Origin of the sequence: Methanospirillum hungatei, assembly GCF_019263745.1 — an archaeon.
Taxonomy (GTDB): Archaea; Halobacteriota; Methanomicrobia; order Methanomicrobiales; family Methanospirillaceae; genus Methanospirillum; species Methanospirillum purgamenti.
The window spans coordinates 2997818-3055488 of sequence record NZ_CP077107.1 but is presented as its reverse complement, the minus strand read 5'-3'; the positions used below and the strand labels follow the sequence as shown (position 1 = coordinate 3055488).

General features: G+C 42.4%; 57 protein-coding genes (1 of these 57 cut by a window edge). 31 read left to right on the top strand and 26 right to left on the bottom strand.

Translation table 11 applies throughout. The features are described from left to right. From KSK55_RS14810 to KSK55_RS14790, 5 genes are all read right to left on the bottom strand, one after another. Positions 1-1309, bottom strand: the 5' portion of a protein-coding gene (locus KSK55_RS14810) for a PAS domain S-box protein (protein ID WP_218607464.1). 365 nt of this gene lie to the left of the window's left edge; the window shows 1309 of its 1674 coding nt (coding positions 1-1309); the start codon lies at positions 1307-1309; its stop codon lies beyond the left edge, outside the window. Positions 1310-1444: 135 nt separating this feature from the next. Next, positions 1445-3250, bottom strand: coding sequence for an ABC transporter ATP-binding protein (locus KSK55_RS14805; protein WP_218607463.1), 1806 nt, complete (start codon positions 3248-3250; stop codon positions 1445-1447). Next, positions 3247-5022 carry an ABC transporter ATP-binding protein gene (locus KSK55_RS14800; protein ID WP_214420946.1) on the bottom strand — a complete coding sequence of 592 codons (1776 nt, stop codon included), beginning with the start codon at positions 5020-5022 and terminating at the stop codon, positions 3247-3249. The genes KSK55_RS14805 and KSK55_RS14800 overlap by 4 nt, the downstream gene beginning before the upstream one ends. Positions 5023-5136: 114 nt before the next feature. Then, positions 5137-5427 carry a YkgJ family cysteine cluster protein gene (locus KSK55_RS14795; protein ID WP_218607461.1) on the bottom strand — a complete coding sequence of 97 codons (291 nt, stop codon included), beginning with the start codon at positions 5425-5427 and terminating at the stop codon, positions 5137-5139. Between the two features lie 157 nt (positions 5428-5584). Beyond that, positions 5585-5749 carry a rubredoxin gene (locus tag KSK55_RS14790; protein ID WP_218607460.1) on the bottom strand — a complete coding sequence of 55 codons (165 nt, stop codon included), beginning with the start codon at positions 5747-5749 and terminating at the stop codon, positions 5585-5587. Between the two features lie 206 nt (positions 5750-5955). On the opposite strand from KSK55_RS14790, the gene KSK55_RS14785 reads away from it, so the two are divergent. Continuing rightward, a complete protein-coding gene (locus KSK55_RS14785; RefSeq protein ID WP_218607459.1) occupies positions 5956-6621 on the top strand; it encodes a DUF120 domain-containing protein in 666 nt (221 codons plus the stop codon). Beyond that, positions 6618-7334 (top strand): 3,4-dihydroxy-2-butanone-4-phosphate synthase, encoded by a 717-nt coding sequence (gene ribB / locus KSK55_RS14780; RefSeq protein ID WP_218607458.1) that lies wholly within the window; start codon positions 6618-6620, stop codon positions 7332-7334. The genes KSK55_RS14785 and ribB overlap by 4 nt, the downstream gene beginning before the upstream one ends. A 43-nt stretch (positions 7335-7377) precedes the next feature. Here the strand turns inward: ribB and KSK55_RS14775 are convergent, their stop codons facing one another. Further along, positions 7378-8421 (bottom strand): lysylphosphatidylglycerol synthase transmembrane domain-containing protein, encoded by a 1044-nt coding sequence (locus KSK55_RS14775; protein WP_250545265.1) that lies wholly within the window; start codon positions 8419-8421, stop codon positions 7378-7380. Positions 8422-8544: 123 nt separating this feature from the next. Here KSK55_RS14775 and KSK55_RS14770 point away from each other — a divergent pair, with 123 nt between their 5' ends. Next, positions 8545-9267 (top strand): glycosyltransferase family 2 protein, encoded by a 723-nt coding sequence (locus KSK55_RS14770; protein ID WP_218607457.1) that lies wholly within the window; start codon positions 8545-8547, stop codon positions 9265-9267. A gap of 53 nt (positions 9268-9320) precedes the next feature. Next, positions 9321-9758: a PPC domain-containing DNA-binding protein gene (locus tag KSK55_RS14765; protein ID WP_218607456.1), complete on the top strand. Its 438-nt coding sequence runs from the start codon at positions 9321-9323 to the stop codon at positions 9756-9758. Here the strand turns inward: KSK55_RS14765 and cofC are convergent, their stop codons facing one another. Beyond that, positions 9759-10487 (bottom strand): 2-phospho-L-lactate guanylyltransferase, encoded by a 729-nt coding sequence (cofC, locus tag KSK55_RS14760; RefSeq protein WP_250545264.1) that lies wholly within the window; start codon positions 10485-10487, stop codon positions 9759-9761. A 12-nt stretch (positions 10488-10499) separates the two neighbouring features. Here cofC and cofG point away from each other — a divergent pair, with 12 nt between their 5' ends. From cofG to KSK55_RS14740, 3 genes are all read left to right on the top strand, one after another. Next, positions 10500-12197, top strand: coding sequence for a 7,8-didemethyl-8-hydroxy-5-deazariboflavin synthase CofG (gene cofG, locus KSK55_RS16760; protein WP_372238729.1), 1698 nt, complete (start codon positions 10500-10502; stop codon positions 12195-12197). A 509-nt stretch (positions 12198-12706) separates the two neighbouring features. After that, positions 12707-12985 carry a ferredoxin-thioredoxin reductase catalytic domain-containing protein gene (locus tag KSK55_RS14745; protein ID WP_372238728.1) on the top strand — a complete coding sequence of 93 codons (279 nt, stop codon included), beginning with the start codon at positions 12707-12709 and terminating at the stop codon, positions 12983-12985. Between the two features lie 105 nt (positions 12986-13090). Beyond that, a complete protein-coding gene (locus KSK55_RS14740) occupies positions 13091-13783 on the top strand; it encodes a DUF4013 domain-containing protein (RefSeq protein ID WP_214420939.1) in 693 nt (230 codons plus the stop codon). Between the two features lie 19 nt (positions 13784-13802). Here the strand turns inward: KSK55_RS14740 and KSK55_RS14735 are convergent, their stop codons facing one another. The 3 genes from KSK55_RS14735 to KSK55_RS14725 are packed head-to-tail and all read right to left on the bottom strand — an operon-like array spanning position 13803 to position 15803. Next, entirely contained in the window at positions 13803-14258 is a 456-nt protein-coding gene (locus KSK55_RS14735; RefSeq protein WP_218607455.1) for a universal stress protein, read from the bottom strand. Between the two features lie 60 nt (positions 14259-14318). Further along, on the bottom strand, positions 14319-14621 hold the full coding sequence (locus KSK55_RS14730; protein WP_214420937.1) for a YunC family protein: 303 nt from the start codon (positions 14619-14621) through the stop codon (positions 14319-14321). Positions 14622-14675: 54 nt separating this feature from the next. Then, positions 14676-15803 carry a glycosyltransferase family 4 protein gene (locus KSK55_RS14725; RefSeq protein ID WP_218607454.1) on the bottom strand — a complete coding sequence of 376 codons (1128 nt, stop codon included), beginning with the start codon at positions 15801-15803 and terminating at the stop codon, positions 14676-14678. 53 nt (positions 15804-15856) lie between these two features. Between KSK55_RS14725 and KSK55_RS14720 the strand changes: the two genes are divergently transcribed. After that, positions 15857-17098, top strand: a complete 1242-nt coding sequence (locus KSK55_RS14720) for a TM1812 family CRISPR-associated protein (protein ID WP_218607453.1) — start codon at positions 15857-15859, stop codon at positions 17096-17098. Here KSK55_RS14720 and ilvC read toward each other — a convergent pair. Continuing rightward, positions 17095-18087, bottom strand: a complete 993-nt coding sequence (gene ilvC / locus KSK55_RS14715; protein ID WP_214421331.1) for a ketol-acid reductoisomerase — start codon at positions 18085-18087, stop codon at positions 17095-17097. The genes KSK55_RS14720 and ilvC overlap by 4 nt on opposite strands. A gap of 112 nt (positions 18088-18199) precedes the next feature. On the opposite strand from ilvC, the gene KSK55_RS14710 reads away from it, so the two are divergent. From KSK55_RS14710 to KSK55_RS14685, 6 genes are all read left to right on the top strand, one after another. Continuing rightward, positions 18200-18985: a TIGR00266 family protein gene (locus tag KSK55_RS14710; protein WP_250545263.1), complete on the top strand. Its 786-nt coding sequence runs from the start codon at positions 18200-18202 to the stop codon at positions 18983-18985. A gap of 153 nt (positions 18986-19138) precedes the next feature. Then, entirely contained in the window at positions 19139-20653 is a 1515-nt protein-coding gene (locus tag KSK55_RS14705) for a 2-isopropylmalate synthase (protein ID WP_256664045.1), read from the top strand. Continuing rightward, the gene (ilvB, locus tag KSK55_RS14700; RefSeq protein WP_214420934.1) at positions 20625-22316 is read left to right on the top strand and encodes a biosynthetic-type acetolactate synthase large subunit; all 1692 of its coding nucleotides are present in this window, start codon (positions 20625-20627) and stop codon (positions 22314-22316) included. The genes KSK55_RS14705 and ilvB overlap by 29 nt, the downstream gene beginning before the upstream one ends. Before the next feature lie 2 nt (positions 22317-22318). After that, positions 22319-22822, top strand: a complete 504-nt coding sequence (ilvN, locus tag KSK55_RS14695) for an acetolactate synthase small subunit (protein ID WP_218607452.1) — start codon at positions 22319-22321, stop codon at positions 22820-22822. Between the two features lie 240 nt (positions 22823-23062). After that, positions 23063-23689, top strand: coding sequence for a hypothetical protein (locus KSK55_RS14690; protein ID WP_214420932.1), 627 nt, complete (start codon positions 23063-23065; stop codon positions 23687-23689). A 129-nt stretch (positions 23690-23818) separates the two neighbouring features. Then, on the top strand, positions 23819-25006 hold the full coding sequence (locus KSK55_RS14685) for a M28 family metallopeptidase (protein WP_218607451.1): 1188 nt from the start codon (positions 23819-23821) through the stop codon (positions 25004-25006). Between the two features lies 1 nt (position 25007). Here KSK55_RS14685 and KSK55_RS14680 read toward each other — a convergent pair whose 3' ends face one another. After that, positions 25008-25532: a flagellin gene (locus tag KSK55_RS14680; protein ID WP_218607449.1), complete on the bottom strand. Its 525-nt coding sequence runs from the start codon at positions 25530-25532 to the stop codon at positions 25008-25010. 146 nt (positions 25533-25678) lie between these two features. On the opposite strand from KSK55_RS14680, the gene KSK55_RS14675 reads away from it, so the two are divergent. Together KSK55_RS14675 and KSK55_RS14670 are read left to right on the top strand one after the other, a co-directional pair. After that, positions 25679-26881, top strand: coding sequence for an aldo/keto reductase (locus KSK55_RS14675; RefSeq protein WP_218607448.1), 1203 nt, complete (start codon positions 25679-25681; stop codon positions 26879-26881). Positions 26882-26907: 26 nt separating this feature from the next. Beyond that, the gene (locus tag KSK55_RS14670; RefSeq protein WP_218607447.1) at positions 26908-27495 is read left to right on the top strand and encodes a TetR/AcrR family transcriptional regulator; all 588 of its coding nucleotides are present in this window, start codon (positions 26908-26910) and stop codon (positions 27493-27495) included. 11 nt (positions 27496-27506) lie between these two features. Here the strand turns inward: KSK55_RS14670 and KSK55_RS14665 are convergent, their stop codons facing one another. Both KSK55_RS14665 and KSK55_RS14660 read right to left on the bottom strand, forming a co-directional pair. Next, on the bottom strand, positions 27507-28394 hold the full coding sequence (locus KSK55_RS14665) for an MBL fold metallo-hydrolase (protein WP_218607446.1): 888 nt from the start codon (positions 28392-28394) through the stop codon (positions 27507-27509). Positions 28395-28399: 5 nt separating this feature from the next. Then, complete coding sequence (locus KSK55_RS14660; RefSeq protein WP_218607445.1) at positions 28400-30040, bottom strand: PAS domain-containing protein; 1641 nt, start codon at positions 30038-30040, stop codon at positions 28400-28402. A gap of 64 nt (positions 30041-30104) precedes the next feature. Here KSK55_RS14660 and KSK55_RS14655 point away from each other — a divergent pair, with 64 nt between their 5' ends. Together KSK55_RS14655 and KSK55_RS14650 are read left to right on the top strand one after the other, a co-directional pair. Next, complete coding sequence (locus KSK55_RS14655) at positions 30105-30758, top strand: MASE1 domain-containing protein (RefSeq protein ID WP_218607444.1); 654 nt, start codon at positions 30105-30107, stop codon at positions 30756-30758. Positions 30759-30770: 12 nt separating this feature from the next. Next, positions 30771-31700 (top strand): PHP domain-containing protein, encoded by a 930-nt coding sequence (locus KSK55_RS14650; RefSeq protein WP_218607443.1) that lies wholly within the window; start codon positions 30771-30773, stop codon positions 31698-31700. On the opposite strand, the gene cls is transcribed toward KSK55_RS14650, so the two are convergent. Further along, positions 31674-33146: a cardiolipin synthase gene (gene cls / locus KSK55_RS14645; RefSeq protein WP_218607442.1), complete on the bottom strand. Its 1473-nt coding sequence runs from the start codon at positions 33144-33146 to the stop codon at positions 31674-31676. The two genes, KSK55_RS14650 and cls, sit on opposite strands and share 27 nt — an antisense overlap. A gap of 140 nt (positions 33147-33286) precedes the next feature. Between cls and KSK55_RS14640 the strand changes: the two genes are divergently transcribed. The 6 genes from KSK55_RS14640 to KSK55_RS14615 all read left to right on the top strand — a co-directional run bounded on the left by KSK55_RS14640 (position 33287) and on the right by KSK55_RS14615 (position 41188). Then, positions 33287-34132 carry a GNAT family N-acetyltransferase gene (locus KSK55_RS14640; RefSeq protein WP_214420922.1) on the top strand — a complete coding sequence of 282 codons (846 nt, stop codon included), beginning with the start codon at positions 33287-33289 and terminating at the stop codon, positions 34130-34132. Between the two features lie 107 nt (positions 34133-34239). Beyond that, complete coding sequence (locus KSK55_RS14635; protein WP_218607441.1) at positions 34240-37101, top strand: PKD domain-containing protein; 2862 nt, start codon at positions 34240-34242, stop codon at positions 37099-37101. A gap of 188 nt (positions 37102-37289) precedes the next feature. Beyond that, positions 37290-37754 carry a MarR family transcriptional regulator gene (locus KSK55_RS14630; RefSeq protein ID WP_218607440.1) on the top strand — a complete coding sequence of 155 codons (465 nt, stop codon included), beginning with the start codon at positions 37290-37292 and terminating at the stop codon, positions 37752-37754. 49 nt (positions 37755-37803) lie between these two features. Beyond that, on the top strand, positions 37804-38643 hold the full coding sequence (locus tag KSK55_RS14625) for an EFR1 family ferrodoxin (RefSeq protein WP_256664044.1): 840 nt from the start codon (positions 37804-37806) through the stop codon (positions 38641-38643). Positions 38644-38770: 127 nt separating this feature from the next. Next, complete coding sequence (locus tag KSK55_RS14620) at positions 38771-38908, top strand: hypothetical protein (protein ID WP_214420919.1); 138 nt, start codon at positions 38771-38773, stop codon at positions 38906-38908. A gap of 327 nt (positions 38909-39235) precedes the next feature. Continuing rightward, on the top strand, positions 39236-41188 hold the full coding sequence (locus KSK55_RS14615) for a PKD domain-containing protein (protein ID WP_218607439.1): 1953 nt from the start codon (positions 39236-39238) through the stop codon (positions 41186-41188). A gap of 134 nt (positions 41189-41322) precedes the next feature. Here the strand turns inward: KSK55_RS14615 and KSK55_RS14610 are convergent, their stop codons facing one another. Further along, positions 41323-41901 (bottom strand): TetR/AcrR family transcriptional regulator, encoded by a 579-nt coding sequence (locus KSK55_RS14610; protein WP_218607438.1) that lies wholly within the window; start codon positions 41899-41901, stop codon positions 41323-41325. Between the two features lie 84 nt (positions 41902-41985). On the opposite strand from KSK55_RS14610, the gene KSK55_RS14605 reads away from it, so the two are divergent. Genes KSK55_RS14605 through KSK55_RS14595 form a run of 3 tightly spaced genes read left to right on the top strand, consistent with a single transcriptional unit; the run spans position 41986 to position 45139 of the window. Continuing rightward, positions 41986-43281 (top strand): COG1361 S-layer family protein, encoded by a 1296-nt coding sequence (locus tag KSK55_RS14605; protein ID WP_218607437.1) that lies wholly within the window; start codon positions 41986-41988, stop codon positions 43279-43281. Next, on the top strand, positions 43278-44477 hold the full coding sequence (locus KSK55_RS14600) for an ABC transporter permease (RefSeq protein WP_218607436.1): 1200 nt from the start codon (positions 43278-43280) through the stop codon (positions 44475-44477). Before KSK55_RS14605 ends, KSK55_RS14600 begins: the two co-directional genes overlap by 4 nt. Further along, on the top strand, positions 44474-45139 hold the full coding sequence (locus KSK55_RS14595; RefSeq protein ID WP_218607435.1) for an ABC transporter ATP-binding protein: 666 nt from the start codon (positions 44474-44476) through the stop codon (positions 45137-45139). Before KSK55_RS14600 ends, KSK55_RS14595 begins: the two co-directional genes overlap by 4 nt. Before the next feature lie 68 nt (positions 45140-45207). Here KSK55_RS14595 and KSK55_RS14590 read toward each other — a convergent pair whose 3' ends face one another. Then, positions 45208-46047: a phosphate ABC transporter substrate-binding protein gene (locus tag KSK55_RS14590; protein ID WP_256664043.1), complete on the bottom strand. Its 840-nt coding sequence runs from the start codon at positions 46045-46047 to the stop codon at positions 45208-45210. Between the two features lie 241 nt (positions 46048-46288). Between KSK55_RS14590 and KSK55_RS14585 the strand changes: the two genes are divergently transcribed. Genes KSK55_RS14585 through KSK55_RS14570 form a run of 4 tightly spaced genes read left to right on the top strand, consistent with a single transcriptional unit; the run spans position 46289 to position 51413 of the window. Next, positions 46289-47104, top strand: coding sequence for a HAMP domain-containing protein (locus KSK55_RS14585; protein WP_218607433.1), 816 nt, complete (start codon positions 46289-46291; stop codon positions 47102-47104). Between the two features lie 22 nt (positions 47105-47126). Then, entirely contained in the window at positions 47127-47357 is a 231-nt protein-coding gene (locus tag KSK55_RS14580; RefSeq protein ID WP_218607432.1) for a hypothetical protein, read from the top strand. After that, positions 47354-49015 (top strand): hybrid sensor histidine kinase/response regulator, encoded by a 1662-nt coding sequence (locus tag KSK55_RS14575; protein ID WP_218607431.1) that lies wholly within the window; start codon positions 47354-47356, stop codon positions 49013-49015. Before KSK55_RS14580 ends, KSK55_RS14575 begins: the two co-directional genes overlap by 4 nt. Further along, on the top strand, positions 49005-51413 hold the full coding sequence (locus tag KSK55_RS14570; RefSeq protein WP_218607430.1) for a methyl-accepting chemotaxis protein: 2409 nt from the start codon (positions 49005-49007) through the stop codon (positions 51411-51413). The genes KSK55_RS14575 and KSK55_RS14570 overlap by 11 nt, the downstream gene beginning before the upstream one ends. Before the next feature lie 18 nt (positions 51414-51431). Here KSK55_RS14570 and KSK55_RS14565 read toward each other — a convergent pair whose 3' ends face one another. From KSK55_RS14565 to KSK55_RS14525, 9 genes are all read right to left on the bottom strand, one after another. Then, complete coding sequence (locus KSK55_RS14565; protein ID WP_218607429.1) at positions 51432-52538, bottom strand: radical SAM/SPASM domain-containing protein; 1107 nt, start codon at positions 52536-52538, stop codon at positions 51432-51434. Positions 52539-52568: 30 nt separating this feature from the next. Further along, the gene (locus tag KSK55_RS14560; RefSeq protein ID WP_218607428.1) at positions 52569-53387 is read right to left on the bottom strand and encodes a flavodoxin family protein; all 819 of its coding nucleotides are present in this window, start codon (positions 53385-53387) and stop codon (positions 52569-52571) included. Further along, entirely contained in the window at positions 53384-54277 is an 894-nt protein-coding gene (locus KSK55_RS14555; RefSeq protein WP_214420910.1) for a metalloregulator ArsR/SmtB family transcription factor, read from the bottom strand. The genes KSK55_RS14560 and KSK55_RS14555 overlap by 4 nt, the downstream gene beginning before the upstream one ends. Positions 54278-54496: 219 nt before the next feature. Then, positions 54497-55048: a flavodoxin family protein gene (locus tag KSK55_RS14550; RefSeq protein WP_218607427.1), complete on the bottom strand. Its 552-nt coding sequence runs from the start codon at positions 55046-55048 to the stop codon at positions 54497-54499. 71 nt (positions 55049-55119) lie between these two features. Beyond that, a complete protein-coding gene (locus KSK55_RS14545; protein ID WP_218607426.1) occupies positions 55120-55365 on the bottom strand; it encodes a ribbon-helix-helix domain-containing protein in 246 nt (81 codons plus the stop codon). Positions 55366-55445: 80 nt separating this feature from the next. Next, positions 55446-55673, bottom strand: a complete 228-nt coding sequence (locus KSK55_RS14540; RefSeq protein WP_218607425.1) for a hypothetical protein — start codon at positions 55671-55673, stop codon at positions 55446-55448. 24 nt (positions 55674-55697) lie between these two features. Beyond that, the gene (locus KSK55_RS14535; protein WP_218607424.1) at positions 55698-56324 is read right to left on the bottom strand and encodes a DUF2953 domain-containing protein; all 627 of its coding nucleotides are present in this window, start codon (positions 56322-56324) and stop codon (positions 55698-55700) included. A 10-nt stretch (positions 56325-56334) separates the two neighbouring features. After that, the gene (locus KSK55_RS14530; RefSeq protein WP_218607423.1) at positions 56335-56730 is read right to left on the bottom strand and encodes a GerW family sporulation protein; all 396 of its coding nucleotides are present in this window, start codon (positions 56728-56730) and stop codon (positions 56335-56337) included. A gap of 186 nt (positions 56731-56916) precedes the next feature. Next, on the bottom strand, positions 56917-57582 hold the full coding sequence (locus KSK55_RS14525; protein ID WP_218607422.1) for a DUF4013 domain-containing protein: 666 nt from the start codon (positions 57580-57582) through the stop codon (positions 56917-56919). Between the last annotated feature and the right edge of the window lie 89 nt (positions 57583-57671).

Here is a 57671-nt window from a genome sequence, read left to right as displayed (position 1 = left end):
CTTCTTTTTCTTTTAATTCTTTTTCAGCCTGCTTCTGAGTTGAGATATTCCGAAAAATCCCTTCAACACCTGCAATTTTCCCATTCTGGTCATAGTAAAAATGGCTAGAAACACCAACCAAAAATGGTGTTCCATCTTTTTTTCTTACCATTATCTCTTCGTTCTCGAGATATCCAATATTCTCCATTTTTTTAAGAAATATTTTTCTATGCGATGGTTCATGGTAAAATGTGTCAGCTATTGATTGATGAATCACCTCATCAAGGGAATCATATCCAAAAAGACGAATAAAACTAGGACTTGCAAGGATGAGATTGCCCTCAGCATCACTGCGATAATATCCATCCTGGATATTTTCTATGACACTGCGGTATAATTCCTCACTTTTTTTCAATTTTTCTTCGTTCTCTTTCTGAACTGTGATATCCCGTATCGACTCAATTGCACCGATAATTTCACTTTTCTCATTAAATAGGGGTGAAGCAATACACCAGGCAGTCATAGGAACACCCTGATGCTTTGGATAGTTAGTTTCTGCAGATATTCGAAGGCCATCGGACTGTATATGAAAATACCGATGCTCTACATGTGGAAGACCAGATAGTATGTAGTCTATCAGGATTGGAATTCGCTCTCCGTAAAAAGGAATGGCATATTCATAATTAGTTTTTCCTATCATATCATGAGATTTAAATCCGGTCATTTCTTCAATGGCCTTGTTCCAGATGAGAATTGTTCCCTGTGCATCAATGGCAAAGGTTGCATCAGGAAGGAAATTGATGATATCAGAGAGTCTGTGTTCACTCTCCCACAGTGCTTCTCTGCTGGTTGACAACTCTTCAAAATTTGCTTTTAGTTCCTCTTCAGATGCAGCGAGTTCCTGGTTTGTGGCCTGTAACTCTTCATGATTTCTTCTGAGAAGTTCTTCTGCCTGATATCGTGAAACGCCTTGTCTTACTTTGAGGGCAAGTTCTGCAAACTGAGCTTTTACATCTCCTCCTTTTTGCAGATAGAAGTCTGCACCACTATTAATGGCTTCAATTACAATCTCTTCCCTTCCTCGTCCGGTAAAAAGAATAAACGGGCGTTTATCCTGAAGAGATCTAAACGATTTTAAAAATTCTATACCATCTTTTTCCGGCATCTGATAATCTGATATTATTGCATCGATTGGATGAGAATTGAGGATCTGAAAACCTTCGTTTACAGAAAGTGCGGTATATACAGTAAATTCCCCAGTCCTTTCGAGAAAGAGTTTGGTAATATCGAGGAGGTCAGGTTCATCATCAACGTACAGAACTGATATCATGATTAGACCTGGGTATATCAGTTAGTGAACGTGAGTATATATCAAATTAATGAATAGAATGATCCCTGTACGGGAGAATTTTTTGTAAAGGAAATTGCAGACAATTCCAGGTTTTAAATTGATTCAAAAAATAAATTATGATACTCCAGTAACTGCACTAAGTTTTCCCCTGAACTGACTCATATATAGGTTAAAGTAGAATCCTTTTTTCCTGATTAGTTCGTTATGAGTCCCTCTCTCTACAATTTCACCCTCGTTGATGACGAGAATACAATCTGCATGCCTGATGGTTGAGAGCCTGTGTGCAATAATGAATGATGTCTTCCCCTCCTGTAGATGCAAAAGGCCATTTTGAATAAGTTTTTCAGTCCTCGTATCCACATTACTGGTCGCTTCATCCAGGATGAGAAGTCTTGGATGTGCCACCATCGCCCGTGCAATTGTAAGCATCTGCCTTTGTCCCTGGGATAGATTGGCACCGCCATCCATGAGAAATGTATCAAATCCCTCTGGTTGTGCCATAATAAATTCATAGGCACCTGCCTGTTTTGCAGCATCAACACATTCCTCATCTGTTGCATCTTCACGTGCATACCGAAGGTTGTCCATGATTGTTCCGGAAAATAAAAATGGTTCCTGCAACACCTGAGCGATCTGTGCCCGCAGACTATCCTGTTTAACAGAATCTATCCTGACATTATCAACCTGAATTGATCCAGACATGATGTCATAATACCTGGTAAGAATATTGATTATTGTACTTTTTCCAGCACCAGTCGGCCCACATAATCCAAATATCTGTCCCGGATTTGCATGAAATGTATTGTCTTTGAGCACAGTTCTCCCGGGAACATATGCAAAATCAACATGGTCAAAAATTACATCACCTGATATCGTTGGCATAGGTATTGCGTTTTCTCCATCTGCAACGGCTGGTCTTTCATCAAGTATACGAAAAACCCGGGATGCTCCAGCAATTGCATTCATTATCAAAGCATATTCAGAGAATATCTGGGACAGGGGTGTTGAAATGCTTGATGAAAGACCGAGAAATGCAACCAGTTCTCCAAGCTGAATGTCTCCATCAATGATCATGGCTCCTCCGACTACCAAGAGCAGGATCATCTGAAGATTTGCCATGATGGTCGTGGCAGGAACAGATGAGAGAGCAACAAATTCTGCCTTTGCCCCGATTCTTGCGACATGTTCGGATACGGATAAAAATCCTTTTGCTGTTGATTCTTCCTGTTGGTAAGCAATAGTGATTTTTTGTCCTGCAAGTCGTTCTTCTGCATACCCATTCAGTTCACCCAGCTCTTCCTGCATGTTATCAAATGCTGGTCCGGATATTCTTGCTATAGTGGTGGAGATCCAGAGTAGCCCAATTACAGCCAGGTATACTAAAAGGGTCAGGAATGGATCAATAATGATCATAATTATTGTCAGAATGATGACGGTTGTCACCGATTGAAGAACCTGCTGGATACCATTCGAGAAGAATTGATCAATCACATCAGTGTCGTTTGAGAGCCTGCTCATCAATTCTCCAATTGGCTGGCGATCAAAGAATCCAAGTGATAAAGTCTGCATATGGGTAAAGAGATCGTTTCTTAAGGTATAGAGGGCATCCTGGGAAATATCTGAGAGAAGTCGCTGAGAAAAATGACCACATACCCATAATGCTGCTGCATCCAGAATGAAAAATATCAGAACATATTGCAATTGTTCCAGACTTCCTTTCCCGGTAATGATATCTGTAGCGGTTCCCATTAGGGTTGGAAGGATTCCCATAGCAATCGAGAATCCAATCATGAGGATTATTGCACAGGAAAGCCGGTACCGGTACGTTGCCATGTAAGAGAACAAACGTTTGATATTTTCCTTCATGGCTTTCAGATCACCTGCATTTGTCATGGGATCTGACTTATTCGTTCTGATCATGATGCTCCTCCTGGATGAAGACCACTGCCAAGTTGTGATTCATAGATCTCCTGGTAAAGAGCATTTTCTGCAAGCAGTTCTGTATGGGTTCCACTTGCAACAATTCTCCCGTGTTCCATCAGAACAATCCTATCTGCAGTGATAACAGAACTTATCCGTTGTGCAACAATGAATTTCGTGACGTTTTTCATCATATCTGTGATGGCATCCTGAATTCGTGCTTCAGTGGCTACATCACAGGCACTGGTACTATCATCCAGAATGAGGATCCTGGGCTTTGTTGCAAGAGCTCGTGCGATTGAAAGTCTTTGCCGTTGTCCTCCGGAGAAGTTGGCCCCTCTTCTGGCAACTTTTCCATCATATGTTTCAGGGATGTTCTTAACAAATCCGTCAACATCTGCAGCTTTGGATGCAACAATCATCTCATCATCGGTCATGTCAGACCTTCCGAATGTTATGGCATCCCGAATATTACCGGAAAAGAGTACTGGTTCCTGCAGACAGATTCCGATGATTGAACGGAGTGTACTTTGTTTCATGTCCCTGACATCCACACCGTCTATGGTCACTTTTCCTCTTGTTACATCGTAAAACCGGGGAATGAGTGAGATTAGAGAGGATTTTCCGCACCCTGTGGATCCAAGAAATCCGATAGTTTCTCCAGGTTCTGCAATAAGATTTATGTCTTTGAGGACTTCGCCTTCTGGTTCTCCATTTTCATTCCGGTATGCAAAATCCACGTGTTCAAATATGACTCTTCCTTTCACCGTGTCCGGATTTACCTGGATTGGGTTGATTGGATCAGATATTTCCGGTATTGCATCCATAATCTCAAATATCCGGGTTAGCGAGGCATTTGCCTGGGTTATGAATGGGAGTACAATTGCAATGATCATAAGCGGCATCATCAGGATGAGGATGTACTGAACTGCTGATGTTACATTCCCAATGAGCAGCCCTTCTCCAGACAGGACATTCACCCCACCGAAATAATACACCGCCCCAAAACCTAGAAATGAAATTGCGATAACGGTGGGCATGAGGTATGCCATAACATGTTGTGGGCGAAGAGCAGCGATTTTTAATTCGTTTATAGCACCCTGATACTTATCGATTTCATATTGCTGTCTTACAAACGCCTTGACTACCCTGATTCCAGTCAGAGTTTCTCGAAGTGCCTTATTTACTCCGTCAATTTTCTTTTGTTTCCGACTAAAGGCTGGTTCAACAATGACAAAATAAATGATGAGGCTTATGGTGAAAATTATCAGAAGTGATACAATAATCCACATGAGACTTTGAGCAGTAAAATGGAGAATAATAATCGCACCAATAAGAAGAAGTGGTGCCTGCATCAGGTTCATGATTGTCTGCATAACAGCGGTTTTGACATTCATGATGTCAGTTGTCAGCCTGACTAAAAGATCACTGGATCTGAATCGGTCAATATTTCCGAAAGAGAGTGTCTGGATTTTTTCAAACGTTTTTTTTCGAAGAACATGGGTACAGTATTCAGAGGCCCAGACTGCAATTGCTGCATTTGCAATCTGGCAGATTCCTGCAATGACTGCTGCAATAAGCATGAGAAATCCGATATCCAGAACATGCCCAAAATTACCTTTAAGAATTCCGTAATCAATTAATGCAGCACTTAATGCCGGTATCGCTAGTGCTCCAGCAGCAAAAAATATATTGAGGATAATTGAAAGAAGAAACCAGCGCCGATATCCATAAAATAATTTAAATAATCGCTTATAATTAGACCTCTTCATAGCATCACCCGGAATGAATGGAGATATGTTCAATATGTGTTTAATGGTAACGATTTATTCCATGATAGGGTGAAAGTATCACCAACTTTGCATAATTGGAAAAAATGATCTATTTTATCGTCCACAAAAGTACATCCGACAGAGGTCCGGCCTGGTTTCATGTACGGTGCACATTGCCAGTCCTTCTGTATCTAACCTGAGAAACGGGCATGCAAGCGGGCGTTTGTCGTGGATGGTGTTACTCGAGAATATTTCTTTTTTGTCCGGGTCGATCGTTACAATCTGCTGAACTCCTGTTATCAGATATTGTATCCGGTAATCAAATGGGCCGGTCTGTTCCATGATACCAAATACATCGGCCATGTAACTACAACAGGTCCCACATCTATTACAGGTTCTTTCCATTTTTTCTCCGGTTATAAGATGCAGATCATCTGACAAAGAAATCTATGTACCATATGTTTCACTCATTATGATTAAGCTCACTAGTCATTCGGTGAAGAAAAGAACAGATGGATTTTTCTATGAAATATTTTCTATGTAAAGAGTAGGTGATAGGGATTTAAGCCATCACTTCAACAAATAATTCTTTCGGAGTCTGGCAACGTGGGCAAACCCAGGATGAATCAAATGATGAAAATAGAGTTTTTGGAGGAATTTTTAGATTTTCATCTCCGACCGCTTCATTATACATAAATCCACAACGGGGGCAGTACCATTTTGACATATGGTGATGTGGATTGCTTTGATATAAAATAATTTGCTTTAAAATAAATAATTCTGAATACGAGAGAGAGATCTCTGATCGTTCATGTTTTTCTCATGATGAAAGATGAAGACGAGGTGATGAATTGTATTGATCGTCCATATCACTCCTGGCATGATCACCATATATGGAAACACATTAATAGGATCCATCTCACATATGATATCATGGTTACCCCGGAGGATCTGGAATGTCTCAAACGGATTGCTCTTATGGGCGGTCTGAATACTCCGGTTTTTTTAAAAACGATTAGTCTTGGTTCAGAACTGGGATTTAGTCCTCAGACGGCATCGAGAAGGTTGCGCTCGCTTGAACAGCAACAGTTTATCAGCCGGGTGCTTGGGACCGACGGACAACAGGTGACCATCACCCATGACGGGGAGGATGCTCTCAGGCAAGAATATTGTGACTATTACCGGTTATTCGGACGCCAGGAAAAAACCCTGATGCTTGGTGGTACAGTTCAGTCAGGACTTGGTGAAGGTGCCTACTATATGAGTCTTCGTCCATATGCCGATCAGTTTCAGGATCTGCTTGGATTTACACCATTTCCCGGAACACTGAATATCCGACTTCTCCCAGGTGCAGCCCGGCAGAGAAAGCGTCTTTCAAGTGCAGACTGGAAGGTTGTACAGGGATTTGAATCTGAAGGCCGGACCTTTGGTGATGTACGGTGTCTGCCTTGTTTTATCAGCGAGGTTCCCTGTGGAATCATCATTCCTGGCCGGACTCATTATCCTGAAGAACTTATCGAAGTTGTCGCTCCTGAAGGACTTCGAAAAAAGTTTTCTCTCAAAGATGGCGATGAAATAGCAATAGAGGTGACATTATGACAAAAGACGCATTTACCGCACTGAGGCAGGGTGAGATGGTCCTGCTGTATGATTTTGATGACCGTGAACGTGAAACAGACCTTGCAATGCGTTCAGATATGATGAATCCCCGGCACATTTGTCAGATGAGAAATGAAGCAGGTGGACTTATCTGTACAGCAATTCCTTATCTTGCAGCTCAAAAGTTGGGTCTTCCTTTTGCACGGGAAGTGTTACGAAATTGTGCCATGGTTGAAAAACTTGGAGATATCCCATATGATCCATCCAACAACTCTTCTTTCTCACTCTGGGTCAATCACCGTGATACATTTACTGGCATTACTGACCGTGACCGGACAAAAACAGTCAACGCCATATCTGAAATAGTTCAGAATGTTCTAAATGGAAAGCAGGTTTCTTTTAAAGAACAATTTAGGACTCCCGGACATATGCCAATTCTGATTGCAGCAGAAAATTTGCTTTCCCAGAGGCATGGGCAGACCGAATTGTCAGTTGCTATGGCTGAAATGGCAGGTATACCTCAGACAATCACGATATGTGAGATGCTTGATGATGAGTCCGGGAATGCCTTATCCAAAGAAGATGCAATTCGTTATGCAAAGCAACATGATCTTGCATTTATTGAAGGATCAGAAGTACTTGATCAGTGGGAACATGTGACCTACCCTGCAAGAGATTGTGCAGGTCAGGCACTTGCAACCAACCGAATTTAATCCTCATCGTCACCTCTTTTTTTACAATTGTTTTGCTCGTGTGTTATTCTTTTTCAGGATTTTCTGATCTGGTTGCAATTTCCCGGTGGACGATAAACATTCCCGCTATAGTTCCGAGAATAATATTCAAGTAAAATGTAACAAATCGCCATAAAAGGACAAATATTCCAAGCATTGCAGCCGGAACGATTAGAGCATATAGTGACGATGTTGATAATTCCGTTATTCCAGATGATCCTGGAGTTGTTGGAATCATCATAATAATTGCGATCAGGATCTGAAATAAGAATGATAGGATGATGGATGGATCAAGTCCGAGTCCCATCAGTATGACTGATGCAACAATGAATTCAGTAATCCAGAATAATCCAGTTGCTACCCCGCCTGCAATGAGACCCCACCGTGCCGGACCTGCAAACCGGTTAAAACAGGTAAAAAAATTGTCAATTTCTGTATCAGCACAAGCACATATCCGGGAGGTAGAAAAACGGGTCTTTGATAGTTTATTGGTAATCCATGAAATGAGCCGGAGTATAAGGCACTTCATTTTAATAGGGTACCGGATCGCAAGGAAGGGAATAAAAAGAAAACTTAGAAGAAACACCCAGGCGACGATGATAAGGATGATCAGGCTTGTGCTAAAGGTGCTCCAGATCTCCTTTGTCATCAGCATAATGACAATGCCCATCACGGTCAGTATGATTCCATCAAGAACCCGTTCCATAATCACAACCGCTGTTGCATCTCCCACTTTCACTCCTGCCCGGTACAATTCATGAACCCTTACCGGCTCACCCCCTGCCTGGCCTGGTGTTATTGTGCCAGCTAATAATCCTGCAAGAACCATGTTCAAAGAATAAAAAAATCCAACCTGATAACCAAGTGACCGCGACATGAGCACTATACGGATACCCCAGAGGATAAGGGCCAGGATCCGAAATCCTATGGCCAGAATCAGAAAGAGAATGTTAAAGGAGAGGATATATCCAATTGTCTCTTCGGTAAATGTGGCTCCAAATACCACAATTATAACCGAGAAACTAAATAGCATTGAGATTGCAAAAAGCCCACGTGATGAAAGTTTCACTTCAGTCTCCTGATAATCCGGAATAATATACCCAGAGCCATCATGAATAAACCTTCTATGTAAGCGGGTAGCAGTATAAGATGGTATAGTACTATTCAGAAATCCCGGCAGTTATCTATTATCATGATATCCGTTGTTATTCCAGCATTTAATGAAGAAAAAAGAATAGAACGAAGTCTTATTGCCTTGTCAAACCAGACCGTCCCTCGTGATCAGTACGAACTGATTGTTGTTGATGGTGGTTCTCATGACAAAACTTGTCAAATAGCTCAGGATTATGCAGACCTCGTCTTTGTTCAGGAGTCTGAACGCGTGGCCGGAGCGAGAAATGATGGTTTTCTACGCTCACGTCATGGGCTGGTTGCAACAACCGATGCAGATAGTATTGTTGCACCAAACTGGATTGAACAGGCAATTGGTTCATTTTCTGATCCAGATGTTGTCCTATCCTTTGGACCGGTGACACCGATTGAACGGAATGATGTAAACCGACGGTATTCCCTGTTATTCAATGGCCTCATTAAATTCGGTGCCCATTCACGACTTTATTATTACACACTTGGATGTAATACTGCATTTCGAAAGGATGCTCTTCTGAAAGCCGGGATGTACCGGATCATGGATGCTGGAGATGATCTTGAGATTGCAGTCAGGATGCGAAAGATGGGGAAGGTTCAATTCGCTCCAGATATGAAGGTTGGTTTTGATTTCAGAAGGTATCATGAGTTTGGATTCTGGAATACCATATATGAATGGTATTACATAGTCCTCCAGGGAGGAATATCTGATAAGTATTCCTATACCCGCCGTGAGTACCAAGATGATGAGGAGCATGTCCAAGTCTAATACGAATACAATAAACCAATGATCTGAAATTATCTGACTACTAACAATATTCCATGAAATATACCTCCGGAACATGCGGACGAATTTTTTACCTCCATATTGAGCATGGTGAAGATCCAATAAAGACCATCAATACCTTTGTAAAGGAGAAAGAGATCAAAGCTGGTGTTATTCATTTCATAGGTGCAGTGAAAAACGCACAACTTGTCACCGGACCGGCTGTTGATATTCTACCCCCGATTTATCATGAAGAATCAGTCGTCCTTGCTCATGAGCTTATAGGAATCGGACTTATAAGAACTGGTACTGATGGTCCTGCAATTCATCTGCATATTTCTGGAGGCAGGAGAGATGAGGCTCTTACGGGATGTCTTCGTGGAGAAGCAGAGGCTTTTATTCTGGTTGAAGCGATGATAATTGAATGCGCCGGAATGGAAATACCAATGACATATAACAGTAAGATTCAGATAATGCTCCCTGACCTGAAATGATTAAAGATCACTCTCACAATCAGGCCTTTTTACACCAATTCTGCTCTTTTTCATTGCAATTTCAAATCCTTGTCTGATAAGCCAGTCCCGTGAATATCCATTATTGTGGATGAAGATTTCTATTAGGTCATCCTGCTCGTCAATGTCACAGTATAATCTGAATGAATCGATTATTTTTACCATAAGTCCGGTATCTGTCCCATACCTGACGTGTTTTTCATAACTCATTCCATAGTACTGAGCTTGAAATAATGTTGCAGATCTGACATATATTCCGTTAGTTCCTCCACCTCGTCCTGGAGCAATGGCGAGATCGCCACCGGAAGTGAGAAGAGAGAGAATTGACGACCGGTCAGCAAGAGCAAGATCAGCCATAACAATAGCCATCGGCTCTTCATTTCCCTCGCAGAACTTATTTATTGTTTCGTTTAGTCCTTCTTCCAGGATTTGGACTGGAACATCATCAAGTGTAACTGGTGCTGTAGCAAGGATAAGAGGTGAGCATCCTGCACTTTTCACTGCATCAACGACATCCCGGAGCATTGCATAAGCAAAACTTTCCCGCTCATTCTCGGTTAGAATGCATGAAAGACGAGTCTTTGGATTTATTGGTTTGTAGGGGATGACAACCGGTATCCGCATCTTGAAAACATGGTTGCCATCAGAGATGGAAAAAGGAATCGCAGTACTTATCAAAACCCAAAACCACCATAAGGATCCCCGGCACATCAGACAGGTACCATGTCATCGGTTATTACATATTCGCGGAATGTTTTTCTGCCTTTAACTTTTGTTTGCAGAAATTCCTGTGGGTACTGTATCTTCCGGCGCCCGCCCGGCGATGGATGTGTTCTCTCTCCTGACGAAGTTCTTCAGATACTCAGGCGCGGGGCAGAGGCTGGATGCACCGAGGCACTCTTTACCTTTGGGGAACGCCCTGAAGAAGTGGATGGATTTTTGCCCTTCCTGGAACAATTTGGGTACTCATCAATCCTGGAATATTGTCATGCTATGGCAGAAGAGGCACTCCGAATAGGCCTTCTTCCTCATACCAATGCCGGAGTTATGACCGCAGATGAAATGAAGTACCTGTCAGATGTGAATGCCAGTATGGGTCTGATGCTGGAGACAACAGCTGATATTCCTGCACACAGGAATTGTCTGGGAAAAGAGCCCGGTCGGCGGATTGCTATGATAGAGGATGCAGGAAGATTAAAAATTCCATTTACTACAGGCATTTTACTTGGAATCGGTGAAACTCCGTCCGACCGAAGACAATCCCTGCAGGTCATTGCAGATTTACATAAAAAATACGGGCATATACAGGAGATAATAATTCAAAATTTCTGTCCGAAACCAGGTACAGAGATGAGTGCATTTCCTGGAGCATCTCTTCGTGACATGCAAGAGACCGTCCGGATGGCAAAAGAGATTCTTCCTCCGGATATTGCTATTCAGATTCCTCCTAATCTTGCGGATGCAGAGAAAATTCTTCTTTGTGGAGTTACTGATCTTGGTGGTATCTCTCCAGTAACAATTGACTATGTAAATCCTGATCATCCCTGGCCGGCATTTGATGAACTTGCAGCGTTGACAAAGGGATATACATTACAGGAGCGGTTATGTATCTACCCGCAGTACATCCGGAAGGGTTGGTATCATGACAAGATCAGGGAACGTATCATCAGTCTTGAGAACACAATACTTATGAGAGGTTCATCCGTGATACCGGCAAAACCCCTGTATGAGGGGAAAGCAAAATCAGTTTATACCAGTGAAAATCCTGATGAACTGATTGTTGTCTTTCGAAATGATATGACCGCCTTTAATGGGGTCAAGCATGACCTGTTTACTGACAAGGGAAGACTGAATGCAACTGCATCGAATTTTTTTATGAAGATGCTGGAGGCCGAGGGAATTAAAACCCACTATATCCGAATGTCTGCTCCTGACACAATGATCGTCCGTCGCTTGGAAATGATCCCCCTTGAAGTCATTGTCAGGAATGTTGCTGCCGGTTCGATGACGAAAAAGTATCCGGTTGCTGAAGGAACTGTCCTGGATTGGCCGGTAGTTACCATTGATTACAAGGATGATGAACGGGGAGATCCCATGATAAATGATGATCTCATTCAGGTCCTGCATATTCTGACCGGCGATGAACTCACACAGGTAAAGAAGATAGCATTACTGGTAAACACTGTTCTTACCCGGTTCTTTGATGAATGCGGCATTCGTCTGGTTGATTTCAAACTTGAGTTTGGAAAGGCAGGCGGGAACATCTTCCTCGGTGATGAGATTAGTATGGATTCCATGCGATTGTGGGATAAAGAAACCGGCGAATCATTTGATAAAGATGTATACCGGTTTGATAAAGGGGATGTCATTACCGCGTACCGGAATGTGTTAAAACGAATTATTCCTGAATTTTCCATATAGGAAAATCCCCTTTCGATTTTCTTTTTTTCACAAAATTTTATGATTTCGTTGATGGTTACTTCTTTCTTGGCAAATTTTGATATGATGTCAGATGAGTGAGCGAAATGTTGTTCCAATTTTGCACCTGATTGAACAACAGGGAAGGATATATTAAGCAGCGCAGGGAGAAAATACTCCCCTTAAATTCTGTCAAATATACATAATTATTACTAACAGCTGTTATTACCTCTCTTTTACCATAAAAGGAAGACGTGATCCCAATGGAAACGAAAACCAGATAACTTTGCGAAAAATCCATGGAAAACATAAATGGGTATGGTTTGTTCAAATTTCTTTCTTGATAATGTGATCCAGAGGTTTAAATTGGCAAAAATGAGCATCATTTTTTAAAAAATACTGCAGGATAGACATATTCAGATCAATTGGATAGAATCACGGTGGAAAAATGTGGAACTTTTTAGTCCATTATATTGAAGTCTGTGTGAGCTGAAACTTACATGGGAGATCCTGTGGCAGAAACTGAAGATGAAATAAAAAGTTGGGCTCTGGAGTATTCCCGATCGAAAGGATGGGTTCTCAATCCTGATGAAAAACAACGAAATGCAGTGATCAAGGGGCTGTCCCGGAATTCTGACCGACATGGTGAACGGTATTGTCCGTGCCGTATTCGTTCAGGAGATAAAGAGAAAGATAAGGCCATCATTTGTCCCTGTGAGTATCATGTACATGAACTTGAACAGGCTGGTCATTGTACGTGTAATTTCTTTTACGATCCAGAATACCTCTGATATTCCGGTTTATCCGGAATATATTTTCTTAGAAATGTATCCAAATCACCCACCGGATTTCATCTTTTCATAATTATATTATTATATCAAAACCAATCAACATACATGGCATCGTATTCCGCAATTATTTCAAATGCTTCAGAGTACGTAAAAACAGGTCTAATAGATCACTGGAAACGATGGATAGTTCTAATTATTCTTTCACTCATCCAGATGTTCACTATAAACATCATACCCCTTGTCAGTGGATACCTGGTCCGGGTATATGCACAACCGGATGATATGGCCCCAGAGATAGATGAGTATGGTAAATTATTTGTCGATGGCTGGAAGATGAACATAGTTACCATTCTGTACATGATACCAGCAATTATCATCGCACTTGCATTTGGAGCTGTTGGTGTAATTTCTGCGCTAGCCGGTTTGTTTGCCGAAGGAAAAATGACTCATATTGGTGGACTTATGGTTGGAAGTATCGGACTCTTCCTCGCATTCCTGGTATTCCTTCTCATAACACTTGTGATGAACATGGCATATGTGCACTTTTCACGATCTGGCAGGTTATTAGACGCCTTTAGTATTGGAGAAATAACCCGGAATATATCTGATGGAATTGGATGGGGAAGTTACATTGTTATGTGGATTATTGTATGGTTACTGACGACAGTGTTTTTCTTCATAATTTCCGGCTTAACTATGATCCCAATTCTGGGATGGCTTGCCTTACTGGCATTAACACCACTCTGGTCAGTATTTCTTGCTAAAATAAACGGTAATGTTTATTATAACCGTCCCTGAAGGGATAAAAATAAATTTTTCAGGATTCAGGCTTCGTAACGAGCACTGGCACTGGACTTTTATGTACGATCCCAGTACTGACACTTCCAAGGATTAACCGGTCTGCCATACCTTTCCCTGATGATCCGACGATAATTAGATCAATATTTGATGTTGATACAAACTCCATCATCGAATCTACAGGATCACCTACTCGGGTATGAAATCCTATTGAAATTCCTTCTTTTTCAGCATAACTCAGAACTAAATCTCTGATGTGGTTTTCTTCCTGTTGAAGCATACTTATAAATTTTACATCACCTGTGGGTTCTTCTACTTTTACTTCACGTTCGGCTAGTTCTGCATATATCCGTGGGGGGATTGAATACATTGCGTCAACCGTTCCATTAAACTGTTTTGCTAAGGTTAATGCAAAAGAAAGTGCTCGAAAGCTCTCCTTTGAGCCATCTACTCCAGCTAGAATATGGGAAAACATACTTTTCATTACCTCATACTTCCTTAAAAATGTGCCTTTCCAGGTTGTATCAAATGAAAATCAGAGAAGTGATAAAATCGCTTCTTCTCCGGTCATGTCCAGATGAATACCTGCTTCTTTTGCATCAGAATTTACTACAACCACAACCCCTTTCAGAAGTTCATCAATGTCATGTATTGAATCTCCAGAGGAGGGTTTGACTTTAACTGCCGGAATATGAAATTTCTCAAGGGCGATAACATCAATGGCACCGCATCCGACAATACCCTTATTGGTTTTTGCAAAAACGAGGTTGACTGGACCAATAGGAATGATATACCCTGATACTTCAGTATTATCCCGGAGAAATTTTATTTCTTCCATGATAGTATTCTTCTCAGATCCATTAAGCCTCTCCTCAATACAGGGAAGAATTTCTCATTTGGATAAGATCAGTTTGTTGTATGTCTGTTCAAGCAAACAGACAATTGTGTCCCAGTCATGTTTCTTAATATAATCGTGAATAACGGACACATCTGGTTGTCTGAATAGGTACATCTGAATCCCTTTAGCAATATCCTGAGCATTTGGCATCGCAGCATACCCACATCCTGGCAGAACATGGTCACAAGCTGCATTCAGGGGATATTGTGTAGTTACGATGGGGACATTACATGCCAATGCCTCAACACAGACAATTCCAAATCCCTCCCGCTCACTGGGGAGCACAAATACCCGGGCAGATTTTATTCTTCCGATAACCTCTTTATAATCGCTGATAAACCCTTCAAGATGAATATTATCAGAAAGTCTATAATCGTGAATTTTTTCATGTAATTCTGACATCATCGGTCCATCTCCTATCAGTGAACAGGTGATTGCAGGATAGGTATGTACAAGAATCCTGATAGCCTCAATAACGAGTTCCGGATGTTTTTCTGGTATAAACCGGCCAACAAATATAACATCCACCTGTTTTGTAAATGGCTGGATTATGGTGATATCATCAAGAGTAATGCCATTCGGGATTATTATCGGTTCACATGTTTTTTCTTCTGCTTTCATCCGAGTTACTGTATGATGTGACACTGCAATGGAATGATGTGATAAAAGAAGCGAAAATTTTTCAGTTAGTCTCCCAAAAAATCCACCAAGACCAAGGTATTGGTACCAAAATTCTCCCCAGCATTCATGCCAGGTAATTACATAATTTTCATGTCTAAGCCATCCGATGATCCTGGATATTACAATGGGAAAATATGGGAAATTCTGACAATCTATGATGTCAACCCGAATCCTGAGAAGAACTGGAAAGAGGTGCAGAGCATACCAGACTGCCTGAAAGACTGATCGTCTCCCTCCTGTATAAAGCCCAATTGGTCGGCATACCGGGTGTATAATTAGTCCATCGCGGCGGATAATCTCATTCCCTGATCCTGTGGTCATAGGAAATACATGAACTTCATGACCTCGTTTCGCAAGACGTTTGCCAATCTCATATATCCGCTTTTCTACCCCCCCTATGGTATCTGGATAGAGCACATCATATACAAATGCAATTTTCATCGATGAAGCCACAAGATATTCGTTCAGTTACATATAGGCATGTAAACAAATGAATGAATCAGATGCGATGTATCTCATTTGCTGGTCCTGGCCTATTAGAAAAAAGAAGATATTGTCGTGACACAACCTGTATGGAATCAGACCTTGTTCAGGAGGCAATATTTCATTTGTATCATCCAAATGAGATTATTCTTTGCCTTTCTGAACCGGCTGCTGCACATATTGCTTCATCTTTAGAAAGCCGTAATATTCCGGTTAACAAAGTATGGATCCCATGTGGAACTGATGAAGATCAGTTGTGGGAGATTTTTAGTATTTTATGTACCCTCCCCCTTGATCATGAAGAAATTCTCTTCGATATCACAGCAGGGTGCCATTCGTTACCCTTCATGACCTTCCTGGCCGCTTCTTATCTCCACTCGGTCAGACATGTAACAATTCATGGTGTTATCTATGCACCTGCTATTGGTGATGATGGATTTTGCAGGTTCGTAGACCTCAAACCCTTGATGGACATTTTGGATTGGATTGCAGGAGTCAGATCAGTTACGCACTATGTTGATGCAGAGCCAATATACAACCTTCTCAATCATCTACAAGGCAACATTCACCGGTCAGGAGAAGAACAAAATCCTCCGGTTCGTTTGACTGGTTGGGCAAGCCTACTCTGGCAATTTAGTGACGCAGTCCGCCTTGCTCGTCCGGTTGATGCGATGTATGCTGCATCAGGAATAGTCCGTGATATGGATGAAGTCAATGAAGAACTGGTCAGGTATGCTCCATCCCTTGTTCCCGTTCTTGGAGCAACCAGGGAACTTGCAGATCTTGCAGCAGAACCTGAACCTGATCACTGCTCGGAAGAATATATTCAAAAACAGATCCGGGTGATATCATTCCAGCTTGATAAGGGATTATATCTCCAGGCAGTTACTCTTGCCCGCGAAGTACTGATAACTCTTTTAATGATTCGGATGAATGTGAATGCAAACTGGTTGGATGCTGATATCCGCCACCAGGTATCCAGAACATTGACCGGTGGAGCTTTGGATTTGCAACAAAAATCATATGACAAAACCCAATATTCAGATGATCTGATATTGTATCCAGACTGGAAAGAGTTGGTCAGGATCTGGATTCGGGTATCTGATCTTCGAAATAATCTTGCTCATTGTGGAATGAACCAGCGTGATGACAGCATCCGTTCTATCCGAAAGCGTTCGTCTGATATTCTTCCGGATATTGAACGCTTTATGGTTCTTTGTCTGTCAGGAAAAAATAATATTGAGAATATTTAGAGATTTTTAAACTGGGGCATGGTTGCCCTGATCTCTTTTCCAACTTCTTCGATGAGGTGCTCTTCATCGGCTTTGGTGAGTGCGGTAAATACAGGACGATTGACCATATTCTCAAGCATCCATTCTTTTGCAAATGCTCCTGTCTGAATTTCTTCAAGAATCTCCTGCATAGCCAGATATGACTCCTGACCAATAACTCTGGGTCCCCTGGTCAGGTCTCCAAACTGTGCAGTGTTCGAGATTGCATTACGCATTTTAGTAAATCCACCTTCATAAATGAGGTCAACGATGAGTTTTGTCTCATGGAGTACCTCAAGATATGCCATTTCCGGTGCATATCCAGCTTCAACAAGGGTTTCAAATCCTGCCCGAATGAGTGATGTCATTCCACCACACAAAACTGCCTGTTCTCCAAAGAGATCAGTCTCGGTCTCCTCGCGGAATGATGTCTCAAAGACAACTGCACGGGTGGCTCCAATTCCTTTTGCATAGGCAAGAGCAAGTTTTCGTGCATTTCCAGAAACATCCTGGTGGATAGCGATGAGTGCGGGAACACCCTTTCCTTCGGTATATGTCCGCCGAACCATATGTCCTGGTCCTTTTGGTGCCACCATGACTACATCTACATCAGCCGGGGGAACAATCTGGCCGAAGTGGATGTTAAATCCGTGTGAGAACATGAGGGTCTTGCCTTTGGTAAGTCCTTTTGCAATCTGTTCACGGTAGACTGCTCCCTGGTGTTCATCAGGGATGAGGATCTGAATTACATCTGCCTTTTTTGCTGCATCGGCGACTTCCATCACTTCAAAGCCTTCACTTTTTGCCAGGTCCCAGCTCTTACCTGGACGAAGACCGATAACAACGTTAAGACCGCTATCTTTCAGGTTTAATGCCTGTCCTCTGCCCTGGGATCCATACCCGATGACTGCTATCGTCTTTGAAGAGATAGCTGACATGTCGGCATCTTTGTCATAGTATTTCTCTAACATGATAGCCTCTTGTCTTGTTCTCTTCTCATTCATTGGGGTGGACCTGATATCTTTTTTCCTTCATGTGTGATCCGAATCCGGACCATGAATGCACCGTTGGTAATGTGGTGCATTGTCGCGCATTAAATGCACCACTGTAAAAGATCAACGAACCAGAGTGCTTATCTCATCAGACATCCAGGCTTCATCTGACGGAAATACCATGCAGTATGAGATCAAGTACAAACCATCCTACGCAATGCTTGAAGTGACCCTTCAACCGAATGAATCCATCACTGCTGAAGCAGGATCGATGAGCTGGATGCAGCCTTCTATTGAGGTTCATACACGGATGCGAAAAAAGGGGCTTCTTGGTTCGATAGGAATGGCCCTCATCGGCGGTCAGTCTTTCTTTGTGAATGATTTTACTGCCACAAACTCACCTGGAAAAGCCGGATTTTCAGCGGCCCCCTTAGGAGACGTAGACACCTTGCAGGTTTCACCGGGAAAAGGATTTATCATCCAGAAATCAGCGTATCTCGCTTCAGAAAAAGATGTCAATCTTGATGTGGAATGGCAGGGCTTTTCAAAGGGGTTGTTTGGCCAGGGACTTTTTATGATTAAGGTATCCGGAGAAGGACTTCTTTTTATCAATACCTTTGGAGCGATTGACAAGCATGTTCTTGGAGCTGGAGAACGGCTTATTGTTGATAACTTCCACCTGGTTGCATTTAGTGATTCATGTCAGTACCAGGTAACAAAATTTGGTGGATGGAAAGAAACTCTTCTGAGTGGGGAATTTTTAGTCACCGATATTACCGGACCCGGGGATGTGTATGTTCAGACAAAGAACATTCGTGAGATGGCTGACTGGATATGGACGCTCATTGAGCCACGGGTGCAGGCCAAGGCTCGATAAAAAGTGTGTCAGGATCATACCCTATGCTCGAACGGGGTAAATATGCACCACTTTTCTTACAATTTTGCACCATCATTTAAAACATTCATTGAATGGATGGAAAATTTATATGCATTCCAACGACGACATTGATCCGGGAGTGACATCCTATGAGTGATTGTTTTATTGCGCGATAAAAAGATTCGATTCCTGGATACAACGCTTCGAGATGGCGAACAGACCCCTGGCGTCTCTCTGTCTCCAACAGACAAGGTAGAGATAGCCACTGCATTATCAGACATCGGGGTTCATGTCATCGAAGCAGGGTCTGCGGTTGCCTCTGAAGGTGAACGGGAAGCTATCCGTCTTATTGCACAGGCAGGTCTGTCCGCTGAATGCTGCACCTATGTCCGGGCATTACCACAGGATATAGACTGTGCTGCTGATGCTGGGGCAGATTCAGTTCATCTGGTTGTTCCTGTTTCAGACCTTCACATAGAACGCAAGATGCAAAAGACTCGTGAACAGGTATTTTCAATGGCTATGGAAGCTGTTGAATATGCAAAAACCCGCGGTCTTATTGTAGAACTCTCTGGTGAAGATGCATCAAGAGCAGACATGGAATTTCTCCAAACCCTCTATGCTGCAGGTATTGAGCATGGTGCAGATCGGCTCTGTTTCTGTGACACTGTCGGAGTGCTTACTCCGGAAGTAACTGCGGAGATAATACCACCTCTTTGTCTTGCACCACTAAGTATACATTGTCACAATGATCTTGGGCTTGCCCTTGCAAACACACTTGCTGCGCTGAAAGCCGGAGCATCCTGTTGTCATGTAACGGTCAACGGACTTGGGGAGCGTGCAGGTAACACCCCGTTCGAAGAAGTGGTTATGGCTCTTGAACATCTGTATAAGGTGGACACAGGTATAGAAACAAGAAAGATCTATCCTCTGTCGACCTTGGTTTCACGACTAACTGGTGTTCCATTTGCTACAAACAAGCCGATTGTCGGGACTATGGCATTTACTCATGAGAGTGGGATCCATGCTCATGGACTCTTCAGAGACACCAGGACATATGAGCCGATTGCACCAGAGCTTGTGGGAAGAATGCGGCGTATTGTTCTTGGGAAACATTCCGGGTCTGCCTCGGTAAAAGCCGCCCTGACTGAGCTTGGGTATTCTCCAAATCCCCGTCAGCTTGAGGAGATTGTAAAACGAATCAAGACTCTGGGTGATGAAGGACGGCGGGTTACTGATACCGATGTCATGGCTATATCAGACGCGGTCATGCTTCTTGAATGCAGGCCGGTCATCTCACTTAAGCAGTATACAGTTGTTTCAGGAACAAATGTAATTCCAACTGCTTCTGTTACCATGCAGGTAAATGGAAAGGAAGTGACTGGTGCAGCGACTGGAGATGGCCCGGTTGATGCTGCACTCCGGGTATTACAGCAGTCCGTTGCAGTGGCCGGAGACATCAGACTTGATGAGTATCATGTAGATGCAGTCACCGGCGGAACAGACGCCATGGTAGAAGTTACCGTAAAGCTTAGAAAAGATGGACACACGATAACATCACGCGGGGCCAGAACTGACATTATCCAGGCCAGCGTGGAGGCGGTCATCACGGGGATGAACCGTCTGCTGAGGGAGTATCATGAAAAGCGGAGCACAAATACTGATTGAAGGTTTAAAGGAACAGGGAGTTGACATCATCTTCGGGTATCCGGGTGGTGTTGTTCTTCCGATTTATGACGAACTCTATGATGCTGATATTCGTCATATCCTTGTTCGCCACGAACAGGCCGCTATTCATGCAGCAGATGGATATGCACGGGCAAGTGGTAAGACTGGCGTATGTCTAGCCACTTCAGGGCCGGGAGCATGCAATCTTGTCACCGGTCTTGCAACCGCATATATGGACTCAATTCCGGTAGTTGCAATTACCGGCCAGGTTCCGACATCTCTTCTGGGAAATGATGCCTTTCAAGAGTCTGATATTACTGGAATTACGATGCCGGTTACCAAACATAATTATCTGGTAACAGATGCTCGTGATCTAAAACGGATTATCAGAGAGGCTTTTCATATCGCAAGTACCGGACGAAAAGGACCTGTCCTCATTGATCTTCCAAAAGATGTCAGCACAGCAATGGTGCCTGATGTGGACGGTCCGGAAGAGCAGCCACGACTCAGAGGATATAAACCAAAATACCAGGGTCATAGCAAGATGATTCAGCGGGCAGTAGATCTTCTGCTTCAGGCAAAGCGCCCAATTATTTATGCAGGGGGTGGAGTGATTTCATCCGATGCATCAGCAGAGTTAGTTGCCCTGGCTGAACGAATGTGCATGCCCATAACCACTACCCTGATGGGTCTTGGTTGTATTCCGACAGATCACCCGCTAAACCTTGGTATGCTTGGGATGCATGGGACTGAGTATGCAAATTATGCAATAACTGAATCAGATCTGCTCTTTTCCATTGGTGTCAGGTTTGATGACCGGGTGACCGGCAAGATTGAAGCATTTGCACCACAAGCGAAAGTCATCCATATTGATATTGATCCTGCTGAAATTGGAAAAAATAAGCAGCCGGATGTTCCAATTGTCGGAGATGCTAAAAGTGTACTCACCGAGATTATTAAAAAGATCCCGGAGTCATGCCCACATCCGGAATGGTCTGAAACCGTAGCAGGATGGAAAAAAAATCATCCGCTCAGATACCGATCTGATGGGAAACTCTATCCCCAGTTTGTTATCAAAACTCTTGCTGATATCCTAGGCGAAAAGGGAGTTATTGTCAGTGAAGTAGGTCAGAACCAGATGTGGACCGCTCAGTGGTTTAAATTCACCAGGCCAAGACAGTGGATTAGTTCTGGTGGCCTTGGAACAATGGGATATGGATTTCCTGCTTCGATGGGAGCACAGTTAGCATGTCCTGACCAGCCGGTTTTTGTCCTGGCCGGAGATGGTTCATTTCAGATGAATATCCAGGAACTTGGGACAGTAGCCCAGTATAATATTCCTGTGAAAGTCATTGTTCTGAATAACCAGTTTCTTGGAATGGTCAGACAATGGCAACAGCTCTTCTACGAGCACCGGTACTCATACACCGAGTTGCCTGAAGTTCATTTTGAACGGATTGCAAAAGCATATGGTATTGAAGCTGCAACAGTCACAAAAGCATCTGATGTAAAAGCAGCTATAAGTACTGCTCTGGAACATCCTGGGCCCTATGTTCTGGATGTCAGGGTTGAACGGGAAGAGAATGTGTTCCCGATGGTTCCGGCAGGAGCAAATATCAGTGAAATGATCGTCGGTCACCACACCGGTCATGAGGAGGAGTAACCATGACTGCCCATATATTCAGTGTTCTTGTTGAGGACAGCCCTGGTGTTCTCTCCCGAGTGACCGGGCTCTTCTCCCGCCGCGGTTTTAATATTGAAAGTCTTGCTGTAGGGCACTGTGAACAACCTGCGACGAGTCGTATTACCATCGTTGTTACTGGTAATGATGTTCAGATAGAGCAGGTAAAAAAGCAGCTGAACAAACTGATCGAGGTTATTAAAGTTCTTGATGTTTCTGAATATGAGCATGTTGAACGGGAACTGGCCCTGATAAAGGTAAAAGCTGAACCAGGAACGGCCCGTTCAGAGATAATGCAGATTGCAGGAATATTCCGGGCGAAAATTATTGATGTCGGGAGTGATACTCTGGTTGTTGAAGTCACCGGCGACAGTGGAAAAATTGCTGCGATTGAAGATCTGCTAAAACCATATGGAATACTGGAACTTGTCAGAACCGGAAAGATTGCTTTGCAACGAGGTTCAGCAACGGTAAGTTCAGGGAGATAATCGATTTATAAGGAAATTGCATATCAAATCAGATATATCTAACGAATTATATATATCCAAGGTGTTTACTCAAAATATCTTTTTTTAAAAAATCATTAAAACACACAATACCTTAATTCTAAATTTCTGATTTTTACATGAAAGAAGAAACCCCTTATGGGAAAAAAACAGAATCATATAATAAATTTTGCTGATTAAATGCAATTTTTAGTACATTCTTATGTCACGTGGATGATAAAAATGAGTCTGAAACAATTATTAATAATTGCAATGATTGTTATTGGAATGGTTGGGTTTGCATCAGCAAATTCGAATATTACCATAGATTCTATTGGCACACCTGGAGCCGGAGAGAAGTTTAACATCACCGGCTCCACAACCATTGACAAGATTAAAAAAATAGGAATCGAGATCTTTCCAAAAGAATTCTGGGATGAAACTGAAGAATATGCCCGGATGAACAACTCCGGAAAAGTCCGGTATAAAGAGTTGGCAGCCTCCAGTGATTCAGTAAATCCAGTGGGAATTAATCTTGTTCGTTATAACCTTGATGGAACACAGTCATATCTGACTGTTGATGTGCCTGAAGATTATGCGTTGACTATTGTTCCTGTAAAAAAAGATGCCTCAGGGAAAGTGATTTTTTCTGCAGAGATAAATGAAAAAATTAAGAAAATACCATTCCAGCCAGGAAAATATCATGTCAATGTCTATGATGCATCCATGGAGATTGAACGTCCGGGAACAATTATGCCAAATGGATGGGACATCATAAAAAAGAAGGCTTATCCAAGCACAACTCTCTCAAATATCTGGGATCCAAAAAACGAGAAAGAAATTGAATATGCTGAATTTACAATCCGTTAATTTCAGCATACACAACAATTTTTCATTCTATTTATGATTAAAGTTAGGTTCCCATCGTTTTTGCATTTATGAAAAGGGTTTTTTACACTCGAATCACAATCTCCGATATACAAATATCAGAGCAATCTAATGAATCCGGCAACCCTGTATGGACACCTAAAGACTATTTGCAAAACAATTGGAGAACGACCAACCGGAACACTGGCAAACCGGCAGGTAATGGAGTATATTGGAAGACATCTCGAATGCCTTGGTTATCCGGTAACATACCAGTTATTTGATTGCAAAGAATGGAATGTATCTAGAGCATCCCTGCAGTCCGGAGATCAGAACATCTGTGTATATGCGAATCCCTATTCTCCATCATGTGACCTGACCACGTCGGTACAGATTATTCGCACTCTTGAAGAACTACGTTACTCTGATGTATCTGATACTATTGTAATGATTACTGGTGATCTTTCACAAACACCATTGATGCCCAAAAATTTTCCTTTTTTTAATTTGGAATCACATCAGGAGATTATTCGGTTATTAGAAGAGAAAAATCCTCACGCTGTTATCTTTACATATCCAGGTAAAGAACTGACGCCAATCCTTATCGATGGGGATTTTTCACTCCCATCAGTGACTATCAGTGAATCAGATATTCCTTATTTACTAGATCATAGTGGTACATCCATCCATCTGTCAATTGATTCTGAAACTACTCCATCAAGAGCTGCAAATATCCTTTGCCAGATTCCAGGTGAAGGAAAGAAGATCGTGTTATGTGCTCATTTTGACACGAAATATTATACGCCTGGTGCTCTTGATAATGCATCTGGTGTTGCAGCCCTCTTAGTCCTTGTAGATCGGCTTCGAAGGGGACCTCCAAAAAATAATATTGAGTTTGTTTTTTTGAATGGAGAAGAATGTTATAATGCCCCAGGTGAGATGGCATATTTATCATCAGATTCAGTCAATCTACAAGATATCGGTCTTGTTATTAACCTTGATGGTATTGGTCTTTGTGGCAATCCCTCAAGTGTTGCATATTTTTCAATGCCGCATACATATGAAGCAGTAGCTGAGGAAACTAGAAAAAAATATCCGGGTGTTGTTCGTGTTGATCCCTGGCCTGAAGGAGATCACATGATATTTGCCCAGAAAAATATTCCATCAATTGCTTTTTCAACCGCTGCCGAAGGGAATGTCATGAAGAATATTATCCATACTAGTCTTGACACAATGGACAGACTTGATATCGGAAAAATTATGCATACTATTGATGCAATAGAAGCGACAGTACGAAAATTAAGTGAGATAATTGATTAAATCAGGAGAGATATCCTCCATTGTATCCTGTTGGTAATTGCCTTTGAATTAATGTTGAAGCACCAATCGGAGGTTTAATTTCCAGTGAGAAAGTACCACCTGCCATCGGACCTGCAAGTCCTGCATCAAAAAGGGCAAGCCTTATCCGAGTAGAATCTCCAGATGCAAGAATTCCTGATTTCGGAGTTACATAATCAAGAGGAACTGCATTCCCTCCTTCATTATTCCGTACATAATAATAAATCATCTTTGAGAGATCAATGGATTCTCCAGTGTCAGGAACAGATAGGCTGAAAGTCAGAGACGTGATTCCTCCCTTTCCTGCATCATATTGTCCCCTGATTAATCCGTCAGTTATCGCAACAGACGAACTCTGCTTGATTCCTGCATATGTGACCTCCTGAACTTTTTGAGAAGCAAAAAAACCTGTACTTATCATACTATAGCCAAATACTGCTGCAACGACCACAAATGCAATCATGATTAAGGCAGCTTCCAGTCCTGAAAAACCTGATTCGTGGTTCATAGTGTTCATCATCTTTTTACCAGATCATGTGGGTGATCCATCATAAGGTTTCAGATCTACTGATTGCTCCGCGAAAATTTTATCAAGTCTGATCGACTAATCAGTCTAGACTAACTAGTCAATCAACACGTGATCCGGAGTGGACTATGCAATACAGAACAGTACCAAAAAATGGTGATTCTTTATCCGCATTGGGATTTGGAGCAATGAGACTTCCGACAAAAAGAGGAAATATTGATGAAGAACGTGCCTCCAGGCTCATTCGCCATGCCATTGATCAGGGTGTGAATTACATTGACACTGCTTTTTCATATCATGGAGGTGAAAGTGAGAAAGTCCTTGGAAGGATCCTCACGAATGGCTACCGGGAGAAGGTAAAACTGGCAACGAAACTTCCACCATGGAATGTGCAAACGAGGGAAGATATGGATAAAATTCTTTCAATTCAACTGAAACGTCTTCAGACGGATCATATTGATTATTACCTTCTTCATTCCCTCAACTCCGGTTCATGGAAAAAATTTCAGGACCTTGGAGTGTTTGAGTTTTTAGAGTCTGCTCAGCAGGCCGGACTCATAAAAAATATTGGATTTTCATTCCATGGTGACCGAAAAACATTTCGGGAGATCATTGATGCGTATGACTGGACCTTCTGTCAAATCCAGTATAATATTCTTGACGAAGAGAACCAGGCAGGAAAAGATGGCTTGCTCTATGCTGCTTCAAAAAACATTGCCGTTATGGTGATGGAACCACTCCGGGGCGGTATGCTTGCTGAAAAGGTTCCAAAAGAGGTACGACATATATATGAGAAATCTGGTTCATTACGAACTGCAGCGGCCTTTGGTCTTTCCTGGGTCTGGAATCATCCAGAGGTTACTGTGGTTTTATCCGGAATGAATGATGAAACTCATCTTGCAGAAAATATTGCAACATGTGATGCAGCAACTCCGGGCAGTTTATCAGATATGGATATCCAGGTTATCGATGATGCCCGGGATGTGTATACAAAGATGATGAAAGTCGGGTGTACTGGTTGTTCATATTGTACGCCATGTCCGTTTGGTGTGAACATCCCCATGTGTTTTTATTTTTATAACCAGTATCACATGCTTGGCGATAAACTGATGACCCGTGGATTTTATAGCATGCAACTCATGGGAGGGATGGGTTCGCCAGGAAATGCTTCTCTTTGTAGACAATGTGGAAAATGTGTATCAAAATGTCCCCAGAATATCCCAATCCCGGAAGAATTGAAAGAAGTTGCGAAAACTATGGATGGATTGACAACAAAACTGGTTTTCATGATTGCAAAGCGAATGTTTGGATCATCAATAAAGAATGAATAAATGAGATCTTCCTTATAAGATGTATCATGAACTTACAGAAATTACCAGAAACTCATATAAATAACGAAGATAAGCGGGAGAGAATAGTATCATCAGCTCTTCACCTTTTTACCACCTTTGGATTTCATGCAACACCAACATCACAGATTAGCAAAGCTGCTCATGTATCAACAGGAACACTTTTTCACTATTTTCCTGATAAACAAACTCTTATTGATGAATTATATCTGTCGATAAAAAAGGAGATGAGTTCGGTTGTCGGAAATGAAGATAATCCTGCACTTCCTACCAGAACATTGCTTGAACGGGGATTTATCCGATATATCGATTGGGGTATTGCAAATCCGGAAAAAGCACGATTCTTAACTCAGTTTCATCATTCTCCAAACATCAGCGATGCCGTTCAAAACCGGGCCTATGAAGAGTTTCGATGGATGACAGATCTGTATTCTCGAGCCATCAGAGAAGGGATTTTTTCAAATCATCCGGTTCATTATCACATGGTCATGATAGCCCAGATATTAAATGGTGTCCTAGAATTATTGACACTTCATGATGGAGACATGTCTGATGAAGCAATAATTGCAGCGGGAATCGAAAAAATTTTTAAATAATTTTTAATTTATTATTGATGGTGTCGTACGTTCTCAATTTCCATGAGGTACTGTTTTAAGTTTATTTCTAATTCGTCCGATGATTTTTTTTCAAAGTTTGGAAAAAGTGACCAGAAAGAGAGAAAATCAAATTTTTCCTTCAATATGTCCCTGACTTCTTTTTCATAACGGAACATGATTCGGGTGTTCAGATTGAGTTGGTGAACATTATTATATGCTCCAAATCTGCTGTTGTCAATGGATTTTCCTTCCTGGACCGCTTGTATGTATGCAATATTCGCCCTGATCAGATCCCTGACTATAATTCCAGAATGTGCTGATACCATAATATCAGCCGGGAATGTAAGCAACATTTCCAGTGTATTCAGGTAGAGATCTGTTCTTTCGTAATCAAGGTATGGAATCGGATCCTCAACCAGGTCTCCAACATAGAGGATTGAATCTTTCCGGTCAAAACATAGTGAGGAATCTATCGTATGCCCAGGAGCATAAATAAATTCAACATCATCCTCTTCAAATGTTAGCCGGCTATCAAAGGTCATATTTGGTAGAGTTATTGTTACAATTCCCCGAGTCATCGATGAATGAGATATCAGGTCATACTCACCCCGCTCTTTTAAACGATCCCGGCAGGTGGAATGGCCGATTATAAGATTATGTGAAAATTCGCAATTCCCCCATACATGGTCCCAGTCTGAATGAGAATTAAATATCACCATTTGTTCCGGATGCGAGATAGTACCTAATTCATTTAGAACTTTTTTCATCGATTCCGGACCGAGGTGTGTATCACACAAAAATGTGAATCTGCTTCCGATGATAAGCAGAACAGAAATATTATCATCAAAAGTTAGAATTCTTGTCCGGGGGGAGAGAATGGTGCATGAAATATCACTCATGATTTTCACGTACCACGTTGCGTTCGGAATGCACCCGCTGGAACTATCATGTCAAATCTGACTCCATTACCTGGAATCCCTTCTTCAGAAATAATAATGCCCGTTAAATGTAATATCTCCCTGATAAGAAAAAGACCGAGTCCAGTATTTTTTCCAAATCCTTTCTTAAAGATTTTTTTCTTATCTTCAGTACTAATTCCAACACCGTTATCAGTATACCGAAGAATGAGATCTGGATCATGGTTGACATATGAAAGTGATATCAGGGTAACTTTTTCACCATGACGAATTGAATTGTCAATAAGATTGTATAACACCTTTTCAAACATAGGGTCAGCATACACCTCTATGTGTTCATCTGGCAAAGAGACAGATACATCAGAAAGGAGAGAGGCAATGTTTCTCTTTTTCATAATCTCCTCTACTCGTTGCCATTTCGGGGGGTTTATTCCCAGATCCTGGTATTGTCGTGTAAAATCAATCAAAGCCTGAATGTCTTCTCCGGATTTAACAATATTTCGTATCCAGGTTGACTCAGGGTCTTCTTTCACCTTGTATCCTAATAGTTCACAATAAGAGATGACCACCATAACCCTGTTTAAGATATCATGTCTGGTAATGCTGTTGAGAATTGAAAGTTGATTATTTGCCTGGCTGATAGCATTTTGTGTTCTTTTTATCTCATCGATATCCTGGATGAGAAGGAGCCCATGAGGAGCATCATGAATAGAGATTGACCTGATATAGAGAGATACAAATTTCCTCCGGTTATCAGGAAGAACTATCACGGTCTCTACTGCCTGACTGTCATGAACTGCCTTACAGTAAAATTCCTTATCAATATCCGGGAAAAACTGAAAGTCTTCAAGTTTTTTGTTAACCAGAAGATCCTTTGAGAGACCGATAAAGGTTTCACATCCTTTATTAATTTCAATAATTTCCCCGGCATCAGAGAGGATCATCAGCGGATTTGGGACCTCGTGAAAAACTGTTGAAAACTTCTCTTCACGGTATAATATTTCCTTTTCAAGAGTAACCCGCTCAGAGATATTTACAAAAGCGGAAAAAACTGCCTTTTCACCGAGATAATCAATAATATTAGCGGATAGCGATGCGTATACAACTTCATTATTGTCTTTTTGAAACGATACTTCAAAATCAGAGACCTGTTTTTTTGTTGAAAGGATCTCAAGAATTTTTTCCTGGTTCATTGCTGTGATAAATCGTTCTGATACTTTTTTTCCTATCCTCTCATATGGTATAATAGAGAAGAGGTCTGCAGCTTCATTGTTAATTTCCAAAATTGTTCTGTCTGAAAGTTTGGTAATCACGATGGGAAAAGGTGCTTTTTCAATGAGCAACCGATAATTTTCAGCTCCTTTTCGTATTAGGTCAGCACTATGAGCAAGATCATTTTTTCGTCTGATCTGATAATATCTGACAAGAAATGCACAATCAACTATTGCCAGTATCAGAAGAAAAGTAGTTGAAGTAAAAGTAAACCGTGTTGCGTCATCAAATATGATAGTCCTAAACCACCGGTCAGCAAGCCACCAATATGGAAACAAGATAAGTGCCAGTAAAAGAGCGATAAAAAATGCACCCGTTACTGGATCCTGTCTCCATTTTGTTATCATTGGATGCATTATTTCTCCGGACTTCTGATATCAGGTAATTGTTTATATCCTCTTCTTACATATGTAGTATCCTGTGGTTCAGGAACAGTCAGATCTATGCAATGAAGAAATAGCCCGACCACCAACAATAATTTATCTATCTTTATTTTTTTTACTGGTGTGTCTTCATTCACTTGGTGCGAAATATTTCGTCTTTTCCTATCCGATTGTTCCAGGTGTTTCATCTTTTTACCTGATTGTGGCATTCATGATCGTGTGTGCATTATGGTTTGGAATGTGGGGAGTATTTGCTGCGTATTTTGGATGTGTTATTGGAGCGGGGATTCTGAGCGGGCTCCCTTTAGATGTTTCTCTCTACTGGTCAGTAGCAGATCTTTTGCAGGCTTTCATTCCCTTGATTGCATTTCGGTATTTTCATGCAGACCCAGTTCTTCAAACCTGGCATGATCTGATGGTATTCATGATATTTGGAGTGATTCTCAATAATCTCGCTGGTGCTATCTGGGGAGCATTTACGCTTGAAATCGGAGGAATAATCTCATCCGCCCAGCTTTTCAATACTATGGGAAGCTGGTTTATTGTAAATATCATAGTGAGCGGATGTATTGCGCCATTTCTATTATATTTTGTAACTCCTTGGATGAAAACACAGGATTTATACCAAGGGGTTAAGCCCCTACCGAGTTGTTACTTAAAAAAACATACCTTTAATAAAATACGTTCGTGAATTCAACAAAAAATGATTGATCATTCCAGCACCATTGATTATTCCAGACCTGACATTGCTTTACTTCTTTCGCATGGATATTATCCATTGGATATGCATTTGCATACTACTCATTCAGATGGAATAACACGGATTGAGGATCTGATCAGATATGCATCAGATCGGCAGATAGGGGTTGCAATAACTGATCATAATGAAATTAGTGGTTCTCTTCAGGCTTTATCAATCAGATCAGATGTTCTTATTATCCCCGGTATTGAACTTGAAACACAAGAGGGTCCCCACCTCTTGTTATATTTTTATACAGGAGGTGATATGCAGGATTTTTACGATGAATTCTCCCGGCGGCGAACAGAAAAAACACCAGGGCTTCCGAAAAATCTTCCAGTTCTGGACTGTCTGCTTCTTGCCGAATCATTTGATTGTCTCCGGATAGCAGCTCATCCATTTGGGTATTATGGGATTAATCGCGGTGTTCTCAAATGTGTTGAAAAACAGATGCTTCCAGGAGTTCTTGATCATATTGATGGTATTGAGGTTATCTGTGGAGGCATGATCGAGAGCCTGAATAAAAAGGCTATTGCATATGCAGAACATCATAAAATCCCTTATACTGGCGGTTCAGATGCACATATTTTATCAGATGTCGGAAATGTTGTAACTGGTGTTCAGGCTGATTCAGTTGAAGATTTTCTCAAAGGCGTTCTGAAACGAAAAAATGTTGTCATGGGCAGGCCAGGAGGTTATATTGCCAAAGGTGCCACCGCTGGAGTGATTGCCTGGAGTTTTGTCCCATATTCGCTTTCAAAACTGGGTGCACATTATTCTGTACAAAAAAGAAGAACCTCACATCTGATAACATCCTGTCAAAGAAAATTCACGCTGTACAGTAACCGAAAAAAAGGATATGATTGTTCAGAGGAGCGGAGAGAAAAGCCTTGAAATAGATTGTTTTATCTTTATTTTTGTAGGCAGGGCTTCAAACCGTTCTTTTGTTAGTTCAGTACTGACCTGAAGATCATGAATAAAAAATTCTTTCAGTTCTTTTGCTATGGTATGATCATACATGATGGTATTTGTTTCAAAATTGAGTCTGAAACTTCTGACATCCCAATTTGCACTTCCAACGGAAGCAGCTACCTCATCTACTACAATAGTTTTTGCATGGATAAATCCGGTATCATAGGTATACGCTCTGACTCCGGATTCTACCAGTTGCTCAATGTAGGAATATCCTGCCCAATAAACAAACATGTGATCAGGTTTTGCCGGCATCATGATCCGAACATCAATCCCTGATAGTGCTGCCATCCGGAGGGCATCCATAATGCTTTCATCAGGAATGAAATAGGGTGTCTGAATGTATACCGAATCTGATGCAAGGGTGATGAGTTTCAGATATGATTCTTTTATCGGGTTCCAATAAGTATCCGGGCCTCCAGACACGATCTGGATGGGAACCCAGGCATCAACCGGGGCACCATTATCCGGGAAAAATCGTGGTGAGTACTCCAGGGTATCGTCCTTTGCAGCATAATTCCAGTCAAGAAAGAATCGCATCTGCATTGCCAGAACGGCGTCTCCCGATACTTGTACGGCAGTGTCCCGCCATGGTGCCCATTGGGGAATTCTGCTTAAATAATCATCTCCAATATTAAAACCGCCAATGAATCCCACTTTTCCATCGATAACAGCAATTTTTCTATGGTTTCGGTAATTAAGTCTGGGGTGTGATATATTCATGAGTGATGGAAAGAAGAATGCAAGTTTTCCTCCTGCCTTCTGGTAAGGTTCGAAAAATTTCTTTCCCGGCCCGGCACAACCAAGACCGTCACCCAGGAATCGAACAGTTACTCCGGCTTGTGCACGTTCGGTCAGAGCTGCAAAAACTTCGTTTCCAATCTCATCATCTTTGAGAATATAATATTCAAGGTGAATATGATCCTGCGCTCCTCGAATGGCATCAACCAAGGCTTTAAATTTATCATTTCCATCAATAAATACGCTAACTTCATTTCTCACCGTAACTGGTGCTTTATTGCTCTCCATGAGCATGAACATCATCCGTTTATACGCATCAGAAATCGGATGCTCTCCTGGTACATCATTCACAAAGAGTTCTTTCTTTTGGGATTCAATGATGGTTGTAAGACTGTCATCGTCCTCTTTTTTTACTCTGAACATTCGCTCCCGGTAAAAACTCTGACCAACAAAGAGGTAGAGAATAAAGCCGACAACCGGAAGGAGAAGAAGTGCCATAAGCCAGGCAATAGTCGCTGTGGGATTTTTCCTCTCAATAAAAACAACCATGATGGCAAAGAGTATATTGACGATAAAAATTATAGGGAGAATGAAATCATTCAGGAATAAAACCAAATCATGTATCATACTGTCCACCTGTATGGTATTTCATTATTCTTTCCTTAATAGAAGGATATGGATCTGATACTCTCCGCTCACCTGCCCGGACATTCTTCATACATCGCCGGTTTTATTACTCTTTTGAACGATGTACTGATTTGGTTCATATGTCTTTTTCATATCATATCAGAACGATAAGACCGGATGAGATACATATTCCCATTGAATGGGCACGGGATGTCGGATGGAATCCCGGTCTTTATGATGCAGAATGTCATTATCCGGTTGATCCTGATGGCTGGTTTTGTGCTGAACATGAGGATGAGATTCTGGGAGTTGGTGTTGCTACTAATTATGACAACACTTTTTCTTTTGGTGGTTTTTACATTGTAAAGGAACCATTCCGGCATCATGGTATCGGATGGGATATCTTTTCTGCGATGCTTCGACATGTGGGTGATAGAAACTTTGGTGGAGACGGCGTTTATGAGATGCAGGATAAATATCATGCAAAGATAGGTCTTCAGTTTGCATACCGAAACATCCGGTGGCAAGGTATTGGTAATGGAACTGATCAGCCGGATCTTGTATTCGCAACAGATGTGCCGTTTGATTCTCTTCTTCAATATGATACTGCTCACTTTCCGGTTAAAAGAGAAGTATTCCTAAAAAACTGGATACAACAGCCAGAAGCAACAGCTCTCGTGAAGATCGATAACAAGGAACAGATCAATGGGTATGGAGTTATCCGCAAATGCTATGAAGGATACAAAATAGGGCCCATCTTCGCTAATTCCCCTGCAATAGCAGATGAGTTATTTGATGGGCTTACTGCAACAATTTCTGGTGAAATGGTATTTTTCGATACACCTGAACCAAATTCTGCAGCTGTCCGAATGGCTCAAAAACGTTCAATGACTCAGGTGTTCGGAACTGCACGGATGTATACGAAAAAGATGCCATCCCTCCCTCTTGACGAAATTTTTGGAGTTACCACCTTTGAGTTAGGGTGATACGTTAATCAAATATTTTATTTTTCTCCTTATTTTAGTATATATAACCTATGCCATAAAATCGTGACATTAATATTCTGTTCTCACCTACCATGTGGGTTCCTTTCATGATTGTGCGTCGTGTTGTTATCCATTTTGTGTGTTTGATGTGTTTATCGTCATTATTTCTGGTTTCTTCAGCAGCCGGAGCAATGAGTATTGATTCTTTTACACCGGTAAGTGGGACAAATACCGGCCAGGTTACGATTACCATAACTGGAAGTGGTTTTCAAAGTGAAATAATTGATCAAATATTGCTAAATCAATCGATTACCAATAGAATACCATGTTCAAGTTTTTCAATTCATTCGGATACCCAATTGTCCGTTACTTTTGATATCGCCCAACAAGAAGTCGGTTCGTACCAAATATGGATGAAGACTCGCTCATTAGCAACATATGTGAGTCAGGTTCCTTTTAAGATAATGTATCCAGTATCTCCCAAAGTAACTGCAATTACCCCTGATTCAGGTCAGGTAAACGAACAACCATTTTCATGTACGGTGACGGGAAGTGGTTTTACTTTTGACTCTCTTGTTGAACTGGTACATGAATCCGGGACCATTTATCAGGCATCTACAGTAGTTCATAATGGGGATAGTCTTTCAGCTTCATTTTCAGTTGATACTGAACATGGTGGGGTGTATCGTGTCCAGGTTGTCAATGGTGATGGTCAGGTATCATCCGAACTTGTTTATTTCACTACGATTGGCATTCCTCCTGTTGTAACAGGTGTCCAGCCAGAAATCGGATTAACTTCAGATGAGAATATTGAGGTAACCGTCACCGGTTCTGGGTTCCTTGACGGTTGTGTTCTCCATCTTCGTGATCCTGAAAGTGGTGAGATCGTTGTGAGTTCAGGACCAACGGGGGTGAATGAAGGGGGAAACAGTGTTCAAGGTATTTTTGATCTTTCCGGATTATCTGTCGGTGATTATGTGGTACGAGTGGTCAATCCAGACGGTCAGAGTAATGCCGAGGATGTGGTATTCAGTATAAGTCATCCTGTTCCTGTTGTGATTTCGGTGAACCCGGATTCCGGATTAACATCAGAGGAGAGTGTTGAGGTAACTATCACTGGATCAGGTTTTTTAGACGGTTGTGTTCTCCATCTTCGTGATCCGGAAAGTGGTGAGATCGTTGTGACTTCAGGACCAACGGGGGTGAATGAAGGGGGAACCAGTGTTTGTGGTAGTTTTGATCTGTCCGGAGTAACTGTGGGGGACTATATAGTAAGAGTGGTCAATCCAGATGGTCAGAGTAATGTCGAAGATGTGGTATTCAGTATAAATCATCCTGCTCCTGTTGTGATTTCGGTGAACCCGGATTCCGGATTAACATCAGAGGAGAGTGTTGAGGTAACCGTCACTGGATCAGGTTTTCTTGACGGTTGTGTTCTCCATCTTCGTGATCCGGATAGTGGTGAGATCGTTGTGACTTCCGGACCGACGGTAGTGAATGAAGAGGGAAACAGTGTTTGTGGTAGTTTTGATCTGTCCGGAGTAACTGTGGGGGACTATATAGTAAGAGTGGTCAATCCAGATGGTCAGAGTAATGTCGAGGATGTGGTATTCAGTATAAATCATCCTGCTCCTGTTGTGATTTCGGTGAACCCGGATTCCGGATTAACATCAGAGGAGAGTGTTGAGGTAACCGTCACTGGATCAGGTTTTCTTGACGGTTGTGTTCTCCATCTTCGTGATCCGGAAAGTGGTGAGATCGTTGTAACTTCTGGACCGACGGTGGTTACTGAAGAGGGAAACAGTGTTTGTGGTAGTTTTGATCTGTCCGGAGTAACTGCGGGTAATTATGTGGTACGAGTGGTCAATCCAGACGATCAGAGTAATGTCGAGGATGTGGTATTCAGTATAAGTCATCCTGTTCCTGTTGTGATTTCAGTGAACCCGGATTCCGGATTAACATCAGAGGAGAATGTTGAGGTAACCGTCACTGGATCAGGTTTTCTTGACGGTTGTGTTCTCCATCTTCGTGATCCGGAAAGTGGTGAGATCGTTGTAACTACTGGACCAACGGTGATAACTGAAGAGGGAACCAGTGTTCGTGGTAGCTTTGATCTTACTGGAGTGATTGCTGGGGAATACAACCTGTATGTTGAAAATCCGAATGGAGTTTTGTCATTTGATACAGTGATATTTAGGATTCAGTCTCCTCCTAATCCTTCGTATGAAATAACTATTCATTCAGGAAATGGAGGAAAAACAGAACCACATGGAATTGTAATTGTTTCAGAATCTTCAGATCTTTCCATTCGTAGTACGCCATGTGCCGGGTATACAGTAAAGAATGTGTACCTTGATTCAATTCCACAGGGACCTGTTCCGGTGTTCACACTTCCTGATATTCGTTCAAAGCACTATGTATTTGTAGAATTCTCACAGATAATCCCAGTTCCTACACCGATTCCAACAATAATCCCCGTACCTCCGCCAACACCAGATCCAGTATTTTACTCAATCAGTGTTTCATCCGATTATGGAAGTATGATTACTCCAAACGGAACCATCACTGTGCCGAAGGGGTCGTTAATCCCATTTCAAATGACAACATTAACTGATTTTCATATTGTCCATCTTCTTGTTGATACGATTCCGGTTCATGTTCATAATTCATGGATATTGAATCCAGTCACTAGAGATCATGAAATACATCTTGTTTCAGACCGGAATATATCACCAAATTGGGCAAATTTCTCACTATTTCTTCCAGAAGGAAATGAAACCAGGAATATTTCAATAATTTCTGAATCTTATCCGGATGCTACCTGGGAATTCTGGGATTTTGGTGATGGGGTAACTGCCTATGGAAATCCCATAAATCATACCTATCAATCAGCGGGCAATTTTTCGATAACTCGCAAAGTTGTATTTCAGAATAGTTCATCGCAATGTCGTCGAGAGATTAGGATATGACTCCATCCTCATGTTCTTGAGTTTCTTAAATTTTTGTTCTCCTATTTCCATGAGATTATGGAATTCTGTTTCTTTTTGGAGAATCACTTTAAAAATTAATATAACCTTCAAAATATTGAGTTAGGACAACACATATATTGTTAAATAACTTAACAATATGGCAGAGATGATATCTAGAGGAATAGTGAATGGTCTCCTGTGCTGATATGATGCAGATCTCATCGGCCTGGATTCGGATCATGAACAAGATGATGGCACTTGAGAAAAATCCCCGTGATTTCGGATCAGGAGATCACCTCTCAAGTGCTGAGATCCACATGATCATGGTCATCGGGAAAAATCCCAGCCAGAATATCACCTCTATCTCTGAAGAACTGGGGATTTCGAAGAGTGCAGTCTCACAGATGGTTCGAAAGTTGGAGCAAAAAAATCTCGTGGAACGGTCCCAACTTCCGGATAATGAAAAAGAGATTCGGCTTTCTTTAACTCCTCGAGGAAGAATTGCTTTTCTCGGGCATGAAACACATCATGCGGTCATATTTGCCCGGATGCATGAGAAACTCGGCGACATGACAGAAGAACAATTTGCTTCCATTATGACTTTTTTCTCTGCAATCGAATCGACGGCTGATGAATTCATGAGGGAAGACTGAATTTTTTTCGAGAAATTTATTGTTAAGTTAATTAACAAAAGTGAAAACTATGAATCAGAATAAATCAATGAACCTAGGATTGTTGTACTTTTCAGCAACCGGAAACACGGAAAAAATAAGCAGAGTCATTAAAAACCGCCTGGAAGAATTCGGATGTACTGTAGATATGATTGATATCACTCCACTTTCATCTAGGAAAGGCGGATTTGACTGCACATCATATGATGCCCTGATACTCGGAGCACCGGTGCACTCTTGGCGAATCCCCCGGGTAGTTCGGGAGTGGTTACCGAATCTCTCCGGAGACGGAAAGAAATGTGCAATCTTTCTGACCTATGGAGGTTTTCAGATCAATCCGGCCCATTATACCACATCCCAACTCCTTCAAAAACAGGGGTTTTCAGTCGTTTCATCTGCAGAATTTCTCGCATTTCATACCTTCAATATCGGTGGCTGGAAGGCGATGGAGGGTCGTCCGGATGAATCAGACATTGCAGTTGCACGGGAGTATGCTGAGATTATCTATGCCCGGTTCTCCGGAGAGGATCCCTGTTTGGTTGGTGAACTTGAAAAGACCAGTCATCCGGAGGAATTACTGGACAAGATTGAGGGATTCAGGTTCCGGATTCTAACACAGGTTCCAACGCGGCAAGGAGCAGATTGCTGTATGTGCCGGGAGTGCGAGGAGTTTTGCCCGACCGGAGCAATTGATGCAATGACCGGAGAGACGGATCCTTCCCGATGTATCGCCTGTCTTGGTTGTGTCCTTCGATGTCCGGAAGGAGTGCTTATGATAAATGATATGACCCCGAGCTGGAAGTTTAAATTAAAAGGAGAGCATATCACCGAAGAGGAGATGAACGGAAAGAAGAGCAGGATATATCTATGAATGGGCTGATTATTGGTTATTGAGTGGTCTGGAAGTATTCATCCTTCATTCTCCGGTGTAAAAGAACAGACATATGGTTAAGAAGGAAAAAAGCAAATAGAACCCCCTATTAGGAGCAACGAGTTAGATGCCAACGAGTAAAAAGCAGCTGGTAAAGCTGAACCGAGAGAAGAAGGCAAAGGCAGAAGAACTCTCAAAGCAGGCAGCAGCGGGAAGTGAATCTGCCAAGAAAAAACTCAAGAAACTTGAGAAAAAAATTAAGTAAGCTGCTAGGGATTCTCACCTTTTTTGATTTATTTTTTTCGTACACTGACAAACGGTTTGTGGAATAGAAAAAAAGGTTTTCCAAGTTTTATAATCGAATTGCCATTTTAAGAGAATTTTGGTGATAAAATAAATTTTTAAAATGAAATTTTTTTTATTGGTGTAAAGTTTTAAGGTAGTTGGGGATCTATTGAGGGTTCAGGTTTTGTTATACCCTACTCATTTCAGGTTATGGAAATAATGAAACCCAAACCAAGGGGGAATAGGCAATACCTCATTGAATTGATCTCCTAATCCTCCTTATCAATTGTATAATGGAGGGAAGGATATGGAAAAAACCATTGTATTTATAAAGATTTTTTTGACTATTTTTTTCGTGCTGGGGGGAACATCTCCCTTAGCAATGGGTGAATCTGCAACGTATTCTGGTGTTACGTTCCCTTTGGGGGATGTATCCTTTGCAGACATCGTTATTGATTTTACTCCAGGGAGTGAATCCGGAGAGAGTGATGGATCTGCGGTTATTGGCCCACCCAATGGAGAGGTAGGTCCATCAATAATCGGAGCGAAAGGTGATGTCACATTAGGCAAGGGTGGGAGTATCATCCTTAAATTCACTAATAATTTCCTTATTGATGGAGAAGGACTCGACATCTATATTTATGAATATGGGCCTGCAGTGGAACCATTCAAAGTTGAAATCAGCAAAGACGGAATTGAATGGATTGACCTTGGGGTCATATCAGGTCAGCCAACCGGAGTGGACATTCATGGAATGGTGAATTCTGGAGATAAATTTAGTTATGTGCGGCTTACTGATCCTACATCATATTCTCCTCAAAATCCGAGCGAAATCGGGAAAGAGTTATACTATGGAGCAGATATTGATGCAGTAGGAGCTATTGGGAGTGAACAGAGACCTGATTCAGATGAGGATGGGATTGCTGATGATGATGACACATGTCCGAACACACCAACAGGAGTGATAGTTGATGCCAAAGGATGTCCGATATCAACTGATTCTTCTTGCACGGCATGTTTCTCCGCTATAGCACCTGAAAGTAGGGGTGACATAGCATCAGGCACAGTTCCTTTGACGATACAATTTAAGGATTGTTCCTACTCTGATCCTATAGCATGGCATTGGAATTTTGGTGATGGAGGAGTATCATTTGCCCAGGATCCCAAATGGGTGTACTCTAAACCTGGGAAATATACGGCTACTCTTACGGTTACCTGTAAAGATGGAGGAAAGGATACAATCAGTGCAACGGTAGAGGGATGGGATACTCCACAAACCAGTTGTCCAGTATCATTTTCTGTTGCCATTAACTCTGCTAATCCAAAAGAAGTTATTTTAACACCAATTATTCCCTGCCCCCATGCTCAGGCAATACGGTGGAAATATGGAGATGGATTTGAAGATATGTATAATATTGGATTAGGTTCGCCGTCTGATCCACATAACAGACTATACTCGGATTATGGAACCTACACCATTATAATGGAAGTAATATTTGCGACAGACACGGAAATTGCATCTCAAAATGTTCGTATAAGTCCTTCCAGTACGGGTGATATTCCATCATATAACAGCGTGGCACAGATAACGAGCAATAATCTTGGTTCATTCACCGTCAATAATGCAGGAGATGTATACTTTGTAGACTATACAAAGGGAACTATTGGAGTAATCGGTGCAGATGGGACTGAAAAGGTAGTTACCAGTGGTATTGATCGGCCACGCTCCCCGGTATTTGACAGTAGAGGAAACCTCTATGTAGGTTCATTTGATGGAACTATTCAGAAAATAACCCCTGACGGGACAAAAACGGTGATAGCATCAGGTATATGGAGCCCTCAAGCGATGGGTTGCGATGCTGATGATACGTTGTATGTTGCCGGAGGATATGATGGGAATATCTATAAAATTACCAAAACTGGAAGTATAACTAATATCCCCTCCGGATTTCCAAATCCAAAACATCTGGTTGTTACCCAATCAAGAGATATGTTTGTTGTGAATGACAAAGGTTCTCTTATTAAAAAGATATCTCGAGGTGGTGTTTCAAGCAATTTGGTGGATTTAGGAAAGCCCATCAAAGGGATGACTATTGAAGATCAGAAAATATATGTCAGTTATGACGATACCGTTGTAATGGTAGATCTCAATGGTAAAGTTACTCCTTTAAAGATTGGATTAGATCAACCTGCAGCGATTTCTGTTCAGAATGGTGTCCTCTATGTAGCGGTAGATGGTGGGACGGTTATGATTAAGTAAGAATCAGGATCTTTTCATTTTCAATTAAGATCAAGAAACTTGAGAAAAAATCAAATCGCCACTCTTTTATTCATATACTCTTTTTTTTGGGTTACAATAAATTCCCACCTCCACTCTGGAGTATTTTTACGTATTCATCTGCCATGTTGAAACGGGGCTGATATCACCGTTTCCCACACCTGTGCTGCTTTCTCCGGATCAAGGCCCAGTCTTTGTCTTATCTGCAGACCAATGAACAGGGCCAGCATAGCATTGGCCATGATTTCCGGTTCAGACTCTATCGGCCGGTCAGGAAACCGCATAGACAGGTACAATGCGATCTGATGAATCATCTCATCATGAAGATGGGCAATCTCAGTAATAATCATGTGTTTTTTTGGAAGTCCTGCTATAACTTCAAAGACAATTGCAAACTGGTCCTTATAGCGGTTATTGGCCTTTGCGAAAAATTCTCCAAAGGACTGGATCTCTCCTGACTGGATGGTCTCTTGTGCCATAGAACTGACATCTGCAATGATGGATTTGATGATCTCAAGAAACAGGGCTTCTTTATTTTTATAATACAAGTACAGCGTTGGTCGTGAAATACCAGCTTCCCTGGCAATGTCGTCCATCCGCACATGCTGGTATCCTTTTTCAAAGACAATCCGGGTGGCAACCTCCAGTATTCGCTTCTTTGCTTCTTCTTTGTATTCCGGCACAACCCGAGGCATAGGAGAATGTTTGTGGTGAGATGATATAATGACACTGGCGTCAGTAACATTTATGTCATTCAACTGACACTTATGTTATAATAAATGACGCACGTGTCAGCATGTCCGGCAGGATCTACTCCATGTCGGATCAAAAAAGAAACAGCACATAATCGAATCGTCTGCATCCTTATCTCTTTGTCCATCATACTGGCGGGTGTCGGCTTTTTCGGAGTGGTAACTGCAAGTGAACCGACCATTGTAGTCTCTTCGTATGAGGTCAGACCAGACGTGATTATGCCAGGAGGTTCTGCTCTTATTACCGTCCATGTATCAAACACGGCAAAAGGGGCCACAATTACAAAAGTTGGTGGAGATCAGACAACCGGCCAGTCGGTTACAGAAACCAGGGATATCAATGTCTACCTGTCAGATGTCTCCCTGTTTGGAAACGGTCTTCAGGTGGAGTCCGGTGATTACCGTCGGGTCGGAGAGGTAGGTCCTGGACAGTCAGTACCCCTGACATTCCTGGTGCAGGCTCCGCATCAATCAGGAATCTATTTTCCAGAGTTGCATATCGCAACCGAGGGGGGAAGAAGCCTGAAATACCCGATCCCGGTGAATGTCAATGATGACAGCCTGGTGCAGAAAAATCCTGCACTGCAGATTACAAAAGAGATTCCTCCATCAGTGATACCTGGGGAAAATGCAGAGGGTGTTCTTGTTCTTCGCAATGACGGGGAAACGGCTGCATCAGAAATCATGGTGAACATCAGTCCGGCAAGTCCTGAGATCTCTGTAACCAGCCAGGTTGTAACACATATTTCACGGCTTGGCCCTGGTGAGGATATGAGTATCCCTCTCATGGTTACGACCAGCCGGAAAACACCAGAGGGAATCTCACTTCTTTCCTGCACCCTGCAGTACAGTACTGCTGCAGGGACCATCCTGCACCAGACTGAACAGGTACCTGTCAAAATATCGGGAAAACCTGATCTTGCCATAGCAGCAGTAACATCTGATCCCGTCCGGATATCTGAAGGAATGCCCTTCTCTCTCATTGTTCGGATTGAAAACACAGGGACCGGGGATGCGAATGGGGTCAGGGCAGTCATCGATGCCCCGGTGCGAGGGACAAAAGAGGCATTTGTTGGGAAGATTGAAACAAATAATGACGGACCCGCTGTATTTTACCTTCAGGATGCCCCTGCCGGTGATGTTCAGATCCCGATAACCATCAGGATGGAGCATGAAGGGGCGGAATATGTCATGGATGATCTCATCTCTCTGACTATTGCACCACGAGGAAATCCTCTGTTCATTCCGTCAGTGGTTATCCTGTGTCTACTTGGTGTCGGTATAGTGATGTACCATCGCCGGAAATCGGTGAACGGGCGATGAAAAAAGTTTACCTGCCTGTATATCTGGCCGTTCGTGCGATACAGAGGGGAAATAAAGGAACATTTCTCCTTACCATCATGATCGTTGCATTATCCTTTGTCCTGATGGTCTTCATGCCATCCCTTACCGCAGGAATTACCGGAGCATACAATCAGCAGGTCAGTGATTACCAGTATGCTGACCTCGTGATCGAACCAGATGATGACAACCAGGTTCTTTCAGATACCGATAATCTGATCAGGACTATTGAACGGATTCCGGGAATCTCTGCAGCCTCTTCCCACATGATCGTCAGCACCTCCCTGAAATCAGAGAAAAAAACGCTTTCCCGTGGGATTACTACAATTATTCCTTCAGATGAAGAGCAGGTCACCAGAACAGCCGGGAAGATAACCGAGGGTCGGTATCTCTCTGATGGCGACACTGATATGATTCTGCTCGGTTCTGTTCTTGCAGGTCATGATGATGAAAAAAAGGATAAAATGGAATCACTCGGGGGTGTTCATGCCGGTGATTCTCTGGATGTAACATTTCAGAATGGAGTTGTCAGGAAAATGACCGTGGCAGGGATATTTGAGACCGGGTCTCTCTCTGCTGATAATGAGGCATTTATTACGCGAAAGGAGATGGAATCAGTACTTGGAGAGACCGGAGAATCTTCTTTGATCCTCATCCGTGCGTATGATGCAGATTCGCTCAAAGAGACCAAGGTCAGGCTTATGGAGTTTGGAATTCATGATGATATCAAGACGGTAACTGAAAAAGGAGAAGGGATAATAGGCGATGCACTGAAGAGTTTCTCCCTCCTGAACTCTATCATGCTGGTCTTTTCTCTTGTTATTGCAAGTATTGTCATCTTCATTGTGGTATACATCAATACAACCCATCAACGAAGACAGATAGGAATTCTCAAGGCTATCGGTATTCCTGAGCGGGATATAATCAGGGATTATCTGGTTCAGGTTGCCGTTATCTACGGCTTCGGTGCAGTATGCGGAGTAGCTCTCTTCACGGGCATTAGTGAATATTTCAAGGCTTTTCCTCTTCAGTTCCCAGCCGGTGCAGTGTATCCGGTGTTTGATCTGACAGTACTCCTTCCATCACTGGTAGTCCTGGGATTTGTTTCCCTGGTTGCCGGATTTATTCCTGCACAACAGGCAACATCAGAAGAGATCTTGGACCTGGTGAACCGATGATCGAGACCTGCGACCTTATAAAAACCTATCAGATGGGTGATGTCAGCATACATGCATTACGGGGTGTGTCAGTCCGAATACACAAAGGAGAGTTTGTGGGGATTATGGGGCCATCCGGAAGTGGAAAGTCCACATTTCTTCATCTTACCGGGCTCCTTGACAGCCAGACCTCCGGAAAGGTTCTGATCTCCGGAACTGATGTCTCTCTGTTTTCCAATGAAAAACGATCCCAATTTCGACTGGAAACCATGGGATATGTTTTTCAGGACTACGCTCTCATTGAAGATCTGACCGTAGTGGAAAATATCGCTGTGCCTGGTTTAGGTTTGGGCATGGATTTTTACCGGGTGATGGATCGGGCAATGATGCTGGCAGAAGAGGTTGGTCTTTCAGGAAGAAGTGGCCACCTAAAGCGTGAACTTTCTGGCGGTCAGCAGCAACGGGTGGCAATTGCACGTGCCCTGATGAATGAGCCTGCAATAGTTTTTGCTGATGAGCCATGTGCAAATCTTGATACCTCCTCTTCACGGATGGTCCTTGACCTCTTCAAACGGCTGAACCAGGAGTATGGTCAGACGATCGTGATGGTTTCCCATGAACCATGGCATGAGGAGTACTTTGATCGGGTCATCAGGTTTATGGATGGAACTATCGACACCTGATACATTATAGAAGAACAGAAATGGAGAGGGTTCTTCTCTCCAATTGATTGTGGTCCGATATGATTATCTTACAGGCTTACAAAGCCCTGTTCTTCAACGATCTTCTGTCCCTCTGCACTCACGACAAAGTCAAGGAACTCTTTTGCAAGGCCTTCTGGCTCACCAGCGGTAACGAAGTATAATTCACGGGAGAGTGGGTATGTACCGGACTTTACGGTTTCAACAGACGGTTTTAAGTTCTTTCCATCGTCGCCTGTGATTCCGATGACTTTTACGCCATCTTCAAAGCCCATACCGACATATCCGATTGCGGTCGGGGTCTGGGAGACATACTGCTGGACTGCACCGTTGGAGTTCTTTTCAAGCATGAACTTGGTGAAGTCTTCCTTGTGGAGAACTTTCTCAAAGAAGAACTCTCTGGTTCCTGATGCACTGTCACGTCCGACGATCTCAATATTAGCGGTCTCTCCACCAAGGTCCTGCCATCCGGTGATGGTACCGGTGTAGATGTCCTTGATCTGTGAGAGGGTTAATGCTTCTACCGGGTTTTCAGGGTTTACAATAACTGCAATTCCATCCTTTGCAACTGCGACGGTCTGAAGCTCCGGGTATGCAGTCTTCTCTTCATCTTTCAGTTCACGGGATGCCATTGCAAGGCTGACAACTCCTTCGCCCATTGCCTTGATACCTGCACCAGATCCGCCGCCACTGACTTGAACATCAACGTCAGGGTGAGCGTCCATGAATGCTTCTGCACATGCAGAGGCGATCGGGAGAACGGTGGTTGAACCTGAGATACTTAAAGTAGTCTCTTCTGCCATAACAGGAGCAGTAGCAAAAAAGACAGCACAGAGCAGGAGCATGATTCCTGCAAACCGGAGAACCGGAGTTTTCATCGTATGAGACATGATAATTCCCGACACCCATTATCATCCCGGGAATATTCCGTTTTTCGATAGAGAATACGGAGGAGTATGGAGACTCATGAGAGGTATGATATCTCTATAGTTCCCTATTCTCACTATATCTGACAATATCCTCTATGCCCAATCATTATCGAACCGGCGAGGGATCTCATGTGCATACATTCCGTTCCTGACCGGATGTCTTCTGGTCGGTGATTTGGAACATTTTGGAGAGATTTATTCAATGGCATCCATGCTGCACTCAATCATGACAAAACTTACCGCCGGTTTTGTTATCCTGGTAATCCTTATTACCGGACTTACATTTTTGTTCACCGTCGGTGCATCAACGGAAAAAATTCAGGAATCAACTCAGCAGGAACTGGTGGCTCTTGCCGCTATTACTGCAGCAGACCTGAACGGAGATGAAATCGCTAAATTAAAACCAGGAATGGAAGCTGAAATCCTCTACCTGATGAATGCTGAACAGTTAGCCCATATGTCCCAGGCAGATCATGAAATTGTCAAGATATTCACCGTCAGAAAGCAAAATGGCGGGATGGAATATGTCATAGACAGTGGATACAATATCGGAAAGCGAGATGTGAAGATAGGCACTCCGGTCTCAAATCCGACAACTGCCATGACATCAGCATTTACTGGACCATCTGTTGAAAAAGACTTTGTTGAAAGGCCCTGGGGGACGGTTCTTGCTGGGTATGCACCGATTAAGAATGCAAAGGGAGAGGTCATTGGTATAGTTGGGGTGGATATGCATGCAGCAGTCGTACAGGACCGGATGGACTTTGTTGGCCAGACCATTTATCTTATTCTATTCCTTGGCATTCTCTGTGCCGGACTCATCATAGCCATATTCTCCCGAACCATGATTCGTGACATCCACATGCTGATAGAATCGGCAAATAAGATTAGCAGGGGAGATACGAATGTGTCAATTTTTATTCAAAGAAATGACGAAATTGGTGAACTTGCCTCCTCATTCAAACGAATGATTACCAGTCTGAAGATCCTGATGCACCAGGATTACCAGCATGAGTAATCAGGTATAAGGGGGATTTTTTATGAGTAAAACCTCTGATGCAGTGCTTGAGATGTCTGTTGAGTATCTTGGGCCTGCAGCAATCACCCTCCTGGAACGTCAGACCAAATTTCATCTGAACGGATTGAACTTTTCAGACATCGGACCGGAACATTGCATAGAACTTGCAAAATGGGTAGCTCTTGCATCATCCATGTTTATAGAACAGGATCTTGCACAGGAACTTGCTGATAAAATCGGGAGGCTGGCATGAGTGAATATCAGCAACCCCTATACCATTATCAGCCGATTCAAGTGCTACATGTTGACGATGATCCAAACATACTTGCCATTACAAAGGTTTTTCTTGAACACTCCGGTCAGATCAGGGTTAATTCATGTTCATCTGTTCAGGAAGCATTTGAGTATCTCCTTCGTGAATCGGTTGATGTGTTTATTTCTGATTATGAGATGCCTGACATGACAGGTATTGAATTTCTTCAGACTATCCGGGGACATAACTGTGACACCCCGTTTATTCTTTTTACCGGCCGGGGAAGAGAAAGTGTTGCTATTTCTGCAATGAATTCCGGGGCCACATTTTATGTTCAGAAAGGTGGAGATCCAAAATCACAATTTGCTGAACTTTCAGATAAGGTTCTAAAAGCCTGCAGACAATACCGGGATCAACAAAAAGTAAGACATCTATCTAGAATTTTTCAGGTTCTTCGGGAAGTCGGAGATGCTGTTTTTGGAAATGAGGATACTCGGGAAGTTTTCAGCCGGCTTTGCACGAGAATTACTTCAGAGCCCGGGTATCAGAATATGCGGATCGTATTGCTTGATCGATCTGGTGAAGTACGCGGAGTATATCATGCAGGACTTGAAGAACAGATCGAACGATTTGTCTCATACCTGAAGACCGGCCAGCGGACATCATGTTATAGAAAGGCTCTTCATTCTAAAGGGCGTCCGGTTATTTGTGCCCCGGATGATACCTGTCATTCATGCCCATTATATTCTGGTCATCATGAATCACATACACTCACCATGCCACTTGAACACGGAGGAACAATATATGGAATAGTGTCAGTTACCCTTAATTCGGCATATTCCTGCGACCCTGATGAACAGGCCATGCTAATTGACATTTCCCGTGAAATATCATATGCATTATACCATTTTTCTTTGAAAGAAGAGCATAATGCAATGGAAGCCCTTATAGGGACTAATAAAAAACTCGATATCCTCAATACCATCACAAGACATGATATTCGGAACGAACTGACCGTCCAGTCATTTCATTACGAAAACCTGCTTGAATTAGCCAATAAATATCCGGATATCAGAGAAGATGTTATTGAGATTGGCAATTCCCTGAACAATATTCAGGAACATCTGATGTTTTCTGATGTATACCAGAAGATTGGGATACAAAAACCACAATGGCTCTCGATTCATCGTATTATTGAAAATATCACTCTTTCCCATGGATTTGGAAATGTTTCTATCCTACATTCAACCGGGACACTTGAGATATACACTGATCCAATGTTTGGAAAGATCATCATAAATCTTGTTGAAAATGCTTTGATGCATGGATGCCGGGTATCAACCATTCAAATTAGGTTTATAGAACAAATTGATTCTGGTCTCCTTATTATCGAAGACGACGGAGTGGGCATTCCGGATACAAAAAAAAGTCTTATATTCGAGCGGGGAGTTGGAAGAAACTCAGGACTTGGCCTTTTTTACACAAGGGAAATTCTAGCACTGACTGGTATGAGTATTACAGAAACCGGCAGATATGGAAACGGGGCCAGGTTTGAGATCACGGTTCCAAAGCGATGTTACCGATTTTATAAAGGGGAAGAACTGTTGGACTCTATTCCCACTTCTTTTGCAATGCGGGTGCATTCCGATGATTCATAATTCCATAGTTTCCAGGGAAGGCACTGCGGCAGATTCATTTATTCAGCATATTTCTCAAGGATCATATGCTTTTTCATGTTGGGATGATTACGTTGATTCATTCCCTGTTCCACTTCTCCTTTGTGATCATACCCTGACAATTTCACATGCAAATGAAGCCTTCCTTTCCTTTTCAGGATTTCAGAAAGAAACAATGGAGGGGATGCATTTTAGAAATTTGACAATCTCCCTCATTTCTGGAGAATCGGTATGGGATGCAGCATTGTCAGGAAAAATAACATCAGGGATTGCTGAGATTGTCTTTCCAGAAAATGCAGGATTTTACGAGATTCGAGCCCTTCCTACGGTTCCTGAAGGTGCATCACTTCCAGTTATGCTCGTGTTCTTTATAAAGCCAGATAACCCGCCAGACTTTCCCTCATATGATAAAATCAGGAATTCTCTTTCTGAATCCTGTGAAATATTAGCCGAGATGGATGGTACCATACTTTCAATGTCTTCAGGTTCTTCAATTCCTCTTCCAGCAGATATCATTCTAAATAATAATATCCTGAAGTGGGATGTTCTCACAGAAAATCCTGCAATACAGGAAGTACAAAACCATCCAGGCACAGAGATCAGGTTTGTTCACGAAAATAAAATGTTAGAGGTGTCACACCTCATTACAGTCCGGGTCTGTTCTGTGGTTATTCTTAAACGTTCGGTACTGTTTTTGACAGTAACTGAACTTATCCCACCGGTAAATGAGCAAAAGCCAGTTACTCCGGATAATTCTGCTCTTTCTTCTTCACTGGAACAGCTTGCAACCGAAATAACTGAAGGGAATTTTTCACACAGATTAGAGATCGAACTCTGGCCGGAGGATTTACATCCGGGTATTCAGGCAATAAATAATGCAATGGAACGGATTGAAAAGCAGTTTTGTGCTCTTACGGATGGAATATCTCAGATGAATTCGGGATGGATACCACTTTCCATTCCAGCGCCTGCAGAAGGTCCGTTTACTGGGATCATCAATAATCTGAACGGGGCACTTGATAGCCTGCAATTAATGGTTGCAACCGTTGAATCCTTCACCATGTCGGTTATGGAAGGAAATCTCACGATGAAAGGAGATACCTCTGGACTCTCGGGGTATTATCATGCGATGATTGCCGGAATGAACCAAATGCTGGTCAAACTGAATACTCCATTACTAGAGATGAAACGGGTTGCAAAATCCTTCGCAGGGTGTGAATTTTCCTCGCGGATGGACGAGAAAATTGCATATCCGGGTGATTTTGCCAGTATGAGAGAGTCAATGGATGCAATAGGGATATGGTGTTCTGCGGTTGTTGGAGAGATTGACCGGGTAAGCAGCCGGTATTCATCCGGAGATTTTACTGCCAAGATGAATTCAAAACTTGAAGTTACAGGAGATTTCACAACAATAAGAAATTCACTTGACAATATCGGGATTCAGATATCTGATAGTATCACGGTGCTCAGGAATGCCGCTGATGTGTTGACCATTGAAGCTGATGGGATAAAACGAGAGATTGCCGCGGTTTCAGGGCAGGCTGAGACCCTTGCCTGTTATACCGGTGCAGTTTCAGATCGAGCAGTCAGTGTACAGGAGGAGGTCAGGCAGATGGTCGTAAGTACTGATACTGCCATGCAGGCACTCTGTGGGATGAATGAAAAGGTGCAGGAGGTCGCTTGTACCTCTGCCAGAACACACGAAATGTCATCTCAGGGAGTAATACTCGCAACACAGAGCCGTGAAGGAATTGATGCCATTTCAGAAGCTGCAGGTTCAGTTGACAATGGAATTTCACGTATCCATGAAGAACTGATCAGTATTGAAAAGATAATAAAAGTGGTGACGGATATTGCAAACCAGACAAATCTGCTTGCCATAAATGCAGCTATAGAGGCGGCCCATGCCGGGAGTTATGGAAAGGGATTTGCAGTTGTTGCAAGTGAAGTAAAAAACCTGGCCGTTCAATCAAAAGAGTCCACAACCAGCATTTCACAGACGCTTGATGCCTTGCATGATGCATTCCGAGAGGTGAGAGATAAAGTCTCACAGGTCCAGGGTGAGATTGAGTCACGAAGTTACGCCATCTGTGAAATGGTGCATCTGTTTGAAAAAATGGCTGGAGAAATAGAAGTTATTGCAACCATGAGCAGGGAAACCGGTGTACTGTCACAGGAACAAGAGAACAGGATTGCCGATCTGAATCAGCGGGCACGAACAATTGGTGAATTGATGGTTGAGACAGCCCGGGATGCCGGGGCATCTGCTGAGGCCTGTGCTTCATCCTGCCGGTCAATTGAACAGATATCCGGTCATATTGAAACGGTTGCCAGATATGCAGGAGAGATCCATGGAGGAATAAGCGGGTTTACCGTTTAATCCATCGTGTATAGTGATTCAGGATTGTGAAAGAATCTCCCCCACCCACTCCTGATTTTCATGAAGAGCACATCCACCCGCTGATTCTGTCAGCACTTCAGGCGTATCTCTCAGTCTTTGAAGAAACTGTGATTTCAATCCTTCTTTCAGTGGCATTTCGGTCAGGTTTGCATCAGAGAATGATGCTGCCGGACATGGCTCTAAATCTCCGGACGGACTGACATGCACAAATCCACGCCCTGCAGCAAGGCATCCCCCATAGTATGCTTCATCTCCGGGAAAACCAAGAAAGAGTGCCAGGTATTTCTGATTTAAACGGGCGAGTATGTCTGGAAGGTTTTTTTTCTGTTCATGGGTGAGGATGAGGTCTTCTGATCCGGATGTCATAGGAACATACTCGACATACGAAAATACCCTGATATGGGCATCAGTCATCTGCCTGATAAATACGTCACCGGTGACTATCTCAAGATTTGCACTGGTTGCCGTGATTGAGCAGCCAAAGAAGATGCCACGGGATTTGAGCAGATTACAGGTGGCAAGAAGCCGGTCAAAGACTCCGTTCCCTCTTCGAGCATCGGTCTCATCCCGAAGTCCTTCAAAACTTATCAGGGGGACGATATTCCGGCATGATGTAAGGGTGTCAACCATCTGTTCATCAATCATCAGGCCATTGGTAAAGACCGGAAAGAGTATATTGGGATTTGTCTGGGCAATACGGATTATTTCAACTACCCGGACAAGTGGTTCACCACCGGCAATGACGATGATGGAGACTCCCAGTTCTACAGCCTGGTCAATGATTGATGTGAGCATTTCAGGGCTCATTTCTGATCTTGGATTCTCCTTTCTGGCATGCATGTAGCAGCCTTTGCAGGTAAGGTTACATCGTGAGGTGATGCTGATTATCATAACCGGTGGGACCAGAAGTCCTCCTTTCTCATGCTGTAATCGGATTTTTGCTGCTTTCTTCTGGTACCGGAGAATTCTTCCTGCAGGAATAATAAGTGAGGGATCGGCGCCGATTATCCGGATTGCATGATTGATGACCTCACCGATGGTTGTGTTGAAGAGATCCCGGTACTGTTCCTGTTCTGCGTGGGGGGAGAGTATCTGATCAGTCATAGAATCCTCCGTCGATGAACCTTGTTTGGATCATTCGTTGGCACCCGGATTCTGAATCAAATCTTTTCGCACTTTTTTAGCCGCAATCCATTCGACAAGAACCCCGATGGCATGGGAGAGGGGATTGACCGGAACAGGAACAAAAAACTTCACCTTTTTGTCAAGCCATCCTTTTTCATTCCAATAGTGGTAGTCTGCAGGAGACAAGGCCTTGAGCTGGGAAAAGGCTGCACGCTGTCCGTGAAAGATAATGACATCTTTCAGTCCCGGAGATCTTCTCCTGGTTCGCTTCAATGCAGCGGAAAAGGTATGAGCTGTTTGTTGCAGGGTTTTCCTGTTTCTCTCTGCAAGGTGGGCAGGGACCGGAATTGGTGTAACCATTCCTGCTTTTCCAACGACCTCAAACCCCCAAATGCCTACTACATCTGCCAGGTATTTCAGCACATCCTCATGTCCGAGTGCTCCGGTGGTTGCGATAAGAAAGGCCTTTTTATCAAAATATTCCGGCCGGTGGAACGTAAAAGAGAGCCGGTCTATCATGAGTTTCAACTGGCTTGGTACATTCATTGCATAAACTGGGGATGCAAAAATGACTGCATCGGCCTTTCTCATCTTCTCCTGAATTCCTGGGATATCATCATGGATGGGACATGCCTGTTCTCCTTTAGTGAAACAGAGAAGACAGCCTCTACAGGGATGCAGGTTGAGGTCTTTCAGCCAGATATATTCACATTGAACCGGAATCTCCTGCTCCAGGTACTCTCTGAACATTTCACATGCATGGAACGTGTTCCCTTTCCGGGGGCTTCCCATGATGATCAGGATATGTTTTGGATCTGTGGTGCTCATTTCTCCTCCGAATCCAGTGTTTTTGTGGTATCTCCGAATGGTTGTGCCTCAATGATTCTTCGGAGAATTTCTCCCCCGGCATCAGGATTCTTTGTGTCCTCTGAGGTAAGTGAGATCTCTAGGGCAACGATGGCGCCGCGGCGGGTCAGCGATTCCTTCAGAATCGGGAGAGCTTCGCCCGGCTGATTGGAACAGGTAGTAATAACCACGACTCTCTTTCCCTCACATCCCTTCAGTGCCTGGACAGCAGCATTCATGGCAGGAGCAGGTTTCCATGCCCAAACCGGTGTTCCCATTACGATGAGATCATACGGTGAAACATCGATAGTGTCTGGTTCAATCGGATCACATGCCATCTTCCTGGATCGAAAAACTCCCGTGGTGTATGCTGAAAAGGAAGAATAGGGTTTTTTCGTTCTGACCTCAATGAGATCACACCCGCTGGCATTTCGTATCTCTTCAGCAATATGGCGGGTAATCCCTGAATATGAATAATAGATAATACATGCCCTGAATCCCTGATCTGGTGATGATTTCCGGATAAGTTCTCGGTTGCATCTTCCCATGACACTCGAATACATCAGCTCAAAATTATCCCGGAATTCCACCATCCGGTCGCGGTTTATAGTATAGTATATATAAAATCCATTCCGGCGTGAATCAACAATGCCTTCTGATTTGAGGGTTTTTAAATGCTGGGAAACTGCAGGTTGGGAGATACCAAGTCTGGTTGCAAGTTCAGACACCCCCAGTGTACCGGTCGTGTCAGTGGTCAGGAGATATATTATTCTCAGTCTGGTGAGATCACCAAGGGCTTTGAAAACGCCTGCCATTTTTGGAACGATCTCACAGAGTTTTGTACACTCTTCACACTTGTTGCATATATCCATAGGTTAGCATATAGGTATTTGCTTATTTAGTTATATATTTTTCAGAGACCATGACATCACATCCCCTTTAACATTAACAGTAAAAGATGACATAATACAAATTCAATTACTGATATCCTCGAATTGTTGCATGTAAATGAATAAAAACGAAATTATCTAGAAAAAAGATGGAATCTCCCTACTCTAAAAAATTTTTGAATTATCTGGAGGAAGTGGTTTTCATTTCTGAGGTATCCCATCACATTCCCGCACTGCATCCTGAATGGCTTTTAAGGTCATAGGATTATCAAGAACTTTCCCCTTCTTTTCGCTTGATCCTTCAACGGTCGCGATGATGTTCATTTCATGATCTATAGCCCAATGCCTCATAGAATCAATGGTATGTCCAGTCCCTTCTTCTGCACAGGTGGCAACGAGAATGATATTTTTGCCTTTCAACATTTTTTTATGCCAGAGTGAATAGGTCCGATCAAAAAGGCCTTTTATCTGGGCACTCACATCAGAGAAATAAACAGGAGAACCTAAAATAATAAGGTCACTCTGGATCATTTTCAGGGCAACCTTTCCAAAATCATCCCCAATAACACAGTTGTCTTTCTTTTTACATTTTAAACAGGATCTGCAGGGGTAAATATTCATCTCCGAGATATTGAAGAATTTATTTTTGTAATCCGGTATTTCTGCAGATTTAAATTCTTTATCAAATCCTTTGAGGATTGTTTCTGTGTTTCCATTTTTCCTATGGCTTCCAATGATGCTGACTATTCTCATATCGTATACCTCACATTGAAATGCGATAAATAGTTGTATTATAATCCATCATACAATAAATAATACACCAATTATTTTTTTAGTTCTAATTTTTTTCCACATCTACAACAATACTTTGCATCAATCGGATTCTGGTAGTTGCACGGCCAGCATAATCCAGGGATGGGGGGATTTAATTTTTCTACAAGGATAGCAATGATCGCTTCTGACATAGAATTGAGTTCATATTCAGATACATACCCGTCAAGAGCTTCTTTCAGTTCAATAGGCATCCGAAGTGATACACTTACATGTGTTTTGACCTTTGTTTTTGCCACGTATTAAAATATGTATTACAACAAAGATTAATAATTGCATTACTCAATATCGGTAAATCAATTGCCAATCAATCATCTTTTCAGGATTCCTGACGATTTAACACAGATAACAGAATATCTATATCCGGAATCTCGTTATCAAAAGAGACAAAGAACCATGATAGATCTTCCCGAATAAAGAGAGCACACGGTTCAACTGCTAGTATTCCCCCTTCAGGATCTGTCCAGACAAACACCCTAACAACCAAATACAGCTCTCTTCCTGCTAGAAAAATTGGAGGGCTAAGAATCTGAATACGGGAATTCATGATTGTTTGTTTCATTTGAATTCATCATCCATGTTTTTTCAATATTTCAGGAAGAAAACGCCGGCATATTTTCACAATCAAGGAGATAGGAGTAATTATCAGGCAGCGGAGTGATATTTCTCCATCCAATGCTGGTTTATCAAAATCAGGAACAATGCAGATGTCATACCGAACCGGGATTACAGGAATGATTGCCTGCATATATCCAAACGCCAGTCCAGTAGTAAACGGATCCCCACACCCGACCCTGGCATGACATGAGAGGAAATCAATCCGGAAATATTGAGTGAATCGTCTTATACTCTGTAAACCAATCGGAAACCATTTCATGATCGATGAAACATCATGGTGATGAAAACCATCATCTTCTATCTGTTCTCCTGACCGATCCTCGGATTGTTCGGAAGGAGGAATTGTAAACAGGAATAACCGTTTCTTACATATTCGTAGTTCTCCGGTCATAATTCCATCATAAGCCAGAGCTACACTAAATGGTCCATAACCAAAAGCACCTTCTCCGGATAAAATATTCGAATTTCTGGTCCCTGAAAGCGTTATTGCCAGGGGGAGGGTATAAAAAAAACGAGCGAGAAGAAGAAAAATCACTATAATCCCGGCCGGAATTACTATGTCACCTGCCGGAACTATCATAATTATTCCCTTATTCGCTTGTTTCTTCGGGTTTTGTTTCGGTGGATTCAGAATCCTTCTTTTTTATTAACTCAATAACCTGGGGAACGAGTGATTCACTCAGGGCAGTAATAACCTGAGCAACGGGGTTTTCCTTCTTGAGAGAAAAAACCTGAACCCCTTCAGCTCCTTTGATTTCTTTATGAGCAACCAGGAGGGCTAACGGCTCAATTCCCCCTCCTCCTCCAGCTCCGGCTCCATCTCCATCTTTCCCTTTCCCGCTTCCGGCACCAAACCCAATACCAAACCGGGTTACAGGTATGACCATTTTATCACCAAGATCAATGGGTTCTCCCATAATTCGCTCTGCTGAAATGAGTTTACTCAGCTCATTAGCCGCTTCTCGTAATACTTCTTCTGTTGACATATATGATACAAGTATATCAGATACTATAAAGGTATGCCATGATGAAGAGGGGAAAAAATTCATGAGATTTTGTGGAATTTCAGCGATTTTATGTGTTAAATATCACAACAAGGATGATCCTTCACAGGATATTTAAAGCACATCTAAAAAAGGTGTGGTTTTTGTGGTTTTTTCAGTTGCAGAGTCTCAGGCACCCTGATCATAGATCAGGGAATAGTACCGTGAGGTCATCATGACGATATATGGAGCGATAATAAGATTTATTATACCCCCAATTACAGGAATTAAGCCTAATACCGCATAGATTATGAAAATAACGATGAACAACACGATGAGTGCAATAAGGTATGAACCCCACCCAATTTTCCCGATAGTGTTTGTGATCTCACCAAATGCAAATGCCTGTCCCATGCTTCCGGTTCTGGCAAAACGTACCATACCAATGATTGCAAACAATGAGAAGATGAATGCAACAATGATGAAGATAATCATTGAGATGCCAAATGAAGCCAGGAGCATGCCCATGTAAGCAGCCGGGTTTTCCACATTCATGCCAAACATAGCTGCACTCCCAAATCCGCCACTTAAGGCAAATATCGCAACTCCAATGATAATCGGGATAATCATATACACTATTTCAATGATGAGCATCTTGATCCCGTCGATAAACATACCAAGATATTCACCGGGTTCCGGAGCAGGTGTTGTTCCTTTCATTATCCGGAGTGAATACCCCATTATCAACGGAAAGATAATCGATGCGATGATGAGAATAATCCATCGAACCCATTTTCCAAACAAACCTTCGTTTGCATAGCCAAATGAGTCGCTAAGTAATTCGCCAATTCCCATTTACTATCACCTCTGTAAAGGTAAGAGAGAACTCGACTTTTTGGTATATATATGTATTGCATTGTTGATAATGAATAGGCATATAACTC

What these genes read in the sequence shown, in the direction of transcription:
- KSK55_RS14805 (WP_218607463.1), bottom strand. Translation starts at nt 3,250, where the DNA reads ATGATCAGAACGAATAAGTCAGATCCCATGACAAATGCAGGTGATCTG.
- KSK55_RS14800 (WP_214420946.1), bottom strand. Translation starts at nt 5,022, where the DNA reads ATGAAGAGGTCTAATTATAAGCGATTATTTAAATTATTTTATGGATAT.
- KSK55_RS14795 (WP_218607461.1), bottom strand. Translation starts at nt 5,427, where the DNA reads ATGGAAAGAACCTGTAATAGATGTGGGACCTGTTGTAGTTACATGGCC.
- KSK55_RS14790 (WP_218607460.1), bottom strand. Translation starts at nt 5,749, where the DNA reads ATGTCAAAATGGTACTGCCCCCGTTGTGGATTTATGTATAATGAAGCG.
- KSK55_RS14785 (WP_218607459.1), top strand. Translation starts at nt 5,956, where the DNA reads ATGGTTACCCCGGAGGATCTGGAATGTCTCAAACGGATTGCTCTTATG.
- ribB (WP_218607458.1), top strand. Translation starts at nt 6,618, where the DNA reads ATGACAAAAGACGCATTTACCGCACTGAGGCAGGGTGAGATGGTCCTG.
- KSK55_RS14770 (WP_218607457.1), top strand. Translation starts at nt 8,545, where the DNA reads ATGATATCCGTTGTTATTCCAGCATTTAATGAAGAAAAAAGAATAGAA.
- KSK55_RS14765 (WP_218607456.1), top strand. Translation starts at nt 9,321, where the DNA reads ATGAAATATACCTCCGGAACATGCGGACGAATTTTTTACCTCCATATT.
- cofC (WP_250545264.1), bottom strand. Translation starts at nt 10,487, where the DNA reads ATGTGCCGGGGATCCTTATGGTGGTTTTGGGTTTTGATAAGTACTGCG.
- cofG (WP_372238729.1), top strand. Translation starts at nt 10,500, where the DNA reads ATGTCATCGGTTATTACATATTCGCGGAATGTTTTTCTGCCTTTAACT.
- KSK55_RS14740 (WP_214420939.1), top strand. Translation starts at nt 13,091, where the DNA reads ATGGCATCGTATTCCGCAATTATTTCAAATGCTTCAGAGTACGTAAAA.
- KSK55_RS14735 (WP_218607455.1), bottom strand. Translation starts at nt 14,258, where the DNA reads ATGTTTTCCCATATTCTAGCTGGAGTAGATGGCTCAAAGGAGAGCTTT.
- KSK55_RS14730 (WP_214420937.1), bottom strand. Translation starts at nt 14,621, where the DNA reads ATGGAAGAAATAAAATTTCTCCGGGATAATACTGAAGTATCAGGGTAT.
- KSK55_RS14725 (WP_218607454.1), bottom strand. Translation starts at nt 15,803, where the DNA reads ATGAAAATTGCATTTGTATATGATGTGCTCTATCCAGATACCATAGGG.
- KSK55_RS14720 (WP_218607453.1), top strand. Translation starts at nt 15,857, where the DNA reads ATGAATCAGATGCGATGTATCTCATTTGCTGGTCCTGGCCTATTAGAA.
- ilvC (WP_214421331.1), bottom strand. Translation starts at nt 18,087, where the DNA reads ATGTTAGAGAAATACTATGACAAAGATGCCGACATGTCAGCTATCTCT.
- ilvB (WP_214420934.1), top strand. Translation starts at nt 20,625, where the DNA reads ATGAAAAGCGGAGCACAAATACTGATTGAAGGTTTAAAGGAACAGGGA.
- ilvN (WP_218607452.1), top strand. Translation starts at nt 22,319, where the DNA reads ATGACTGCCCATATATTCAGTGTTCTTGTTGAGGACAGCCCTGGTGTT.
- KSK55_RS14690 (WP_214420932.1), top strand. Translation starts at nt 23,063, where the DNA reads ATGAGTCTGAAACAATTATTAATAATTGCAATGATTGTTATTGGAATG.
- KSK55_RS14685 (WP_218607451.1), top strand. Translation starts at nt 23,819, where the DNA reads ATGAATCCGGCAACCCTGTATGGACACCTAAAGACTATTTGCAAAACA.
- KSK55_RS14680 (WP_218607449.1), bottom strand. Translation starts at nt 25,532, where the DNA reads ATGAACCACGAATCAGGTTTTTCAGGACTGGAAGCTGCCTTAATCATG.
- KSK55_RS14675 (WP_218607448.1), top strand. Translation starts at nt 25,679, where the DNA reads ATGCAATACAGAACAGTACCAAAAAATGGTGATTCTTTATCCGCATTG.
- KSK55_RS14670 (WP_218607447.1), top strand. Translation starts at nt 26,908, where the DNA reads ATGAACTTACAGAAATTACCAGAAACTCATATAAATAACGAAGATAAG.
- KSK55_RS14665 (WP_218607446.1), bottom strand. Translation starts at nt 28,394, where the DNA reads ATGAGTGATATTTCATGCACCATTCTCTCCCCCCGGACAAGAATTCTA.
- KSK55_RS14660 (WP_218607445.1), bottom strand. Translation starts at nt 30,040, where the DNA reads ATGCATCCAATGATAACAAAATGGAGACAGGATCCAGTAACGGGTGCA.
- KSK55_RS14650 (WP_218607443.1), top strand. Translation starts at nt 30,771, where the DNA reads ATGATTGATCATTCCAGCACCATTGATTATTCCAGACCTGACATTGCT.
- cls (WP_218607442.1), bottom strand. Translation starts at nt 33,146, where the DNA reads ATGATACATGATTTGGTTTTATTCCTGAATGATTTCATTCTCCCTATA.
- KSK55_RS14640 (WP_214420922.1), top strand. Translation starts at nt 33,287, where the DNA reads ATGTCTTTTTCATATCATATCAGAACGATAAGACCGGATGAGATACAT.
- KSK55_RS14635 (WP_218607441.1), top strand. Translation starts at nt 34,240, where the DNA reads ATGATTGTGCGTCGTGTTGTTATCCATTTTGTGTGTTTGATGTGTTTA.
- KSK55_RS14630 (WP_218607440.1), top strand. Translation starts at nt 37,290, where the DNA reads ATGGTCTCCTGTGCTGATATGATGCAGATCTCATCGGCCTGGATTCGG.
- KSK55_RS14625 (WP_256664044.1), top strand. Translation starts at nt 37,804, where the DNA reads ATGAATCAGAATAAATCAATGAACCTAGGATTGTTGTACTTTTCAGCA.
- KSK55_RS14620 (WP_214420919.1), top strand. Translation starts at nt 38,771, where the DNA reads ATGCCAACGAGTAAAAAGCAGCTGGTAAAGCTGAACCGAGAGAAGAAG.
- KSK55_RS14615 (WP_218607439.1), top strand. Translation starts at nt 39,236, where the DNA reads ATGGAAAAAACCATTGTATTTATAAAGATTTTTTTGACTATTTTTTTC.
- KSK55_RS14610 (WP_218607438.1), bottom strand. Translation starts at nt 41,901, where the DNA reads ATGCCTCGGGTTGTGCCGGAATACAAAGAAGAAGCAAAGAAGCGAATA.
- KSK55_RS14605 (WP_218607437.1), top strand. Translation starts at nt 41,986, where the DNA reads ATGACGCACGTGTCAGCATGTCCGGCAGGATCTACTCCATGTCGGATC.
- KSK55_RS14600 (WP_218607436.1), top strand. Translation starts at nt 43,278, where the DNA reads ATGAAAAAAGTTTACCTGCCTGTATATCTGGCCGTTCGTGCGATACAG.
- KSK55_RS14595 (WP_218607435.1), top strand. Translation starts at nt 44,474, where the DNA reads ATGATCGAGACCTGCGACCTTATAAAAACCTATCAGATGGGTGATGTC.
- KSK55_RS14590 (WP_256664043.1), bottom strand. Translation starts at nt 46,047, where the DNA reads ATGTCTCATACGATGAAAACTCCGGTTCTCCGGTTTGCAGGAATCATG.
- KSK55_RS14585 (WP_218607433.1), top strand. Translation starts at nt 46,289, where the DNA reads ATGGCATCCATGCTGCACTCAATCATGACAAAACTTACCGCCGGTTTT.
- KSK55_RS14580 (WP_218607432.1), top strand. Translation starts at nt 47,127, where the DNA reads ATGAGTAAAACCTCTGATGCAGTGCTTGAGATGTCTGTTGAGTATCTT.
- KSK55_RS14575 (WP_218607431.1), top strand. Translation starts at nt 47,354, where the DNA reads ATGAGTGAATATCAGCAACCCCTATACCATTATCAGCCGATTCAAGTG.
- KSK55_RS14570 (WP_218607430.1), top strand. Translation starts at nt 49,005, where the DNA reads ATGATTCATAATTCCATAGTTTCCAGGGAAGGCACTGCGGCAGATTCA.
- KSK55_RS14565 (WP_218607429.1), bottom strand. Translation starts at nt 52,538, where the DNA reads ATGACTGATCAGATACTCTCCCCCCACGCAGAACAGGAACAGTACCGG.
- KSK55_RS14560 (WP_218607428.1), bottom strand. Translation starts at nt 53,387, where the DNA reads ATGAGCACCACAGATCCAAAACATATCCTGATCATCATGGGAAGCCCC.
- KSK55_RS14555 (WP_214420910.1), bottom strand. Translation starts at nt 54,277, where the DNA reads ATGGATATATGCAACAAGTGTGAAGAGTGTACAAAACTCTGTGAGATC.
- KSK55_RS14550 (WP_218607427.1), bottom strand. Translation starts at nt 55,048, where the DNA reads ATGAGAATAGTCAGCATCATTGGAAGCCATAGGAAAAATGGAAACACA.
- KSK55_RS14540 (WP_218607425.1), bottom strand. Translation starts at nt 55,673, where the DNA reads ATGAATTCCCGTATTCAGATTCTTAGCCCTCCAATTTTTCTAGCAGGA.
- KSK55_RS14535 (WP_218607424.1), bottom strand. Translation starts at nt 56,324, where the DNA reads ATGATAGTTCCGGCAGGTGACATAGTAATTCCGGCCGGGATTATAGTG.
- KSK55_RS14530 (WP_218607423.1), bottom strand. Translation starts at nt 56,730, where the DNA reads ATGTCAACAGAAGAAGTATTACGAGAAGCGGCTAATGAGCTGAGTAAA.
- KSK55_RS14525 (WP_218607422.1), bottom strand. Translation starts at nt 57,582, where the DNA reads ATGGGAATTGGCGAATTACTTAGCGACTCATTTGGCTATGCAAACGAA.